This is a genomic window from Rhizobium oryzicola, from assembly GCF_030504645.1.
Classification (GTDB): Bacteria; Pseudomonadota; Alphaproteobacteria; order Rhizobiales; family Rhizobiaceae; genus Neorhizobium; species Neorhizobium oryzicola.
Window position 1 is genome coordinate 226,371 of sequence record NZ_JAUKWQ010000002.1, and the last position, 56,079, is coordinate 282,449.

Sequence of the window (56,079 nt, forward strand, 5' to 3'; positions counted from 1 at the left end):
ACCGGCCTTCGCCACGAGGTCTATCGTCTGCTTGGCAAGATCATCGTCCTGACGCGCCAGCGAGCAGCAGTGCCCGACGGTGACGGCGCCTTCAAAGCTGGTCTTCAGCTTGATTTCGGCAATGGTCTTGAGGGTGAGGACCTGTTTGTCCTCGGTCTCGTCCACATGAAGGTCCACATCGAGGCCATTGTCGCTGGCCGCCTTGAACAGGGTTTCAAGGATCAGTTCGAAATCCGGCAGGATGCGGGTGGCACCCCCAAGCAGCCCGCCATGCTGTTTGGTGACCGATACGATATCGCCGAAGACGGTTTCATCCAGCACCAGATCCAGCGGCAACAGCGAAACCGCTTGCAGCTCAATCTTGTCCTTCCAGGCCTCGCGAACTTCAGCGAAAACCTCATAGGAAATCCGGTGCTGCGGCACAGGGCTATCGAGATGCGTGCGGATCAGCTTGGTGCCGTGCGCATAGGCTGACTTCAGCGAGAATTCCATGCGGGCGCGCACGTCATCGGCAGACCAGTTGGCGGCCCGGTCGGCGCCGACATTTTCCAGCGCACCGATGAAGCTGCCATCCGGGTTGGAGCGGCGTTCCCAGATATGGCCCTTGTCCAGATGGGTGTGCATGTCCACCGTGCAGGGCCAGACCATGCCGTCGCGCAGATCGACGCGCGGAAGGGCCGCTGGTGCCGTGCCGGGTGCCAGGATGCTCTCGACCTTGCCCTCGGCGATCACCAGATCGGCGGAGAACAGACCTTCCTTGGCCGGTGCCGTAAAACCCTCCACGGTGACGGCAGACAGCGTGGCATTGGCCAGCACGAAATGAGGGGCGTTGGGCAGGTCGCAGAAGCTCATCAGTTTTCTCGTTTCAGGCTGCTCTCATGCCAGCGATGCAGGCTGAGCCAGGCGATGAAGGATGTGATGCCGAAGATGACAACCCCGAGCAGCGACAACAGGATCAGCGCTGCAAACAGGCGGGGAATGTTCAGCCGGTATTGGGCTTCCAGTAGGCGAAAGGCGAGGCCGGAACCGGCACCGGCAGAGCCCGCCGCAAATTCCGCCACCACCGCGGCAATCAGCGACAAACCGCCGCCGATGCGAAGGCCGGTCATAAAGTAAGGAAGCGAAGCGGGAAGCTTCAGGTAGATCAGCGTCTGCCAGCGGGATGCGCCATAGAGATCGAACAGGTTCAACAGGTTATGATCGACGCTCTTCAGCCCCTGCACCATGTTGGACAGAATAGGGAAGAAAGCGACGAGGAAGGCGCAGATCAACAACGCCACCTGCGTCGTCGGCGCATAGATCAGGATCAGCGGGGCGATTGCCACGATCGGCGTGACCTGCAGAATGACCGCGATGGGATAAAAGGCCGTCTCGATCCATTTCGACTGGATGAGGAAGATGGCGATGCCGACACCGCCGACCAGCGCCAAGGCCAGCGCCGCCATGGTGATCTGCGTGGTCACCCAAAGCGCAGGCGCCAGCGTGCCCCAGTCCTTCACCAGCGAGGCGCCGACGGCGGCGGGGCCGGGCAGGATATATTGCGGCACGCCGGTCGCGGTAATCAGGATCTGCCAGAGCAGGATGAGCGCTACGACAACCGCGATCGGGATCAGGATGCGCAGCATGGTGTCGCGATGGCGCTGGGTGAGGGAAGGGGATGCGGCGTTGCTCATCAATGCATCTCCATGGCGGCGGCTTCGGGACCGCCAATCGCTTCCAGAAGGGAGGCGGACACCTTTTCGCAGGCGGCGCGATACTCTTCCGATGTGCGATAAAGCGGCCCGCGCTCCAGGCTTGTCTGAAGCGGGAAATCCGCATGGACGCGGCCGGGCCGTGCTTTCATGACCACGATGCGGTTGGACAAATAGGCGCTTTCGAAGACGGAATGGGTGACGAAGATGACGGTAATGCCGGTCTCGCGCCACAGCCGCAGCACGTCGTCGTTCAGCTTCTGGCGGGTGATTTCGTCGAGTGCCGCAAAGGGCTCGTCCATCAGAAGCAGCTTCGGTTTGGTCACCAGCGCGCGGGCAATCGAGACGCGCATCTTCATGCCGCCCGAGAGCTCGCGCGGATAGGCCTTGGCGAAATCCTTCAGGCCCACCGTTTCCAGCGCGGCCGTGATCGCATCGGAAGCATCTGCCTTGGATACGCCTTTCAGGCGCAGCGGCAGGTAGACATTGCCGAACACCGTCTGCCAGGGCATCAGCGTCGGCTCCTGGAAGACGAAGGAGATATCGCCGTCGGGTAAGCCCTTGGAGTTGATACGGGAACTCGGCCAGTCGATCGAGCCTGTCGTGACGTCGCCAAGCCCCGAGATGATCCTGAGCGCTGTGGACTTGCCGCAGCCGGAGGGGCCGAGCAGGCTCACGAACTCGCCACCCTCCACGGTCAGCGACATATCCGATAGCGCCAGCGTGCCGCTGGAGAAGCTCTTGGAAACATTGCGCATCGTCACAAGCGGGCGCTTGTGCGTTGTGCTGGGTGGTGGCTCTTGCGATTGCAAATCTGTCATTCCGTCACGCGATCAAGGGGCGGGCATTCGGCACTTTCTTGGATACGAAGAGGGTATAGGTACCCCCCTCTGTCCAGCCAGACATCTCCCCCACAAGGGGGGAGATCAGTTGCGGGAACCATCCTCTTCCCGTCTCATGCTGAGTTTGAGGAAACGGTTCTCTCGATAAGTCACGTGCCCCAAGTGCCAAGGCTGCAGGACTCTGAGGCGCTTGCCTCTTGCTGATCTCCCCCCTTGTGGGGGAGATGTCCGGCAGGACAGAGGGGGGCGATGTACTACTCTCAGTTTACTTCTTCAGCGCCATGCCGACGCCCTTGCAGACGAACTTGGTGGAATAGGCCTTCTTGTAATCGAGATCCTTCGGTTCCACGCCGATCGCCACGACGGCGTCGAAGAAGGACTTGTAGCGCTCGTCCGTGATGCAGCCGATGCCCTTGGTCAGCGCATCGCCGGATTCCAGAATGCCGTACTCCTTCATCTTGGCGATGGAATAGGCGATCTGGCCATCCGTCATTTCCGGATTGTCCTTCTTGATCAGGTCGTTGGCGGCCTTGTTGTCGCCGTAGAGATACTTGTACCAGCCCTCGATGGTGGCATCGACGAAGCGCTGAACGACCTCCGGCTTGGTGTCGATCATCTTCTGCGTGGTGGTGATCATCGTGGAATAGGGGTTGTAGCCGGCATCTGCCAGCAGGAAGACTTTCGGTGTCCAGCCGGCCTGCTTGCCGATTTCATAGGGCTCGGAGGTCAGGTAGCCCTGCTGGGCAGAGGCCTTGTCGGCGATGAAGGGGGCCGGATTGAAGGTGTAGGGCTTGTACTGGTCTTCCTTGAAGCCCTTGAAGTTCTTCTTCATCCACTCGAAGTAGGTGGTGTAGCCTTCCTTACCCATGAAGATGGTCTTCAGCTTGGCGAGGTCCTCGAACTTCTCGACACCGGCATCCGGATGTGCCAGCAGGACCTGCGGGTCCTTCTGGAAGATCGAGGCAACCGAGATCAGCGGGATGCCTTCCTTGACGGCATCCATGTCACCCAGCGGGCCGCCCATGTAGAAGTCCACCTTGCCGGCGATCAGCAGCGCGCGGTTGGCGGCGTTCGGGCCGCCCTGCACGATCTTCACCTTCAGGCCGTATTTCTCATAGGTGCCGTCGGCAACGGCCTGGTAGAAACCGCCATGCTCCGCCTGGGCCAGCCAGTTCGTGCCGTAGGACACTTCATCGAGGGCGAGCGCCTGGCCGTTGGCGGCAAGGCCCGCCGCCATGGCCATCGCGGCGAGATAGGTCTTTGTTTTCCGCAGCTTGATCATCCCACTGTTCCCTTGTTTTGTTTGTCGTTCAGTCGGTTGTGCCCAACTGTATTGCTCCATTTCAGCCATCGCATTCGCGCTTTGAAAAGCATCAAAATTCGTGCGCATTGATGCCTTTATGGCAGCGCTTGATTGGTATATGCACAAATTGTGCTGCATGATCATTTTTAAGGCAATGGGTCTGCCATGCTTCATTCGAGAAAACTGCAATACATTGACGAAATTGCCCGCTGCGGTTCCATCCGCAAAGCGGCGGCAAAGCTCAATGTCGCGTCCTCCGCCATCAACCGGCAGATCCTGGCGCTGGAGGAGGAGTTGGGCGCGCCGATCTTCGAGCGCCTGCCGCGAGGCTTGAGGCTGACAGCGGCAGGCGAGCTTTGCATCGAACATATTCGCGATGTGCTGAAGGCCTATGACAAGCTTGAAACGCGGGTGCGCGGGCTGAAGATGCCGCAGGTGGGACGCGTGTCACTGGTCTCCACCGTGGGTCTTGCGGCAGGGCCCCTGCCGGAGATCGTGGCGCGCTTTTCGGAAGCGCATCCACGCATGCGCATCCAGCTTGCGATCGATGGGGCGACGACGACCATGAACCCGGTGCTCTCAGGTGAAGTGGATATCGGCATCGGCTTCAACATCCCGGCAACACCGGGCCTGCGCACGCTCGCAAGCTTCGACGTACCGATCGGCGTCGTGCTGCCGCCGGATCATCCGCTGGCACGCGAGGCGGGGCCGGTCGACCTTGCCAAGGTGGCGCAGGAGCCCCTGGTTCTGGCGCAGCCAGGCATGAGCCTGCGCACGCAGATCAATCTCATTCTTGCGCCGCTACCCGTCTCCGTCGAGCCGCTGGTGGAGACGGGCGCGCCGGAAACGCTGCGGCATCTAGTGAAGCGCGGCATGGGCCTGACTTTCCTCAACCCGCTCGACGTGATCGAGGAATGCCGGCGCGGGGAGCTGATCTTTCGGCCGCTTGCCGAGGGCCAGCGGCGGCACCAGTCGATGAAGATCTTTGCCCGCGCACGCGCCACGCTGGACACGGCCACCAGCCTGTTTGTTGAATTCCTGATGACCGAGTTTTCGGGTCTGGTGGCGGAACTGCAGCTCAAAGGGCATGCGCCGTCGCAATCGCAGGCGGCTGAGGTCAAGTCGTGAGAAGGATAGTGATCCTGTGTCTGCTGATTGAAGGTGCCGCGCCCTCGGCTTTCGGTCGCGACCTTCCGGCAGATGTTGACGCATTCGTCGCCATGCGGGAGCAATGCGATCACTTCCGCTCCGAGCCCGGTGGCGATGCCAGCCGAGATCGCGAGATCGCAAAAGCGCTACGGACCTACTGCCGTGGCACGGATGCGGAGTTGAAGTCCCTCAAGCAGAAGTATCGCAAAGGCCCATCGGCCGTGCGCGCCCTTCTCGACGGCTTCGATGATCAGATCGAATAGATCTAGCCCTGATAGAGATTGCTGAGCGGATAGCGCTTCAGATCCTGCAGAAGCTCGATGAAGCCCGCGACCTGGTGGCGGCAGATCACGGCGCCCTTTTCGGCGGTGCCCTTGGATGCATCGCCGACCACGCCGGCGGGATTCAGGTCGTGCGCAATCCAGGCAAGCGAATGGGGCGGCAGCGGCTGCAGGTATTGAGAGTTGGCCTTCATCCATTCCGCCTTGGACGTGAAGTTTTCCGCTCTGTCCATGCGCACCAGTTCGGGGCGGAAATGCAGCATCAGCGATGTCTCGACTTCGCCGCCGTGAATCCCAAACGCCTGTTCATGCGGGCTGATCAATCCATCAGGGCTGCCGAAGCGGGCCCATTGTGTCGATACGACAGCCATGTTGAAGCGGACGCGAATTTCGCGCGCGACGATGTTCATCACGTCAAGATTGCCGCCATGCGAATTGACCATAACCATCTTGCGGACACCGGCTTCCGCCACCTTGCCACCAATTGCCGTCCAGGCGGGGATGAGAATATCGGCGCCGAGCGACAGCGTGCCGGGGCCGTAGATGTGTTCGTTGGCCTTACCGATTTCCTGGGTCGGCAGAACCAGAATGTCGAGATCGGCGGGGCGCTGGCGCTTCAGCTCCGCCAGCATGCCATTGGCAATCGCCACATCGGTGGCAACGGGCAAATGCGGGCCATGCTGCTCCGTGGAGGCCAGCGGCAGGATCGCGATCGTATCATCCGGTGAAAGCGACGCGAAATCATGCGTGTTGAGTTCGTTCCAGTAAAACGGCTTCCCCATGGCAGCGCTCCTTGTTCTTCTCGCTCATGAATTAGGAGAAGAGGCGAGAACCGAAAAGCGCCAAATTCCGTGCGGCGCGCTGCCTTTTTGTGCGCAGTATTGGTTGCCGCTGCCGTCACGCGGCAGGCTTGCCCTTTTCCGCAATGGCGATGCCGCCCAGTGCCAGGGCCAGAGCTAGAATGTGAAACAGCTGCAGATCTTCGCCAATGATCGCGACCGACAGCAACGTTCCGAACACGGGCACGAGATTGATGAACAGGCCGGCACGGTTGGCACCGATGTGTTCGATCCCCTTGATATAAAGGATCTGGGCGACGAGGGAGGCAAAGATCGCGGTATAGAGCGCGGCCGCCCAGCCGGATGCGTCCGGCCACTGCGAGGCAGATCGTGCCTGTTCCCAGATGACAAGCGGCAGGGAGGCCAACAGCGCGAAGAAGGCGGGCACTGCCATCAACGTGCGCCAGTCGATGGGCGGGCGCCAGCGCAGCAGGATCGTGTAGACCGTATAGGCAACGACGGCGATCAGCATCAGGCCATCCCCGAAATTGACCGACAGCGAGAGCAGCGTCGCCAGATCGCCATGTGAGGCGGTGAGCGCCACGCCCACCAGCGTCAGCGAAAAGCCAAGGATCTGCGCCAGCGACACCTTGATGCGAAACAGAATGAAGTTCGCCAGGAAGATCAGGAAGGGAATACCTGCCTGCTCGATCACCACGTTGATGGCTGTGGTGTAATGTACGGCGGAATAAAGCAGGACGTTGAAAAGTGTATAGCCGACAATTCCAAGCAGGGCGAGCAGTGGCCAATTCTTCTTGACCAGCGGCCAGTCCCTCTTCAGGTAGGGAATGGAAATGGCCGTGATGATGATGACGGCAAAAAACCAGCGCCAGAAGGTCAGCATCATGGGACTGACATGGCCGACGGCAAGCTTTCCGACCACTGCATTGCCGCCCCAGCAAAGCGTCGCGATGATCAGGTACAGATAAGCGCGAAGATGCATGAGTGTCTCCCGGCAAGCCGCTTGCGCTGTGCGCTGACGGTCATTTTGTTGTCGCAGATAGCCAAGCTGTGTCGGGGCGTCCATCTAAAAAGTGGCTAAATAGCCACAAACGGGTCGCTTTCCGGAAAATGACACAGTATAGATGCGCGGGTTTGAGCGGGCGAAATGCCCGGACGTAGCAGGAAAGCTTCGAGATGACGAATGTCGTGGTAGTCGGTTCGCAATGGGGTGATGAGGGCAAGGGCAAGATTGTCGACTGGCTCTCCGAGCGCGCGGATATCGTTGTGCGCTATCAGGGCGGCCATAATGCCGGCCATACTCTTGTGATCGATGGCGTCAGCTACAAGCTGTCGCTTCTGCCCTCCGGCGTGGTGCGTCCCGGCAAGAAGGCCGTGATCGGCAATGGCGTCGTGGTCGACCCGCATGCGCTGATCGCCGAAATCGGCCGCCTCGAAGCACAGGGCGTCAAGGTCACGCCTGAGAATCTGAGAATCGCCGAAAATGCAACGCTGATCCTGTCGCTGCATCGCGAGTTGGACGGCATGCGTGAAGATGCTGCCTCCAACAGCGGCACCAAGATCGGCACAACGCGTCGCGGCATTGGCCCGGCCTACGAAGACAAGGTTGGCCGGCGCGCCATCCGCGTGATGGATCTTGCCGATCTCGATGCGCTGGAAGGCAAGGTCGAGCGTATCCTGACCCATCACAACGCGCTTCGCCGTGGCTTCGGCGCTGCCGAAGTCGAGCACAAGGCAATCATGGAGGAGTTGACCTCGATTGCCGACAAGGTACTGCCCTTCATGGACAGCGTCTGGCAGTTGCTCGACAAGGAGCGCCGCCAGGGTTCCCGCATCCTGTTCGAAGGCGCGCAAGGGTCGCTGCTCGATATCGACCATGGCACCTATCCCTTCGTGACCTCTTCCAACACCGTCGCCGGCCAGGCTGCGGCCGGCTCCGGCATGGGCCCGGGCTCGTTGGGTTACATCCTCGGTATCACCAAGGCCTACACCACCCGCGTGGGCGAAGGTCCTTTCCCAACGGAGCTGAAGGATGAGATCGGCCAGTTCCTGGGCGAGCGTGGCCATGAATTTGGCACAGTTACAGGGCGTAAGCGTCGTTGTGGCTGGTTCGATGCGGCGCTGGTGCGCCAATCGGTGGCCACGAACGGCATCACCGGCATTGCGCTGACCAAGCTTGATGTTCTCGATGGGCTCGATGAATTGAAGATCTGCGTCGGCTATATGCTCGATGGCGAGCAGATCGACTACCTGCCGGCATCGCAGGCGGCGCAGGCGCGCGTGGAGCCGGTTTACGTGACGCTGGAAGGCTGGAAGGAATCGACTGTGGGCGCGCGCAAATGGGCTGATCTGCCCGCGCAGGCCATCAAGTATGTCCGTCAGGTGGAGGAGCTGATCGGTGCGCCGGTAGCGCTTCTTTCCACCAGCCCCGAGCGGGATGACACCATACTTGTGACGGACCCATTTGAAGATTAATGTCCAGCACTATCTACCTTTTCACTCGGTGGTTGAGCCGGTGATCAAGAGAAAGTATCAATGGCCGATTTTGTAGCAGTCATTCGCCGGGCCGTCGACGGGCTGGCGAACAATACTCCCGAGATGCGTATCCGGGTTTATGACAAGGCTCGCAGCGCCGTTCAGCGGCAGCTGGAGAACATGAAGCCGCGTCCGACGGATGACATGCTGCGCCGGCAGATGGAAAAGCTCGAAGCGGCAATCGAGTCGGTCGAGAAGGAACACGCCGAAGCGCTGCCACCTGCGGATGAGCAGATTGCAGCCGAGCCGCACGGCGGCTATGTCGAGCCTGAGGAGCCCGCTGCGGTGGATTCCCATGTTCCGGCTTATGAAGAACCTCATCATGCCGCACACGAGGCAGAGGTTGCTCAGCCGCACCATGATGAACCCGTGCATGAGGAGCCTGCTCCTCATGAGCCGGTTGCCTATCACGCGCCGGAGCCGGAACCTGCGCCTGTCGTGCCTGTCTGGGAAGAACGGCATGCTGCGGAAACGGATGCAGGACCAACAGGCGTGCATCCGTCTGTCCTGCCCATGGCGCCCGAGCCGGTTGAAGACCCGTGGCAGCCGGAAGAGCCCGGGCATCACCCGGAAGTATTTGCCGAGCCCGAGACGCATCAGGCAAAACACGAACCTGCCGCCTCGCACGACGAGACGTGGCGCGACGAAGACCGACGCCCCCATCATCCGTTGATTGAAGATGATGGTACCTTCGACTATCCGGCATCCAGTGCCGGAACTCAGCATGCGGTCCCGGTGGCTGATGATCATCATCAAGCTCACGAGGACAGCCACGCTCGTGACGAATATGGGCAGGCTGCGGCGCATGCAACGCACTCTGCTGTCTCAGCACCCCCTGTGCTGGACTGGCCACCGCAGACCAGTGCACCTGAAGCATCTTCCGAAAGCCTCGCCAGCGATTGGGATCTGCCGGAACTGCCGCCCATCTCTTCAAAGGATGCTGCCCGCGAGCAGGCCCATCAGCATTTCGATGAAACGGCTGCGGTCGAGAGCTTTAACGCCCATTTCGAAGAACCAGCGCATGTGACCGCCTCCGCACGAATGCCAGCGGTATCCGACATGCCTGATCTGCCGACCGCTGCTGCGGTTGCTGCCGGTCCGGAAGCCGTTGATCCGCTTGCCAACCTGTTGGCCGCCACGCCGCGCAAGAGCGATCCGATCCCGGCCGCAGCGAAGCCGGAAAGCGATCCCTGGAACGATCTGGAACAACTGATCGGCTACGAGAAGGCGTCGGAAGCCGCAGGTGCCGCCAAGGCAGCGTCCAGCGATCCCGATGAATTGCCACCGCCGCCGCGCGCCTATCGCGCCACCCCGAAGCCCCGCCGTAGCTACGCAACGATCTTGTTGGCGTTGGTCGGCCTGGCCGTCGTCGCTGGCGGCGGTTACGCCGTCTGGCTTAATCGCGGTGCGATCGATAACCTGATTAGTGGCGTCATGGGGCCGCAAAAGGCTGCTGATCAGCCGAAGACGGCCAATGGCACCGCAAAGCCTGCGCCGAACAGTTCATCCTCCTCTGCAGCACCTGCATCCAATGCGCCTGCTCAGGCGCCACAGGCGCAAGCCCCTGCCTCGCCTTCGGCTGCAACTGCGGCCAATACGACGGCTCCGGTTGCCGGTCCGCAGAAGTTTACTCAGCGCCTGCTGCCTGACGGCACGGAAGTCGATCAGGGTGCCGGTAGTGCGCAAGTGGGTGCCAGCGGCCAGTCCGTCGCTCAGTCCACTCCTGCTGCTGCGGGTTCTACGTCTGCACAGGCGCAGACCCAGGCGCAGGCACAGGCACCTGCGGCAGGACAGGCACCCGGTACGCAGACACCAGCAACGCCGTCGCAGAACACGCCGCCAGCCAACCCGGCGAACACGCCTGCCGTGACAGGCGAAAAGATCTTCCTCTACGAAGAGCGGATCGGCCAATCCTCGCCGACCGCGATCGATGGCACTGTCAGCTGGTCGCTACAGCATGAACCCGGCGAGAACGGTCGTCAGGAATCGGTGGTCCAGGGCCGCATCAGTGTTCCCGGTCGGGGCATGACGGCGCTCATCACCTTCAAGCGCAATGCAGATGCCTCGCTGCCGGCCAGCCATCTGGTCGAACTCGTCTTCTCGCTGCCGCAGGATTTCGAAGGCGGCGCGATCGACAGTGTTCAGCGCATTGCCATGAAGCAGACGGAGCAGGATCGCGGCACGCCACTCGTGGCCGTGCCGGCCAAGATTACCGACGACTTCCATATGATCGCGCTGAACGATTTCCCGGATGCGCGCGCCAACAATCTTGAACTGCTGCGCTCGCGCAACTGGATGGATATTCCGCTGGTCTATCGCAACGGTCGCCGCGCGCTGCTGACCCTGCAAAAGGGCAGCCAGGGTGTAAAGGCCTTCGAGGATGCGATCCGCGACTGGAAGGCGGCAGCACCGGCCAAGTCGGGCCAGTAATCCGCCATTGCTGCTTCCACGCACAAAAAAATCCGCCCTTCAGCCAAACTGGGGCGGATTTTTGTTTTAAAATTCAGAGGAAATGATCAGGCGTCGACGACGCGCAGCGCCTTGGCCTGTGCCAAAGCTTCCTTCTGCACGGCTTCCTGAACCTTCTCGAAAGCACGCACTTCGATCTGGCGCACGCGCTCGCGACTGATGTCGAATTCGGCGGACAGCTCTTCCAGCGTCACCGGATCGTCGGTCAGGCGGCGGGCCTCGAAGATGCGGCGCTCGCGCTCATTCAGAACGCCCAGGGCCTTCTCCAGCATGCGACGGCGCGTTTCCAGCTCGTCCTGTTCGATCAGAACTTCTTCCTGGCTTTCGTGGTCGTCCACCAGCCAATCCTGCCACTGGCCGGATTCGCCTTCGGTTGCGCGGATAGGTGCGTTCAGTGATGCATCGCCCGAGAGGCGACGGTTCATCGAGACGACTTCCTCCTCGGACACGTTGAGCTTCGTGGCGATTTCCTTCACCTGGTCGGGCTTCAGATCACCTTCGTCGATCGCCTGGATGCGGCCTTTCAGGCGGCGCAGGTTGAAAAACAGGCGCTTCTGGTTGGCAGTCGTGCCCATTTTCACCAGCGACCACGAGCGCAGGATATATTCCTGGATCGAAGCCTTGATCCACCACATGGCGTAGGTTGCCAGGCGGAAGCCACGTTCAGGATCAAACTTCTTCACGGCCTGCATCAGACCGACATTGCCCTCGGATACCACTTCGCCGATCGGCAGGCCGTAGCCGCGATAACCCATAGCGATCTTCGCCACGAGACGGAGGTGGCTGGTCACAAGGCGATGGGCAGCATCCCGGTCTCCGTGCTCAGCGTAGCGTTTCGCGAGCATGTATTCCTGCTGGGGTTCCAGCATCGGGAACTTGCGGATTTCATCCAGGTAACGGTTCAGGCCGGCTTCGCCGGCGGTAATGGATGGAAGCGTATTGCGGGCCATAAAGCACCCTTTCTCTTAATCTCGTCCCCGGCTCCCGCTATGGCAGCGCGGCAAGCCGTGTGGCGCGGGTCATTTCCCTCGACCCCGCACCAAGCCATGTGACAGATAAGTACGGCGAAAGGGTGTTTCAAGCGATGACCGAGGTCAACCTCGCGTGACCGGAATGTTATGGGACGAAACGGCTGGAGACTCTTGGATGTTCCCGCGATCGTTACAGTTCTATGCGCGCAATGCCTCCACCAATTCTTCCAGGTCTTGCGGAAGAGGGGCTTCGAATTCCATGACCTCGCCTGTGCGCGGATGCTCGAACGCAAGAAGAAACGCGTGCAGCGCCTGCCGGTGGAAGCGGTTCACTACCTTGCGGGCCTCATCGGGCAGGCGGTTTGCCTTGGTCTTGAAGGCAGCGCCATAATCCGGATCGCCCAAGAGCGGATGGCCGATATGCGCCATGTGCACGCGGATCTGATGGGTGCGGCCTGTTTCCAACCGGCACTCCACCAGCGAGGCCAAGGCCGTGCCGTCCTCCTGTTCATAGAAACGCTCCACCACCTCATAATGGGTGATGGCCTCGCGCGCATCCTCGCTGTCCTCGCGCTTGACGGCCCGCTTGGTGCGGTCGCCGCCGCCACGCCCCAGTGGCGCATCAATCGTGCCGCGCAACTGCTGCGGCCGGCCCCAGATCAGCGCCACATAGGCGCGTTCCAGATCACCGGTGCGGCCATGGTCGGCAAACTGCGCCGAGAGATGGCGGTGGGCGATATCGTTCTTTGCAACCACCATCACGCCGCTGGTATCCTTGTCCAGACGATGCACGACGCCGGGGCGCTTGACCCCGCCGATGCCGGAAAGCGTATCGCCGCAGTGATAGATCAGAGCGTTGACCAGCGTACCCGTCCAGTTGCCGGCGGCCGGATGCACGACGAGGCCTGCGGGTTTCACGACCACGATGACATCCTCGTCCTCGTAGAGAACGTCGAGTGGAATGTTCTCGCCCTTGGGCTGGGGGTCTTCCGGCTCCGGCAGAACGAGTTCAACTACGTCGCCGGGCTTCACCTTCTTCTTCGGCTCGGTGCAGGGGGCACCGTTCAAATGCAGCGCACCTTGCTCGATCAGCGCCTTGATGCGGCTGCGCGAAAATTCGCCGTCGAGGAGGCTGACGATCCAGGCGTCCACACGGCCTTCGGCATCCTCTCCCGCAGTCAGGACTTTCCTTGTGCCCTCGGCTTGGCTAAAGGGATCGTTCATTTTTCTTCTTATCCGTGACGAGAGAGCGAAGGACGCCCGCCCGATGGCCAATGTCGAACCCGAGGAACAGGACGAAAAGCCGCTCGACCCTGTGATGGAACGTGTCCGCCGCAAGATGGTGCGCCTTCAGATCGTGTCCGCCGGCATCATGTTTATCAGCCTTATGGCGGTGTTGGCCGCGGTTGTCTACAAGGTGTCCGGCACTTCCGCCGCCAAGGCGCCGGCAGCCAACACCGCCTTTGCCGTACCCTCGGATCAGCCCCTGACGACGGCTGCCCGCCTGCCGGCCGGGTTCGAAGTGGAGCAGGCATCCACTTCAGGCGCGCAGATTACGCTGCTTGGTCGCATCGGTTCCGTGCGCAAGATCATCATCTATGATCTGACGGTCGGTCGCGTTGTCGCCGACGTGACGCTGACCAACCAGTGATATGTCCCTGCCGCAGCCGATCCTCATCACTGATGCGGACGATCCCCGGATCGCGGAGTTTCGCAACATCCGCGAACGGGATCTGGTCGGGCGGCAGGCAGGCTTCATCGCCGAGGGCACGGTGGTTCTGCGCCTTCTGGCGGCGGCGCATAATCGTCTGAATCCAAGCTTCGTTGCGGAAAAGATCCTGCTCCTGGAAAACCGGGTCGACGGTGTTTCGGATATCCTGAAACTGTTTCCGGAAGATGTGCCGGTGTATGTGGCTTCAGCGGCGGTACTGGATGCCATTGCCGGTTTTCATCTGCATCGGGGTGTGCTGGCGCTTGGCCGCCGCGTGACGATGCCGACTGCGCAGGACCTGCTTCGCAATGTTTCTGCGCCGGGCCTCATTGCGATTGCCTGCGGCATTTCCAACCACGACAATATCGGTTCGATGTTTCGCAATGCCGCGGCCTTCGGTGCGGCTGCCGTGCTGCTGGATGAGACCTGCTGCGATCCCCTTTACCGCAAGGCGCTTCGCGTGTCCGTCGGTTCCGTGCTGACCGTGCCCTTTGCCCGGGGCGGCACGGCAGACGATCTGTTGCGGACGGTGGCGGGAGAGGGGTTCGACATCTGGGCTTTATCGCCGCGCGGGACCGCCGATGTCCGGGACATCCCGGCCGGTGGCCGCATCGCATTGGTGACGGGGACGGAAGGAACGGGATTGCCGCAGGATATTCTCTCGCGTTTCCGCACCGCCTCCATTCCGCAGAGACCTGGCCTCGACAGCCTCAACGCCGCCACCGCTACGGGCATCGCGCTTTACGAGATCGCCCGCCGTCAGGGGCTGGTCTGACGTTTCCGCCGGTCCTTTTCCAGCGCTTCAATAGCGGTTCGTGACCGCTGCGCCAGGCTGGTGCGGGCACCTGGCTCGCGCGTCTCTTCCGTCTTCAGGTGAGCTGGGATGGGCGAGGTTTCGCCCTCCTTCAGGGCGGTCAGAGCCACCATGTCGGCGGCGATGGCGGCCAGCTCCCGGCGCAGAACCTCATCACTCGTCTTGCCCTTTGGCTTGACCAATTGCGCCCCCAGTGCGGTCGCGCGATTGCGGATGTCATCGGACACATCGGCGAAATCCAGAAGAGAGGGTGCCGGTTCCGCATCCGTCTGGTCAGTCGAGGCGATATGATCTTCGACCGCGCCCGTTTCCAGGTCTTCCGGTTCGGGAAGTGGATCGTGTGCCTTTCCGTTTGCGGGGCGCCGCCGCAGCGTCTTCAGATCGGCGGTGACAGTCTTCAGCTTGTCTCGCAGCCGCTCTATTTCCCGATCACGCCGCTCGATTGTCGCCTCACGATCGGCGCGGGCTGCAAGCTCGCGCGCCATCTTGTCTTCCAACCGGTAGACGCGGTGCTCCTCCTGGGTCAGGCGGTTTTCCGCATCTTTGGCACGGGCTGTCAGAAGCTTCACATCCGTGCGCAGCGTGTCGCGTTCCTCACGCAGTGCATTGAGACGGAATTTGACGTTCTCTATCTCCGTTTCGCGGGTTGCGAGGTCCACCTTCAGATTGTCCGCGTCAGCCGTGAGGCGCGTGATCTGCTTGCGCAGAGCTTCAATCTCGTCGTCGCGCGCGATGATCTTCGCTTCGTTTTCCTGGATCGCGTGGCGAAGCTGCTGGACCAGTGTTTCCTCTCGGCGAAGGCGAGAGCGCAACTCAGCCGATTCGAGACCGCGATCATCCATGGCGGCCACGAGATCATCATTGACGGCATGCAGTTCGCCTGCCTCGACCAGCAGCTTGTCATGCTCCAGCTGCAGCTTGATGAACTTGTCTCGCTCCTGGGTCAGCTCCTGCTTGGTGCGGGCGTTTTCGGCGGCATAGACGGCGCGCGCCATATCTCGCTGTGCCCGCACTTCCGCGGGGCTGATCGGCATCGTCGCCTTGATGCGGTTTTCGGTGTAGACCACGATGCGCCGGTGCACTGCGGGTGCCAGGATCATGACCAGCAGCAGGGCGCCAAGGAAGCCCAAGCCAAAGAGTAGCGCGAACTGGATCACCTTTAGGCTGCCCCCGAGTTTTGATGGCGCGGTCTGAACGCAGGATTACACGAAACCGCCTGTCGGTCTTGGAAAACCCGCTTGAAGAAATGATATAGGCCAGCCGGGTGAATGCGCCAGCTGGCCCGTTCGCGTTTGCGACTTTCCGTTGCGATCAGAAGGGATTCCAGGTCGCTTCCTGCGTCAGCTTCAGATAGCCTACATTGATTCCGAGACGTGCGCCGATGCCGGTGCGAATCGGTACCAGCACGACGTTGTCGTTGCGAAGCGCGGTCATGCCGACCCCTGCCACCACGAAGGCCGAACCGCTGACGCCGCCGAAGCGCGTATAGAGGCTCTGGATATCCGGCAGGTTATAGACCAGCATCATGACGCGGGCGCCCTGGCCGCCGTAATCCAGTCCGAGCGAGGGACCCTGCCAGAAGGTGGGGTGCTGGCCAGCATTCTTCGTGTAAAGCTGGCCTTCGCCATAGGTTAGGCCAGCGATGAAGGCGCCCGAGCCCTCTTGGCCCAGAATGTAGCCATTGGGTAGACCATATTGCTGGAAGGCACGTTCCACGACCTTGGCAAGTCCACCGCTGGTGGAGCTGAAAAAGCCATTGCCCGCATCGACGATTTCCTGGGCGGAGTATTGCGAACTCGATTGCTGCTGCGCAGCTGCCTGCGTTGACGGCACCGCAAGTGCCACTACAGTCAGCAGCATGGCGAGCAGCCGGGCAAAGGCGAAGTTGGTTTCTAAGCGCATTGGCCTGTCCGTTTCTCCATTTCGTTATGCCTGTCGTCTCGGCGCGATTATCTTGAGGCGTTCGCGTTAACAACCGGTTTACCAAAAATGGTGTCTTTATGGCGACCGCGGAGATAGAAAATGTTCCCGCTCCACCTTCACGCAATATTGCCGTGCTTCAGCTAGTCCATATTCGAAGCGCTGTTGCAGATCAGGAAGCCAAGATGTCGAAGAACCCGAACCTCACCTTAAGCGGTCCCGATCTGGCGGCGCTCCTCTGCAGCCGTGTCTGCCATGACGTCATTTCGCCGGTCGGTGCCATCAACAACGGTCTGGAACTCCTGGACGAGGGCGGCGGCTCGGATGCCGACGCGCTTGACCTGATCCGTACCTCCGCGATCAACGCCTCCGTTCGCCTGAAATTTGCCCGTCTTGCCTTTGGCGCGTCCGGCTCGGTCGGTGCCTCGATCGACACGGGCGAAGCGGAAAAGGCAGCCAAGGATTTCGCCATCGCCGAAAAGAAGACGGAAGTGACATGGAGCGGCCCGCGCGCCATCATTCCGAAGAACCGCGTCAAGCTGCTGCTGAACCTGTTCTCGGTCGCCTATGGCGCCATTCCGCGTGGCGGCTCGCTGGATATCGTTCTGGAAAATCCCGAAGGTGACGCCCGCTTCAGCATCACGGCCAAGGGGCGCATGCTGCGCGTGCCGCCGAAGTTCCTGGAAATCTGCAACGGCACGCTGGAAGAAGCTGTCGATGCCCATTCCATCCAGCCCTATTACACGGTTCTCCTCGCGGATGAATGCGGCATGGAACTAAAGCATGTGGTGTCTGAAGACCGCATCACCTTTATCGCGGAAACCCCAATCGTCTGAGTTGTGATCTGCCGGTAACGCTTCGTTAGGCTGCTCGCCCTATTCTTCAAGTTCGTATCCGCGCCAGTCGCGAAGGGCCACGGGAGAGATAGATGCAGCGCCTGATGATTGCCGACAGTTCCGACATTGTTCGCACAGTCGCCAAGCGCATTCTCTCCGAAATCGGCTTTCTGGTGGTGGAAGCTTCCGGCGAGCGCGAGGCGTTCATGCGTTGCCAGGCGGATATGCCCGCCATTCTGATTGTCGATGCGGCGCTTGAAGGTGCCCTCGATCTGATTGCACGGGTGCGTGAACTGCCGACCGGCAACAAGGTGCGCATCTACTACTGCGTCATCGAAGCCGATCTGAAGAAGATGATGCAGGGCAAGCGGGCAGGGGCCGATGACTTCCTGCTGAAGCCGTTCGACCGAAAGATCTTGTCGGCTGTGTTTGCCAATCTGTCGGCCGCGGCGTGAAGGCTTAGCTCCGCACGATTACCCCCTCTGTCCTGCTACTGTTGGGCGAGCCATGCGTCTCGCCCCGTCCTTCGGACCTCGCCACAAGGGGCGACTCGCGGCACCGTTCCGATCTTCGGAGAGCTTACCTTACCCGTTTTCGCTTCACGACTTGATGGAGGAAGCGAGCGGGTACCCGTTCTGCTGATCTCCTCCTGTGTGGGAGATGGTTGCAGACTAGAGGGGCGCCATCACGAACATCCCAAATTGCGCCGTTCTCGCCAAACGCAAAAACGCCCGCGACGGGCGCGAGCGTTTTCGGAAGATTGCGGATTTCTCGAAGGCTGGGGTCAGGCCGTCTCAGCGTATTCGCCACCATCCGGCTCGCGCAGCACGTAGCCACGGCCCCAGACGGTTTCGATGTAGTTTGCGCCACCGGCAGCGTTGGCAAGCTTCTTGCGCAGCTTGCAGATGAAGACGTCGATGATCTTCAATTCCGGTTCGTCCATGCCGCCATACAGGTGGTTGAGGAACATTTCCTTCGTCAGCGTCGTGCCCTTGCGCAGCGAGAGCAGCTCCAGCATCTGGTATTCTTTGCCGGTGAGGTGAACGCGCTGGCCACCCACTTCGACAGTCTTTGCATCCAGGTTGACGATCAGTTCGCCGGTGACGATGATCGATTGGGCATGACCCTTGGAACGGCGAACGATGGCGTGGATGCGTGCCACCAGTTCGTCCTTGTGGAAGGGCTTGGTCATGTAATCGTCGGCGCCGAAGCCGAGACCGCGAACCTTGTCCTCGATGCCGGCCATGCCGGACAGGATGAGGATCGGTGTTTTCACTTTCGACAGGCGCAGCGTGCGCAGAACCTCGTAGCCGGACATGTCCGGCAGGTTCAGGTCGAGCAGAATGATGTCGTAGTCGTATAGCTTGCCGAGATCGACGCCCTCTTCACCGAGGTCCGTCGTATAAACGTTGAAGCTTTCCGACTTCAGCATCAGCTCGATGCTCTGGGCAGTCGCGCTGTCGTCTTCAATGAGTAGAACCCGCATAATTATCCCCTTTACCGCCGCGCTAGGTTGTTCGATGCCCCCGACGCGAAACGGATCCAGACGTTGCCTGATTTGGAAGCTGACACCAATTGGTTAACAAACTCTGACTCCCTTTGGCAAGGTACAGGAATTCGTTAAGCAAGACTGGTATTCGCCTGATTTATCATGAGAATTCGCCAGCGCCATACCTGAATCTATCTGTGAGGAAATCCTCGCAAGTGATTCATACGACTCATCATTGTCGTCGGCCGAAATCGGCCATGGCATTTACGGACCCTTAAAAGATCGTCCCTATCATTAACGATGCCCGTAAATGAAAGGTTACCGCGCGGGTACAATTTCTTAACGGCGCGGCAATTTTTCAGTCCCAACTGTTACAGCCAGGACACAGGGTTGATTTTGAAAATAGCCGGGGTCTCGCTATCCACGGGAGTATTGCGTATGAAGACGCGTGACAGCCTAGTGCGCCTGAAAGAATTTCAGGTGAACGAAAAGCGCCGCCAATTGCAGCAGTTGCAGCTAATGATGGCGGAATTTGATAGAATGGCGAAGGAGCTGGAGCACCAGATCACGCTGGAGGAGAAGAAGTCGGGCATCACGGACCCGAATCACTTCGCCTATCCAACCTTTGCCAAGGCCGCGCGTCAGCGGGCCGATAATTTGCAGGTTTCCATTCGGGAATTGCGGGTTCAGCAGGACGCCGCAGAACTGGCGCTTGAAGAAGCCCAGGCCGATCTTGCAAAGGCGACAGCCCTTGAGGAACGAGACGGATCTTTGCGCGCCCGCGCCTGACGTTCCGCCTTCGCATCTCCCGGTCGCGGTTCACGCGGGTCATTACCCGCGTCGAACATGCTTGCAAAAATTTTCAGTGCTGAATTACATCCGCCCAATCCGGATGCCGCTCGACCTGTGCCTTGAAGAAAGGGCAGAGCGGAATGATCTTCCATCCCCCTGAACGCGCCTGCTCGACGGCATGAACAGACAACGCCTGACCGACGCCCTTGCCGCGAAGTGCGTCATCCACACCGGTGTGATCGATGATGATCAGGTGAGGGGAGGCCCTCGAATAAGTCATCTCCCCGAAATGACCCTCCAGCTCGGCGACATAGCGCCCGCCCGAACCTGATGTTTCCTCGGTAATCTGCATAAGGCCGCTCCTGCCATTCTTCATGATGAAGCTATCATGTAGAAAACAGGTAGGTCAGATGCCAGATATACGCGAGGATATTCCGACCTTCAGGTGAGGACATGATGCGCAAGTCGCTGATCGCAATTGCTGCATTCTGTCTGATCCTGGGGCTGACGCTGCCCGTGATGCAGTTCGACCGGCTGTTCTTTTTCATTGAGACGCCATCGGTCGTGGGCTTGGTCAAGGGCCTGTGGACGGGCGGGGATCTGGCACTGGCAATCCTGATTGCGCTCTTTTCGATCGTCTTCCCGGTGGCAAAGCTTGCCGTGCTGGCCACACTGGAGGTTCGAGGGGGCGCGCTGGCCCCCTGGCTCAGGCAAACGCTGCCGCATCTGTCGAAGTGGTCTATGCTCGACGTGATGGTGGTGGCGCTTGCGATCTTCGCGGCAAAGACCAGCGGGCTGGCTACGGCGGTTTCCCAACCGGGCCTCTGGTTCTACGCCGCCTCTGCGGTCATCTCGGGAATATTGAGTGCATGGCTACCCTCGGAGAGACGAGGATGAGGGCAGCTGTCATGCGAAAAGATCCCTGGAAGTTTCCCCCAAGGACCTTGATGGGCGGGGTCAGTACACCTAGTGGCGATACTGCTGAATGCGGGTCGTTCTCAGGCCGGCAAGGCCATGATCATTGATCGACGACTGCCAGGACAGGAACTCTTCAACAGTCAGGGTATAACGCTCACAGGCTTCCTCGAGGCTCAGCAGGCCACCGCGAACCGCAGCAACCACTTCTGCCTTACGGCGGATGACCCACCGGCGCGTATTGGCCGGCGGAAGGTCCGCAATAGTCAGGGGGCTGCCATCGGGGCCGATGACATATTTCACTCGAGGGCGGATCATTTCGGTCATTGGACTCTCTACACTACGCAAGACCACAGGTCGGAACCGTACGCAGGCAGTTTTAACATTTGACTAAATCCTCACGGCATTTTGTTGTGATTTCCCATCATGTTCCCGAGTTTTTCTCGCGTGAGCCCATAATTTTTTCGTTGGCAGTTGTGCTTTGCCTATTTGAAGTTGTTGGTGTTTTGCCTCACAGCATCATCAGGTTGACTTCCGTTCGGCCTGGGCCATGATCCAACACGGCCGTCCCGAAATGGGAGAGGCTGAGGCTATCGCCGGCGGAAAGATATTGAAGGCTGGAGGATGCGAGGCTGAGCGGCACGCTGGCGGGGGCGGAGAGGCTGACCAAGGTGACCGAGCCGTTTCGCACAAGGCCGGTGGTATGGCCTGATGAGGAAACGGCGCTGACCATCAGCGTCAGGAAATAGAGCCCGCTTGCCGGCACCACTAGTGTGTTACCCCCACCGGGAAGGGCGGACCCCAACATGACGCCCCCCTGTTCGATGGAAAGTGTCGTGAAGCCGCTCTGGCTTCCATTGGCAGCACTTGCCGTGCCGCTGGCGCGATGGGCGCGAGCGAGCGGACGGTTCGGTTGGCTGACGCGGCCATTGCCGTCGATGCTGAGGCCGGTCTTCCAGGTGCCGCCATCGGGAGAGACCTTGATGGAAAAATCGTCATTCCCAGCTAGGCCCATTTCGGCCCGGCCGGACCAGTTCGTCTGGTAGAGAAGGGAGGCGGTTTCCCTGGTGGTGGCCTTGTTGAGCTTGAGTTGATGGCCATTGCCTGCGTGATTGAGCAGTGTGGCGGGCGCCGAGAGGGAAAGCCGGTTGGTGTCATCGGCGCTTGCATTGATGCCGATCCGGTCGAAGCGCCCCGTTGCAGGAAGTGTCACAGGCAGCACTGTCCAACCGGCGCTCGGATTATAATAGCGCAGCTCACCCGGCGTCTTGAACCAGGCTGTGAAGCCTTGCTTCGGTTGGAGATAGGTCCAGCCGCCGTCCAGGAAGATGGCAATGCGCCCGTCTCGCCCAGCCCAGGCGCCCGTTGCGCCCGATGCCACGGCATAGCGTGCGCCTTCGATGGGAGTGGCGGGCGGCGCAGCCTGTTCTGACTCGATGACCATCTGGACGAGAATATCGAGCGTCTGCAGGGCCTCGTTATGGGTGACATGCTTCTGCGCCTGCGAGGGCAGGATATAGGGCATTGAAAGGTTCGGCGTCATATCGGACATCGTTCGTTCTCCTTTGATGTCCTTAAGTCTAAGCCCGGCTGGAGGATGGGGGACGCGAAGACCGCCAAGCCCTTGAAAATACGGAGGGCGTGGGCTCGAACGTCCCCCTTCTTCGCCAGCGTGGTTGTGTGCATTTCATTGGCAGGCGTCGCATTGTTGCAATTGCGCTTGTTCCCAATCCCCCTTATTTCGAGAGCAGCACCCGGACCGGAGCTGTCGTGAGCCTCATGCGTTATTCCGCCCTGCAGATTGTCAAACAGGCCTTCGCCGCCAATCGCGGCTGGAAGCCCGTCTGGCGCGAACCGGAACCGAAGCCGCATTATGATGTGGTGATCGTTGGCGGCGGGGGACATGGGCTTTCCACCGCCTACTATCTCGCCAAGGAATTCGGCATCACCAATGTGGCTGTTCTGGAAAAGGGCTATTTTGGTTCCGGCAATGCCGGGCGCAACACGACCATCATCCGCTCCAACTATCTGCTTGAAGGCAACGAGCCCTTTTACGAGTTTTCCCTGAAGCTCTGGGAAGGTCTGGAGCAGGATTTCAATTATAATGCCATGGTGTCGCAGCGTGGCGTCATTGATCTCTACCATTCCGATGGTCAGCGCGATGCCTATGCGCGGCGCGGCAATGCCATGAAGATGCATGGCGTGGAAGCCGAGCTTCTGGACAGGGATGCGGTGAAGGCGCTGCTGCCTTATCTCAATTACAATCACGCGCGCTTCCCGATCCTAGGTGGCCTCTTGCAGCGCCGCGGCGGCACGGCCCGTCACGATGCTGTCGTTTGGGGTTATGCGCGCGGCGCCGATAGTCGTGGTGTCGATCTCATCCAGAATTGTGAAGTGACCGGTGTTCGCCGGGACGAAACAGGCCAGGTGACGGGCGTTGAAACCACACGCGGTTTCATTGGCTGTGACCGGCTGGCACTCGCGACGGCCGGCAATAGCAGCCATGTGGGCCGTATGGCGGGGTTGGAACTGCCGCTGGAAAGCCATGTGTTGCAGGCCTTCGTGTCGGAAGCGATCAAACCCGCCATCGATCACGTCATTACCTATGGCGCATCAGGACACTTCTATATCTCGCAATCGGACAAGGGCGGCCTTGTCTTCGGGGCAGATATCGACGGCTATTCCTCCTATGCCCAGCGGGGCAATCTGGCCATGGTCGAACACGCCATGGAGGAGGGGGTTTCGCTGATCCCCGGCCTGTCGCGGCTTCGAGTTCTTCGATCCTGGGGCGGCGTGATGGACATGTCCATGGATGGCTCCCCCATCATCGACAAGACCCATATTCCCAATCTCTATCTCAATTGCGGCTGGTGCTATGGCGGCTTCAAGGCCACGCCAGCATCCGGTCTCTGCTTTGCCCATCTGATTGCCAAGGACGAGCCGCATTATGTGGCCCGCGCCTATCGCCTGGACCGGTTCCAGCGCGGGTTGGCGATTGATGAGGGCGGCAAAGGCCCGCAGCCCAACCTCCAGTGACGAGACCCGCATCATGGCCAGCCTGATCACATGCCCCCATTGCGGTGTTCGCCCCCGAGAGGAATTTTCGGTGCGGGGGGATGCGACACCTGTCCGGCCTTTGCCGAATGCGTCGGATGAGGCCTGGCATGCTTATGTCTATCTGCGGGATAATCCGCGCGGACAAATTCGGGAGCACTGGTATCACGAGGCGGGCTGCCGCCGCTGGCTGGTGGTGGAGCGCAACAACGTGACGCATGAGGTCGTGAGCGTCACGGATGCCGCCAGTAAAACGGCGGGAGGTGCACTATGACCTCCTTCCGGCTGACATCCGGCGGCCTGCTAGACCGCAAGCGCAAGATCCGCTTCACCTTCGATGGCAAGGCCATGACCGGCCTTGAAGGGGACACGCTGGCCTCCGCACTTCTGGCTAATGGCCAGATGCTGATGGGCCGCAGCTTCAAATATCATCGCCCCCGCGGGCCGGTGACGGCGGGAAGCGCCGAGCCGAATGCGCTGGTGACGATCAACACCGGGGGCAGGGCAGAGCCGAACACGCGGGCAACCGTCGCGGAGCTTTACGAGGGGCTGTCCGCCCAGAGCCAGAACCGCTGGCCGAGCCTGTCGTTCGATATCGGCGCGATCAACGGCGCCCTGTCCCCCTTCATCGGTGCGGGCTTCTACTACAAGACCTTCATGTGGCCGAAATCCTTCTGGGAGAAGGTTTATGAGCCGCTGATCCGGCGCGCCGCAGGTCTGGGGCGCGCTGCCATGGAGGCAGACCCGGATACCTACGACAAATGCTGGGCGCATTGCGATCTTCTGGTGATCGGTGCCGGCCCCACGGGCTTGATGGCGGCCTTGACTGCGGCTCGTGCCGGTGCCCGTGTCATTCTGGCGGATGAAGGTTTTCAACTTGGCGGTTCGCTGCTCTCGGAAAGCCTTGCAGTCGGTGGCATGGCCGCAGCGGATTTTGCGAGTGCTGTGCTGGATGAACTGGCAAGCCTGCCGAATGTGACGCTGCTCTCCCGCACCACCGTGTTCGGCTGGTATGACGATATGGTGTTCGGTGCCGTCCAGAAGGTGCAAAAGCATGTGGCAAGGCCGCTGCCGGAGCTGCCCGTCGAGCGGCTCTGGCGCATAATCGCCAAGCGCGCCATTCTGGCTTCCGGTGCCGAAGAACGTCCGCTGGTGTTCGGCGGCAATGATCGCCCGGGTATCATGACGGCCAGTGCCGTGCGCACCCATCTCAACCGCTATGGCGTTTCCGCCGGTCGGCGTGTGGCCGTCTTTACCAACGGTTCTTCCGGCTACCGTACGGCGCAGGATCTGGCAGCGCGCGGCGTCGAAGTGGCTGCCATCATCGATCCGCGCGCACAGGCCAATGATGCCGCGCCTGCCGGTGTTCGGGTCGTCAGCAATGCGGTCATCACCGATACGATGGGGCGCAAGGGCCTGAAGGGTCTGCTGCTGGAGCGCAGCGGCTTTGAGGAGGTGGTGGAATGCGATGCGCTTGCCATGTCCGGCGGCTGGTCGCCTGTCATTCATCTGGCCTGCCAGCGTGGCGCGCGACCGGTCTGGTCGGATGAAGCGCAAGCCTTTCTGGTGCCGGATGTCGGATCTGCTTTCCGGGTGGCGGGAAGTGCTGCCGGGCATCCCTCGCTGTCCGCCTGCCTGCGGGATGGCGCGGCGCAAGCTGTTGCGCTGGCACGCGATCTGGGTTTTGCCGCCTATGATGCAGATATCCCCGAGGTGGAGGGGGAGCCTGATCCGTCCTTCTCGCCCGTCTGGTATGTAACGGGCGCCAAGGGCAAGGCCTTCGTCGACTTTCAGAATGATGTGCATGTGGGAGATCTGGGTCTCGCCGAGCGGGAGGGCTTCGGCTTCACCGAACATGCCAAGCGTTACACGACCGCAGGCATGGCGACCGATCAGGGCAAGCTGTCCAACACCAATACGGCGGGCATTCTGGCGGGAATGCGGGGCGTCTCGCAGGCGCAAATAGGCACGCCCACCTATCGACCCTTTTATACCCCGGTCTCATTCGGTGCGCTGGCCGGTGCTGCGATTGCGGAGGGCAATCGGCCGGTGCGACGCTCGCCGCTGCATGGCTGGGCGGCGCGTCATGGGGCGGTGTTCGTGGAGACGGGTCTGTGGAACCGGCCCGGCTGGTTTGCTCGCTCCGGCGAAAAGAGCTGGCGGGAAAGCATGGAGCGGGAAGTGCGGGCCGTGCGCGAGAATGCCGGCCTCTGTGACGTTTCCACGCTTGGCAAGATCGAGGTGTTCGGCGCGCAGGCCGCCGAATTTCTGGATCGCATCTACTGCAATTCCATCCTGCGACTGCCGGTCGGCAAGGCGCGTTACGGCCTGATGCTGCGCGAGGACGGCATCGTCTTTGATGACGGAACCATCAGCCGGTTTGGGCAGAACCATTTCTTGCTGACCACGACCACGGCCTATGCATCGCAGGTTCTGGCGCATCTGGATTACGCATCCCAGGTTCTATGGCCAAATCTCGATGTGCGGTTGCTACCGACCTCGGAGCAATGGGCTCAGTTGGCGATTGCCGGGCCGAAATCACGCATCATCCTGCAGCGCATTGTAGAGGACGATCTCTCCGATACGGCCTTCCCCATGATGGCGGCGCGGGAAGTAACACTGAAGCTGGGCGTCAAGGCGCGCCTCTTTCGGCTGTCCTTCTCCGGGGAGCTTGCCTTTGAACTGGCCGTTCCTTCAAGCTTGGGGGAGGCGGTTGCCGATGCGCTGATGGAGGCGGGGCGCGAGGACGGCATCAATCCCTATGGTCTCGAAGCCATGGATGTGCTGCGCATCGAAAAGGGTCATGTCACCCATAATGAACTGGATGGTCGCACCACCGCCGATGATGTCGGCCTCGGGCGATTGATGGCGATGCAGAAGCCGGATTTCATTGGCCGGCGTCTGTCCACCCGCTTCGGCCTGACGGCTGCCGATCGGCTGCAACTGGTGGGCCTGAAGCCCGTGGAGGCTGCCAAGGAGATGAAGGCGGGCGCCCATCTTCTGAAGCAGGGTGCCAAGCCGTCGATGATCAACGACCAGGGCTTCGTGTCTTCCGCTTGTTACTCTCCGACTCTTGGACATTTCATTGCGCTGGCGCTGCTGAAATCTGGACGCGAGCGCATGGGCGAGAAGATCGTGGTCTGGGACGCCTTGCGCGATAGCGAAGTGCTGGCGGAAGTCTGCCCGCCTGTCTTTGTCGATCCTGACAAACTGAAACAGCGTGCGTGAGATGTCGGCCATGCTTCACACGGAACTCAATCGTCACCCGCTGGAAGACGTCATCACCGAGGAGAACCCGGTGCGCGGCACCAATCATGTGTCCATCGCGCGCCGTGCAATTGTTGTGGCGGCTTTGGCAGATGGGGCAACGCTTGCACTACTTCCGGCCCTGCTCGGGGAGGGGGTGCGGTTCTATCGCTGCGGCCCCGCGATCGCGTTTGCCGTTTCGCAATCGCAGAGGGTTGAGGATATTATTGAACGCTTGAGCGCGGTTCCCGGACTGGATCTGGTGGATCAGACCGACGCTCATGTGCTGATCACGCTCTCTGGGCCGGATGTGCGCCGTCTGCTGGCCAAGGCGGTGCCGCTGGATCTTCACGGACAAGCATTTTCCATCGGCCAATCGGCCGGAACGCTCTGCGGTCAGGTGGCTGTGCAACTCAGCCGCACAGCGCTTGACGCCTTCGAGTTGCTTGTGCCAACATCATATGCAGGATTTCTTTTGGAAGAGATCCGACAGATGGGGCGCGAGTTCGCCTTCACCATTGGCTTTGATCAAGCAACCGCCTGAGTTCTCAGGAGGTATAGAACAATTGTTCAACAATCGAGCCGGCGTCAGCGCGGCTTTTTGGGTGCGTGCTATGTATTGTGCGCTGCGGGCAGAAAATATCTGCGCGCGTTTGTTGCTCCCAAAGCTTCCTTTTCAGTCAGGCATTGCCGCTTTTATGTTTGTTGTGCGGGTTTTTGCACCAAACGGTCCAACAAGCTGAGGATTTTGCCACCTTCCCGCCTTTTTGACTTCACATTTCGCGCGAAACGGTTATGGATTCCTCAAAACCTAAGAACCCGTAAGGGCCACACATACAAGAGGCGCAACCGGTATTCCGTGATTGCGTCCGGGGGAAAGTTTTATGGAGTACTTCATCCAGCAGCTCCTCAACGGGCTGACTCTTGGATCCATCTATGGCCTCGTGGCAATTGGCTACACGATGGTCTATGGCATCATTGGCATGATCAACTTCGCCCATGGCGATATTTTCATGCTCGGCGGTTTTGCCGCCCTCATCGTCTTCCTGATCCTGACATCCTTCTTCGCGGGCATTCCGGTTGCATTGGCCCTGCTGCTGATGCTGATCATCGCCATGCTGGTGACGAGCCTCTGGAACTGGACCATCGAGCGTGTGGCCTACCGGCCGCTGCGTGGCTCCTTCCGTCTGGCGCCTCTGATCACCGCGATCGGCATGTCGATTGCGCTGTCCAACTTCATCCAGGTCACGCAGGGTCCGCGCAACAAGCCGGTTCCGCCGCTGATCAATGATGTCTACCATTTCGGTGATATCACCTTCTCGCTGAAGCAGTTGGTGATCGTCATCGTAACGGCCGTGCTTCTTGCTGTCTTCTGGTACATCGTGCATCGCACGCCGCTTGGTCGTGCACAGCGCGCAACCGAGCAGGACCGCAAAATGGCCGCCCTGCTGGGTGTCGATGTCGATCGCACCATCTCGATCACCTTCGTGATGGGTGCGGCACTCGCGGCCGTCGCCGGTACCATGTACCTGATGTATTATGGCGTGGCCTCCTTCACGGACGGCTTCACGCCGGGCGTCAAGGCTTTCACGGCAGCGGTTCTCGGCGGCATCGGCTCGCTTCCGGGCGCTGTGCTCGGTGGCCTGCTGATCGGCCTCATCGAGTCGCTCTGGTCGGCCTATTTCTCCATCGCCTACAAGGATGTCGCGACCTTCGCCATCCTGGCATTTGTCCTGATCTTCAAGCCGACGGGCATCTTGGGCCGTCCGGAAGTGGAGAAGGTTTGATCCATGACTGAACAGAATTTTCCGGCTACGCCGGGACTCATGGCGAAGGCTCTCAAGGAAGGGATCTTCGCCGGAGTGCTCGCGCTTGGGATGTTCCTCCTCTATGTCGGCATCAAGACCGACCAGAACATCAACAACGAACTGATCTGGTATCCGCGGTGGGGTCTGTTGGCGATTTTCGTGCTGGTGGCTGGCATCGGTCGCTTCCTGATCGTCGGGTTCGTCGCGCCGCATATCAATCAGCGCAGACTTGCCAAGGCCAAGGCCGGCATCCCCGAGGTGTCTGAAGACAAGGGCTTTTTCCGCAAGCACTTCCTCAAGATCGCGCTCGTGGCGCTGGTGCTCTATCCGCCTGTGGTCATGAGCATCTACGGCACGCAGGGCTCGCTGAAGTTCGTCGATAACTTCGGTATCCAGATCCTGATCTACGTGATGCTGGCCTGGGGGCTTAACGTCGTCGTCGGCCTCGCCGGCCTGCTCGACCTCGGCTACGTCGCCTTTTACGCCGTGGGCGCCTATTCCTATGCGCTGCTGTCTGACCTGTTCGGCCTGTCCTTCTGGGTGCTGCTGCCGATTGCGGGCATCCTGGCGGCCTTCTGGGGTATTATTCTTGGTTTCCCGGTTCTGCGCCTGCGCGGCGACTATCTCGCCATCGTTACGCTGGCCTTCGGGGAAATCATCCGCCTCGTGCTGATCAACTGGACGGATGTGACGCATGGCACGGCCGGTATCTCGGGCGTTGCCAAGGCATCCATCTTTGGCATCTGGTCCTTCGATGTTGGCGCGAGTAACAACTTCGCCAAGTCGTTCGGCCTGCCGATGTCCTCGGCCTATTACAAGATCTTCCTTTTCTACGTTATCCTGGCGCTTTGCATGCTCACCGCCTATGTGACGCTGCGGCTTCGCCGCATGCCGATCGGTCGTGCCTGGGAAGCGCTGCGCGAAGATGAAATTGCCTGCCGTTCGCTCGGCATCAACACGGTCATGACCAAGCTCACCGCGTTCGCGATTGGCGCTATGTTCGGTGGCTTCGCCGGCTCCTTCTTTGCTGCACGCCAGGGCTTCGTCTCACCGGAAAGCTTCGTCTTCCTGGAATCGGCGGTCATTCTCGCCATCGTCGTTCTGGGCGGCATGGGCTCGTTGACAGGTATCGCGATTGCCGCGATTGCCATGGTCGGCGGTACCGAGTTGCTGCGCGAAATGGAATTCCTAAAGCTCATCTTCGGTCCGGACTTCACGCCGGAACTCTACCGCATGCTGCTCTTCGGCCTCGCCATGATTGCAGTCATGCTGTTCAAGCCGCGCGGTTTCGTCGGCTCGCGTGAACCCACGGCCTTCCTCAAGGAGCGCAAGGCCGTATCCGGAAGCTTTACCAAGGAGGGCCACGGCTGATGGCCTCCGGAACGACAACGATGAGCAACGATACCATCCTCAAGGTCGAGCATCTGTCGATGCGCTTTGGTGGCCTGATGGCCATCAACGACCTGTCGCTCGAGGCCAAGCGCGGTGAGATCACCGCATTGATCGGGCCGAACGGTGCCGGCAAGACCACCGTGTTCAACTGCATCACCGGCTTCTACAAGCCGACGATGGGCATGATCACGCTGAACCAGAAAAGCGGCAAGCAGTTCCTCCTGGAGCGCTTGGCGGATTTCGAAATCACCAAGCACGCCAAGGTGGCGCGTACCTTCCAGAACATCCGTCTGTTTTCGGGCCTGACCGTGCTGGAAAACCTGCTGGTCGCACAGCACAACAAGCTCATGAAGGCTTCGGGCTATACGATCCTTGGGCTTCTTGGCGTGGGAAGCTACAAGCGGGAAGCCGCAGCTGCGATCGAAAAGGCGCGCTATTGGCTGGAAAAGGCGGATCTCATCGATCGCGCCGATGATCCGGCGGGCGATCTCTCCTACGGCGCCCAGCGCCGCCTGGAAATCGCGCGCGCCATGTGCACCGAGCCTGAACTGCTTTGCCTGGACGAACCGGCGGCCGGTCTCAATCCAAAAGAATCTCTGGCGCTCAACACGCTGTTGCGCGGTATCCGCGATGAAGGCACGTCTCTGCTCCTGATCGAGCACGACATGTCCGTTGTCATGGAAATCTCCGATCACGTGGTGGTTCTGGAATACGGCCAGAAGATCTCGGACGGCACGCCTGACCACGTCAAGAACGACCCGAAGGTTATCGCTGCCTATCTGGGCGTTGAGGACGACGAGGTCGAGGAAGTCATTTCGGAAGAACTCGAGGGGGGCGCGCGTTAATGGCCAACCCAAATGCAGCAGCCCAGCCTCTCCTGAAGGTCAGTGGCGTCGAAACATTCTATGGCAATATCCGTGCGCTCGCGGGCGTTGATATCGAAGTCTATAATGGCGAAATCGTCAGCCTGATCGGTGCGAACGGTGCCGGCAAATCCACGCTGATGATGACGATCTGCGGCAGCCCGCAGGCCCGTAACGGCTCGGTCGTGTTCGATGGTACCGACATCACCAAGATGCCGACCCATCTGATCGCCCGTCGCCGTATCGCGCAATCGCCGGAAGGTCGCCGCATCTTCCCGCGCATGACGGTTCTGGAAAATCTCCAGATGGGTGCTGGCCTCGATAAACTCAAATATTTCAATGAGGACGTCGAGAAGATGTTTACGCTGTTCCCGCGCCTCAAGGAGCGTCAGGCGCAGCGCGGCGGCACCTTGTCGGGTGGCGAGCAGCAGATGCTGTCGATCGCGCGCGCGCTGATGGCGCGTCCCAAGCTGCTTCTGCTCGACGAACCATCGCTTGGTCTGGCTCCGCTGATCGTCAAGCAGATCTTTGAGGCCATCAAGGTGCTGAACGAGAAGGAAGGCCTGACGGTCTTCCTCGTGGAGCAAAACGCATTCGCCGCACTCAAGCTGTCCCATCGCGCCTATGTGATGGTCAACGGCAAGGTCACCATGTCGGGTTCGGGCAAGGAATTGCTGGCCAATCCGGAAGTGCGTGCGGCCTATCTGGAAGGCGGGCGCCACTAAGCGCTGGTCGAAGGAGATATTGAAATGCAGGGACTTTTTTTCGAGACCGATACCGGCGCCCGATACGTGCTTCGCTTCATTGTGATGCTCATTGGCTTCTGGACCGCCTGGCGCACCGGAAAGGCTGTCGCCGAAGGTTGGGGCGAGCTGCCGCTCGTCTTCGGCTATACGCTTCTTCTTGGCGTGGTGATGCGCTTTCTTCACTACGCCCTGTTCGAAGGGCCGTTCATCAACGGCTTCTACTACGTTGTTGACATTGTCCTGCTGCTTATTTTTGCGGTAGCTGGCTTTCGTCATCGACGCACTCGCCAGATGGTGGAAAACTACTACTGGCTCTACGACAAAAGTTCTGCTTTTTCGTGGAAGAACAAAGATTGACAGCTGGGAATTTACTTTCCAGATTGCCAGCAGAGGGAAACCGTTACCGGCGCAATTATGGTGGGTATTGCCGTCGGTTCAGCAAACCAACCCGCTGAAAAAATTGGGAGTCACAATATGAAGAGGTCTCTTCTTTCCGCAGTTGCTCTGACGGCTTTGGTTGCCTTCAGCGGAGCTGCACGGGCTGATGTGCTGCTCGGCGTCGGCGGTCCTCTGACCGGTCCGAACGCTGCCTTCGGTGCACAGCTTCAGAAGGGTGCGGAACAGGCTATCGCCGATATCAACGCCGCTGGCGGCATGAACGGCGAAAAGATCAAGATCGCCCTCGGCGATGACGTGTCCGACCCGAAGCAGGGCATTTCCGTTGCCAACAAGTTTGTTGCTGACGGTGTGAAGTTCGTTGTCGGTCACTTCAACTCCGGCGTTTCGATCCCGGCTTCGGCAGTTTACGCTGAAAACGGCATCCTGGAAATCACTCCGGCTGCGACCAACCCGAAGTTCACCGAGCAGAAGCTCTGGAACACGTTCCGCACTTGCGGCCGTGACGACCAGCAGGGCAGCGTTGCCGGCAAGTACATTGTCGACAAGTTCAAGGACAAGAAGGTCGCGATCATCCATGACAAGACCCCTTACGGTCAGGGTCTGGCTGATGAAACCAAGAAGGCGATGAACGCCGGCGGCGTTAAGGAAGTCATCTACGAAGGCGTCAACGTCGGCGACAAGGACTTCTCCGCACTCATCTCCAAGATGAAGCAGGCTGGCGTTACCCTGATCTATTGGGGCGGTCTGCACACCGAAGCGGGTCTGATCATCCGCCAGTCGGCTGACCAGGGCCTCAAGGCTCCGCTGATGTCGGGCGACGGTATCGTTTCGAACGAACTCGCCTCCATCGCTGGTGACGCCGTTGCCGGTACGCTCAACACCTTCGGCCCCGATCCGACCCTGAATCCGGCCAACAAGGACCTCGTTGCCAAGTTCAAGGCTGCCGGCTTCAACCCGGAAGCTTACACGCTGTATTCCTATGCTGCGGTGCAGGTGATTGCTGCCGCTGCCAAGGTTGCTGGCACGAACGACCCGCAGAAGGTTGCCGAAGCCATGAAGTCCAAGGGTCCGTTCAAGACGGTTCTCGGCGACATGTCCTTCGACTCCAAGGGCGACCCGAAGCTTCCCGGCTACGTCATGTACGAGTGGAAGAAGGGCCCGGACGGCAAGTACAGCTACTTCCCGCAGATGTAATCTTGGATATCCCTGGCCCCAGCGTAGGTCAGGTTTCCAATGCATTGAGGCCCGGATCATGTCCGGGCCTTTTTGTTTTCATAATGTTGTGAAGGGGTTAAGAGGCCAGGCGATAGGAGCTCATGCTCAATCGGTTCAGGGGAGCCATGAGACCAGTGGTCACCGTCGGATCGACTGCTTCACGCAGTTTTACCAAACCCGTCGCAGGTTGAAATGTTACCCAGCGCGCGAGATCGTCTCCCAACCTGGCGTCTGCGATCTTGATACCGGCGTCGTGTAGGAATTGGCGCGCGAAGGCGGCATTCATTGTGCCGGGATCCATTTTCGCATCACGCCGCACGCGCCCGCCATAGAGTTTCGCCACCAGGCGTTCTGGCTCCGCTCCAAAGCGGATCAGGCTGTGCACCAAATTTGTCATGGCAGCATCGCCATAGCGATTGCGGTTTTCAGGGGAGGCCCGGTGTCCGCCGGTTGGAAGAAGGAAGTGGTTCATGCCACCGATGCCTGCAACCGGGTCATATATGCAGGCTGAGACACACGAACCGAGAACCGTAAACAGGATCGTATCGGGACTGGTCGAGACGACGCATTGACCGCCAATGACATGGATGTGGTGCGGGTCGTGCTCAATCATGGTTCTCATCCCTGTCTTATGTTGTTGCTGCGAGTGTGTGCGGCAATCATGAACGCGAAGCCCCCAACCAGGTTGTGAGATATGAGGGATGAGAAGTGCGATTTTACGCCAACATCGTCCCGAAGTTGTATTTTATTGCGACCGGGTGAAGCTGCATGCGCAGATTGTCTTTAATCGGGTAAGTCTTCTGCAACCTGTTCAATTTCATTGAGCAGGAAACGCACGCGATGACTTACGGCCAGCTTAGGCAGCTGGATTACCTCGTAATCCAAAGCGGAATAGTCTCTCTGAAGGCGATCATATTCGGCAATGGCTTCACTGATGCCGTGTCGACGCTCCGGATCGGTGACGTAGATCTCGGGCCAGGGTGGTGCCATGAAGACGCGGCGGTGATAGCGGTGTTGATCTTTCATGGCCTGCAGGAAGCGCTTGTCGCCCGTGATCGCCGTCAAGGCTGAGGCTGCGTCAATCGCGCTGCGATCAAAGAAGACGGGATCCGGCAGATGCTGGGCGGCTGCCATGTCTTTCAATGCCATGTCGATGGCGCGTCGTGCAAAGGCTTCGAGATCGACCCATGGCAGCGCGGTGCCGCCGCTCGCCAACTCCTCGGCAACAATGCGGCGTCCAGGTTCCTCGATCGTGGAGAAACCTCGGCTTTTTAGTTCTGCCAGAATGGTCGATTTGCCGCCGCCGGAGCAGCCGGATATGATGATCATGCGTGGCATGATACTCCTTTCGAATGGGAATTTGTCGGGGGTGCAGCACCACGCCAACATTTGTGGTGCTTGATGCGGCCTATACCCCGTGCAGCACCTGTGCGGCCTTCACGGCGGCGGAGGCGCGGTTCTCGACGCCGAGCTTCACATAGATCTGTTCGAGATGCTTGTTTACGGTGCGGGCCGAGAGGCCAAGGATATCGCCGATATCCTTGTTCGACTTTCCCTTGGCGATCCAGAGCAGCACTTCGGATTCGCGGATGGTGAGCGGAAAGTGCTGCCGCAGAATCTCGTCGTCACTGCGATTGTTGCTGGCGGAAACCCTGAACAGATGCTCATCCGGTCCAACGGCGCCCAGAAAGGCAAATTGCAGCTGGGCGGGGGAATCCGGCGTCACAGAAAAGGCCGTCTCGCGCGAAAAGCCTGGCTTGTCGCGGCCGGCAATCCAGCCCGACAGATAACGGGTGGCGATATCGAGACCGTCATCGGAACCGGTTGCCGCATTGATCAGGCGCGTCGCCTGCGGGGTGGACCAGTGGAGCGTGCCATTGCTGCGGATGGCGAGCAGGTGGCGTCCTGCGGCGTCAAGCGCCACCCGCGCGCTCTGGGCAGAGCGGGCATTGGAGAGGTGAACGCGGATGCGCGCGCGCAGCTCACCGATGTTGATCGGCTTGGTAAGGTAATCGACGCCACCGGCTTCCAGCGCCGTCACCACATGCTCCGTTTCGGTTAGCCCCGTCATGAAGATCACGGGCACCTGCGAGATGGCTGGATTGGCCTTCAGCCTGCGGCAGGTCTCGAAGCCGTCCATGGCCGGCATCACGGCATCCAGCAGGATCATGTCCGGCGTAATGCGCTCCACAATGGTGAGCGCCATCTGGCCGGAGGTGGCGATCAGCACCGAAAAGCCTGCCTCTTCCAGTGCATCCGTCAGGAAGCCGAGCGTTTCCGGACTGTCATCCACCAGCAGCACAATGTCGCGTGGCAGTGCTGTGTCAGACATGGGAGGCGCTCTCCTCGCTGAGGCGATTGAGGTAGGTCATATAGCCGGCAAAATCAAAAGCCTGGACATAGGCGCCCAGCGTTTCGGCAAAGGGTCGGAATTCAGGCTTGGCGGAAAGCTCCGCAAGCTTGGATTCGATGCCCCGCACATAGCCGATTTCTCCAAGTCGCAGAAGATCCTGAATGTGCATGGGGTCGGGAATGATCAAAGGCAGCGGGTTCTGCGCCTTTGCCTCTGGCGTTGCATCCTCCTGATAAAGCCAGGTGAGGCCAAGATGCATGGCGAGCTTGTCACTGAGACGCCGCAAATCGACAGGCTTGGAGATGGTGTCATTGTGGCCGTCGCCCTGGCGCGGCGCTGTGGTGCCGTCGCCAATATTGGCAGACAGCATCAGGATTGGTGCCGTCTGCCCGCCCTCGCGCAGGCGCTCCACCAGCTGCCAGCCGTTCATGCCCGGCATGGAGATGTCCACGAGGAAGAGATCGGGCCGCACGCCCTCGATGAGGGTCAGGCATTCCGTGCCGCCGCTCGCCGTGAGCACGATGAAGTCGAGCGGTGCCAGCACTTCGCGCATCATGTCGCGGTGGTCTTCGTTGTCATCGACAACGACAATCGTGCGGCGCGGACCGGTATAGGAGGCGATCTTCTTTTCCAGGGCGGGCGTGGTACTCGGCCGGTTGACGGCCGATAGCATCAGACGCACGCGGAAGCTCGAACCCTCGTCCTTGCGGCTGGTGACGGAGATTTCACCGCCCAGCGTGTTCGTCAGCAACTGCGTGATGGTCAAGCCCAGCCCAAGGCCCGGCATGGGGCGCACATTGTCCGCTTCGCCGCGCTGGAAAGGTTCGTAGATACGGGCGAGATCCTTCTCCGCGATACCGCGACCGGTATCGGCGATGGTAAAGGTCGCCACCTGGCTGCGATAGGCGACGTCGAAACGCACCGAGCCGCGATCGGTGAACTTGATCGCGTTGGAGAGCAGGTTCACCAGTATCTGGCGGACACGCTTCTCATCGGTGCGTACATATTGCGGCAGCGACGCTGCGCGCTCATGCAGGAACTCCAGCCCCTTGGCCTGTGCCTGCGGGCGGAACATTTCGACGATCTGATCCAAAAAATCCTGGATGTTGATCTCGTTGGAATAGACCTGCAGCTTGCCGGCCTCGATCTTGGAGATATCCAAAAGGCCGTCGATGAGACCGGAGAGGTGGTCGGCGGATCGCTTGATGACCCGGATCGCCGATTGGCGGGGCGTGGGAATGGTGTCATCCCGCTCCAGCAATTGGGCATAGCCCAGCACGGCATTCAGCGGCGTGCGCAGCTCATGGCTGAGGCCCACCACATAACGGCTCTTGGCGCGGTTGGCGGCTTCCGCCGTTTCCTTGGCCTGTTGCAGGGCGGCGTCGGTCTTCTTGTGGGCGGCGATTTCCTTCAAGAGAAGCGTGTTCTGGCGCGAGGATTCTTCTTCTGCCACCACCCGGCTGTCATGCGCCAGCACGTAGAACCAGGAAACGATGCCGGCAATCAGGGCAAAGACGAAGAAGACGATGAGGATGGTTCCATAGATCACATCCGCATTGGCGGGCGCTGCCAGACCTACCTGATAGGCGATCATGCCAAGGATCGCGCCGATCAGCGACACGGAAATGAGCGCGGTGAGGGCATAGCGCCCGAGGCGCGTGGTCAGCTTCTCCACCATGGTGTCGGAGAGGATGGAGCGGGCAACGGTGCCGATCTGCGCCTTCATCTGCGCGTTTGGCTTGCACATGTCATGGCAGCGGCTGTCCAGTGAGCAGCAGAGCGAACAGATCGGTGCGGCATAGGCGGGGCACCACGCCATGTCTTCAGGCTCGAACGGGTGTTCGCAGATCGAGCAGGTGATGGAGGTGACGTTCTTCCAGGCGTAACGGGGCTTACGGGCGAGATAATACCGACCCTTTGTACCCCAGGCGATCAGCGGCGAAATCAGGAAGGCAGACAGCGTCAGATAGGTGGATAGGGAAGCGGCAAGGGGCCCGAACAGCCCAAAATGCGCCATCAAGGCAATCAGCGCCGAGCCGGCCATTGCGCCAAGCCCGACCGGATTGAGATCATATAGATGCGCGCGCTTGAATTCGATGCCGGGCGGTGACAGGCCCAGCGGCTTGTTGATGAAGAGATCCGCCGAGATGGTGCAGAGCCAGGACATGGCAATGATCGAGAAGATGCCGAGCGTTGCTTCCAGCAGCCGGTAGATGCCGAGTTCCATCAGGAGAAGAGCAATCGCCACGTTGAAGATCAGCCAGACGACGCGGCCAGGATGGCTATGGGTGAGGCGCGAGAAGAAGTTCGACCACGCAAGCGACCCTGCATAGGCGTTCATCACGTTGATCTTCAGCTGCGAGATCACCACGAAGGCTGCCATCAGCAGGATGGCCGCCGTCTGGTTGGGGATCATGTAGCCGAAGGCGGCAAGATACATGTGGGCAGGGTCACCCGCCTCGCGCGGGGAAACACCCGTCGTTAGCGTCAGGACCGCCAGGAAGGAACCGGCCAGGAGTTTGGGCACGCCGACCACCACCCAGCCTGGACCGGCCAGAAACACCGCCAGCCGGTGCCGCCAGCGCCTCTGGCCCTCCGGTGGCAGGAAGCGCAAAAAGTCCACCTGTTCGCCGATCTGCGGCATCAACGCCAGGATCACCGCAGAAGCGGCTCCGAATTCCACCAGGGAAAAGGGCGAATTGGTGCCCGGTGGCGAAGCCGGATGAAAGGCCCCTGCGAAGGCGCGCCATACATCGAACTGCTGCCAGTCCGTCATCGCGATGAAGATGAAGGGTAGGATGTTGAGAATGATCCAGAAGGGTTGCGTGACCAGCTGGAAGCGCGAGATCAGCTGCACACCATAGATCACAAGCGGAATGACGACGGCGGCGCTGATGATATAGCCGATCCAGGGCGGTATGCCGAAGGCGAGATCGAGCGCGCCCGTCATGATGGATGCCTCGATCGCAAACAGCATGAAGGTGAAGCTGGCATAGACCAGCGAGGTAATGGTCGAGCCGATATAGCCGAAGCTTGCACCGCGGGTCAGGAGGTCGATATCCACGCCGTGGCGGATGGCATAGCGGCTGATCGGCAGGCCGACGATCAGCATGGCGATGGCGGCCGTCAGGATGGCGAAGAAGGCATTTGTAGTGCCATAGGAAAGGGTGATTGCGCCGCCGATCGCTTCCAGTGCCAGAAAGGAAATGGCGCCGATGGCGGTATTGGAGATGCGCGAGGAGGAAAAGCGGCGGGCGCTTTTGGCCGTGAAGCGAAGGGCATAATCTTCAAGGGTCTGGTTAGCGACCCAACGGTTATACTCTCGGCGGACGGGGATGATGCGTTGCCGCGCGGCCATGCTGAGGTGGCGTCCTTTTGTGCATGATTATGTTCTGGGCAATTTCCCCGCATATTGCCGCATTTGCAAGGGGCAAACATATTTCGCCACATCTCTGTCACAAATGCTTGTAAGTCGAGTAACACTTACCATTTCAGGCGATGCCGATATTTCCGTACAAGAGATGTCCGTCTCCTCCTCATATTGTTTCAACCTATCTTCAGCGTGGCCTGCCGTGAAACCCTCTCCCTCCAGCATTACGAACCCTGAGCAAACTTTCGGTACAGATGGTATTGCGCCGATGGATCGCCCCAGCCGCATTACCCGGTTCTTCATGGGTATTGTCGCCTGGGCCGAGAGCCTTAACTTGAAATATGCGAAACTCGGCAATCCGCCTGTTTATGATAACGCGACCTTTCCCTGGGCCGCGGAAATCGAAAAGGCCTATCCGGCCATCCGCGCGGAGCTGGACCAGATCTTGAAGCGCAAGGATGAATTGCCGAGCTTCCAGGATATCGCCACCGATGTGAAGACCATTTCGACGGACAACAATTGGAAGACCTTCTTCATGCTCGGCTTCGGCGTGAAGTCCGAGCAGAACATCAAGGCATGCCCGGAAACCTGGAAGGCGCTGCAGAACATTCCGGGGCTGACGACCGCCATGTTCTCGATCTTCGAGCCGGGCAAGCATCTTCCGGCGCATCGTGGCCCCTATAACGGCGTGCTGCGCCTGCATCTCGGCATGATCGTGCCGCCGCAGCGCGACAAGATCGCGATCCGCGTCAAGGACCAGATCTGCCACTGGGATGAGGGCAAGGTGCTGATCTTCGACGATGCCTATGAGCACGAGGCCTGGAACCACTCCGACCAGACACGCGTGGTGCTGTTCGTCGATTTCGTGAAGCCGTTGAAATTCCCGGCGCGCCTCGTCAACTGGTGCCTGATGAACCTGGCCATTTTCACGCCCTTCATCCGGGAGGGGCTGGATAACCACAATGAGTGGGAAAAGAAGTTCTACGCGGAAGCGGAAAAGCTCCGCAATCAGCCGAAGTGAAACAGACAGAGTGTCTTTTTCTGCCTTGTTTTGCAAAACCAGGAGGCCTTTCCTGAGGAGAGGCCTCTCTTTTATCTATGAAGCCTAATTTTATTAGTCTCTTTTTATGCAATTATTGTCATCCTCCCTCAAAATAGGGGGAGGCGGCGCGGCCGACATGTCCTTCCCGTCACGTTCACGCATGGGGAAGACAATGGTCAAAAACCTCAGAAGATCTCTCGCATTGAAGCTTCTTGCTGTGAGTTTGGCGGTGATCTCCGTTATTCTGGTCGCCAGCTTCACCTTTATTGTGCTTCAGGTTCGCGAACGTGTTGTGAGTTCAACACTGGAGCAGGCACAACTGGATGCAAAAAGTTCTGCCCAGAGCTTTAATGCCAAGATGAGCAATCTTGTAGGCGCAACGCGCTCCATGGCTGGTGAAGTGGAATCCGGGCTGGCCAAAGGATACCTGACGCGGGAAATGGTGACGTCTTCGCTTCCCTCGCTGATCGATCGCTTTGATCTGGTTTTTGGCTCGTGGATGACCGAGGTCAACAAGGGTTTCGACGGAAAGCTTGCGCCCGGCCAGAGCGAGGCGCAAGGCACCAATGCCGCCGGCATTTTCACGCCCTATTGGACGCGCGATAATAACGGGCACACACTTGTTCTGCCCGAAGCAATTGATGACACGGCGCCATACATGGCGCTTCCACTCAAGTCGAAGAAGACCTCGGCTACCGAACCCTACAAGGAAGAAAATGCTAACGGCGTGTTGATGATGAGCATCGCCGAACCGGTCATGGTCAATGGTACCGTGCGGGGCATCTTTGGCGTCGATATCGCGCTTGGCGGGCTTGCCAATTCGCTGAAGGACGAGCGTCCCTTCGGCACCGGTCGCGTTTACCTGCTTTCCGGAACGGGAAAATGGCTGACCGCGCCGGAAGAAAACCTTGTCATGAAGGATTATGGGCAGGAAGGCGCCAATCAGGTTAAGCAGGCGATCATGGATGGGAAGGTCACCACCATCGACGGCGTGAAGGGCGTCGATGGTGCAGAGGTCTACCGCGTGATCTACCCGTTTGCCCTGTCCGGGCTGAACACCCGCTGGTACATTGTCGAGGACGTGCCGGTCTCCGTGGTGTCATCGGTCGTCAACCAGCAGACCATGATTCTGGTTCTGAGCGGACTTGCGATTCTCGCAGCCGTTGTCGTTGCGCTGCTTCTGGCGGCACGCATCTTCATCCAGAGGCCGCTGGGCGTATTGTTGAGCGAGGTGGGTCGGCTCTCCGGCGGACATTATGATAAGCCGGTATTCGGCCAGAACCGAAGCGATGAAGTGGGTGCGTTGGCAACAGCACTTGAAAGCTTCCGCCATAAGCTGAGCGAAGGACGCCAATTGGAGGCAACCAATGAGCGCCAACGTCTGGCTGCCGAAGAAGAGCGCGGCTTGACGGAACAGGAACGTGCGGCCGCGGCAGAAACGCAGCGTCGTATCGTAGAGGCTCTTGGCCATGGCCTTTCGCGCCTCTCGGATGGTGATTTGAGCTATCGGATTCAGCAGAGCTTCCCGGGTACCTACGAAGTTCTGCGCGAGGACTTCAACTCCGCGCTGAACAGCCTCGAGCAGACGATCGCACGTCTGAACCAGTCGGCTCACACCATCAGCGACGGCAGCGGTGAAATCAGCCGAAGCGCTGACCAACTCGCCAAACGCACGGAGCAGCAGGCGGCAAGTCTGGAAGAAAGTGCTGCCGCCTTGGGCGAAATCGGGGAGAAGCTGAACGAGACCGCGCGAAATGCCGGCGAGGCGGCAAAGAAGGTCGATAGCGCCTGTGCCGATGCGCAGCGTTCCAGCCAGGTGGTACAGCGTGCGGTCGCCGCTATGGAGGGGATCGAGGATTCCTCCAACAAGGTATCGCAGATTATCGGGGTGATCGACGAGATCGCCTTCCAGACCAATCTGCTTGCACTGAACGCAGGTGTCGAGGCTGCACGTGCGGGCGAAGCGGGCAAGGGATTTGCCGTGGTGGCCCAGGAAGTCCGTGAGTTGGCCCAGCGTTCTGCAAGCGCCGCGAAGGAGATCAAGACCTTGATCTCGGCTTCGGGTGACCAGGTGCAGCACGGCGTGGCATTGGTTGGTGAAACTGGACAGGCGCTGAACCGTATTGCCGACCAGGTGCAGAGCGTGAACGGGCTCATTCAGCATATTTCTCAATCGTCGCAGGAACAGGCATCCGGTCTTCGCGAGATCAACATCGCCGTCAACCAGATGGACCAGATGACCCAGCAAAACGCGGCCATGGTGGAAGAGACATCCGCGGCATCGAGCATCCTCAATGATGAAGCCAGTGCGCTGCGGGAAATGGTCATGCATTTCAAGGTTAGCGCATCGTTCCAGTCAGGCACGCGCCGGGCCGCTTGAGGGAGGTTTGAGCATCAATGCCGCCAGGTGGTGAATGGCGGCACTCTCTACGTCAATTGACGTATGCCGTTTTGCAGCGCAGCAGCCGATAGTCATCTCGCAAGCGCAACGGGCCGTCGGCTACCAGTTGCCAAAGAACGAGAAGAGGGGTTCCACCATGACTATCAAGGCCCGGATCGGCGGCGCTATGCTCGCTGCCATCATGTCCGCAACGGCGCTTCAGGGCGCATTTGCTGCAGAAGATACCATCAAGATCGGCGTTCTCCATTCGCTCTCCGGCACCATGGCGATCTCCGAGACGACGTTGAAGGACGTCATGCTGATGCTCGTCGCCGAGCAGAACAAGAAGGGCGGCGTTCTCGGCAAGAAACTGGAAGCCGTTGTTGTCGACCCGGCATCCAACTGGCCGCTGTTTGCCGAAAAAGCGCGCGAACTGATTTCGAAGGACAAGGTCGCTGCCGTCTTCGGTTGCTGGACCTCCTCGTCGCGCAAGTCGGTTCTGCCGGTCTTCGAAGAGCTGAACTCGCTCCTGTTCTACCCAGTTCAGTATGAAGGCGAAGAATCCTCGCGCAACATCATCTACACCGGTGCCGCGCCGAACCAGCAGGCCATTCCGGCCGTCGATTACCTCATGAACTCGGAAGGCGTTCAGCGCTGGGTTCTGGAAGGCACCGACTACGTCTATCCGCAGACGACCAACAAGATCCTGAAGGCCTATCTGATGTCGAAGGGCGTCAAGGAAGCCGACATCATGATCAACTACACGCCGTTCGGCTTCTCTGACTGGCAGACGGAAGTCTCCAAGATCAAGTCATTCGGCTCGGCCGGCAAGAAGACTGCCGTCGTGTCCACCATCAACGGCGACGCGAACGTTCCGTTCTACAAGGAACTCGGCAACCAGGGCATCAAGGCGCAGGATATCCCTGTGGTCGCCTTCTCCGTGGGTGAAGAAGAACTGGCCGGTATCGACACCAAGCCGCTCGTCGGTCACCTTGCTGCCTGGAACTACTTCCAGTCCGTTGATGCGCCGGTCAATGCGGAATTCATCAAGACCTGGCATGCCTTCACCAAGAACGACAAGCGCGTCACGAACGACCCGATGGAAGCCGCCTATATCGGCTTCAATGCCTGGGTAAAGGCTGTTGAAGCTGCCGGCACCACCGACACCGACAAGGTGATCGACTCGATCGTCGGCGTCTCCGTGCCGAACCTGTCGGGCGGTTACTCCACCGTTATGCCGAACCACCACATCACCAAGCCCGTGCTGATTGGCGAAATCCAGGCCAACGGCCAGTTCGACATCGTCCAGCAGACGCCTCAGGTTGTCGGCGACGAATGGTCGGACTACCTGCCGGACTCCAAGGACCTGATCTCCGATTGGCGCAAGCCCATGTCTTGCGGCAACTTCAATGTGAAGACCGGCAAGTGCGGCGGCAAGGGCTCCTGATCCTCTGACGTTCCCTGACCTCAAACTTGCCGCGGGCAGGGGCATCCTTGCCCGCGGTCTTTCCCAATTTTCACCCCCCCTCTGTCCTGCCGGACATCTCCCCCACAAGGGGGGAGATCAGCTAGAGGCTGGCCAACCATTCCCACAATGGCTCCTGATGGTCGCTTGTTGGGAAGCCTGATTTGGAAATGGCGTGCGTGCTGCAGAGTGATCTCCCCCCTTGTGGGGGAGATGTCCGGCAGGACAGAGGGGGGCTAATGAAGATGTCTGCCATACTTCTGAAGGGGCGACGGATGTATCTGCGACCAGTGCGCATTCTGGCCATTCTGCTGGGCCTCATCTTGGGATTTGCCACCGCTGCGTCAAGCGCAGCCGATGACCCTGCCGCTTTGATCAAGGCGCTTGGCACCGCCAACTTCGAGCAGGCCGAAGCCATCATTGCCGATCTCGGCAAGACGGGCGATACGCGGATTGTGCCGGCTCTCGAAGCCTTTGCTGCGGGCGATCTCTATGTGCGCAAGTCCGACAGCCAGGTCTTCATCGCGAAGGCCGCGGGATCAGGCTTCACGCTGATCGATCCGGTTACGGGTGCTAGCGCTGGCGAAGCGCCGAAGAGTGCGATCACCAAGATCAAGATCAACAACAGTCTCCGGCGCGCGATCAGCTCTGCCCAGGGTGGCCTGACGCTGCTCAGCCCGGACAAGGTCGTCCGGCTGCAGGCAGCCGACTCCGTGCTGAAATCGCCGAGCGCCGAAAATCTCGAATTGCTGGAAGCCGCGCTGGCGAAGGAAACCGACCGCGCCGTGAAGCTCCGCATGGAGCAGGCCCGCGCGGTGTCGTTGTTGTCCTCCGACCGCCCTGTGGACCAAAAGCGCGCGGCAATTGCGACGTTGCAGAGTCTTGGCGGGCGTGACGCGATCGGCATCCTGATGACGGCAGCCCCGACACTCGATCCGGCGCTGAAGGGCGACCTGGACGCCGCGATCAAGAAGATCGAGGGTACGCTGGCCCTGTGGGATGCAGCGCAGAACATCTGGTATGGCCTGTCGCTCGGTTCGGTGCTGCTGCTTGCCGCGATCGGCCTCTCCATCACCTTCGGCGTGATGGGCATCATTAATATGGCGCATGGCGAGATGGTGATGCTGGGCGCCTATTCCACCTTCGTGGTGCAGGAGATCATCCGCACGAAATTCCCCGGTGCGTTCGATTATTCGCTGGCCATCGCATTGCCGGTCGCCTTCGTGGTGACGGGGGCTGCCGGTCTCATCATCGAACGCGGCGTCATCCGCTTCCTCTATGGCCGTCCGCTGGAAACGCTGCTGGCCACCTGGGGTGTCTCGCTGGTGCTGCAGCAGCTGGTGCGCTCCATCTTCGGGCCAACGAACCGCGAGGTTGGCAATCCCAGCTGGATGTCCGGTTCGTTCCCGCTCGGCGGAATGCAGGTCACCTGGAACCGCATGTGGATCGTGCTGTTCTCGCTGACGATCTTCCTCGGACTTCTGCTTCTGATGAAGCGGTCCTTCTTCGGGCTGATGATGCGGGCGGTGACGCAGAACCGGCGCATGGCCTCCTCCATGGGCATCAGAACGCCCTGGGTTGATGCCTTTACCTTCGCGCTCGGCTCCGGCATTGCCGGTATTGCCGGGGTGGCGCTCTCCCAGATCGACAACGTCTCCCCCAATCTCGGCCAATCCTACATCATCGACAGCTTCATGGTTGTCGTGTTCGGGGGTGTCGGCAATCTCTGGGGAACGCTGGTCGGCGCGCTGACGCTCGGTGTCCTCAACAAGTTCCTTGAGCCCTGGGTTGGCGCGGTTCTCGGCAAGATCCTGGTGCTGGTGCTGATCATTCTCTTCATCCAGAAGCGTCCGCGCGGTCTGTTCGCACTCAAGGGAAGGGCGATCGAAGCATGATTACGAGCTTTTTTCTCCGCGCACTGGAAGGGCGTATCGTCGCCATGGTGGCGGTGCTGCTGGGTTTTGCGGTGCTGGTGCCGATGAGCAATCTGCTGCTTGGGCCCGATAATCCGCTGCATGTGCCGACCTATGTGATGTCGCTGCTCGGCAAGTATCTCTGCTACGCGCTTCTGGCGCTAGCGCTGGATCTCGTCTGGGGGTATTGCGGCATTCTCTCCCTTGGTCATGGCGCCTTCTTCTCGCTCGGCGGTTATGCCATGGGCATGTATCTGATGCGCCAGATCGGTAGCCGCGGCGTCTATGGCGACCCCATCCTTCCCGACTTCATGGTCTTCCTCAACTGGAAGCAGTTGCCCTGGTTCTGGTACGGCTTCGACATGTTCTGGTTCGCGGCACTGATGGTGCTGGTCGTGCCGGGTCTGCTCGCCTTCGTGTTCGGATGGTTCGCCTTCCGCTCGCGCGTCAACGGCGTCTATCTATCGATCATCACGCAGGCGATGACCTATGCGCTCCTGCTCGCCTTCTTCCGCAACGATATGGGTTTCGGCGGCAATAACGGCCTGACGGACTACAAGGACATTCTCGGCTTCTCCGTTCAGTCGGATGGCACCCGCTCGGTTCTGTTTGCCCTGTCGGCAATCATGCTGGCGCTCTGCCTGATCCTGGCGTCTGCCATCGTTCGCTCGAAGTTCGGCAAGGTGCTGCTCGGCGTGCGCGATGCCGAAAGCCGGGTGCGCTTCCTGGGCTTTAGGGTGGAGAACATCAAGCTCTTCACCTTCGTCGTCTCGGCGATGATGGCGGGCATTGCAGGCGCGCTGTTCGTGCCGCAGGTCGGCATCATCAATCCGGGCGAATTTGCCCCGGCCAATTCCATCGAGGTCGTCATCTGGACGGCGGTCGGCGGGCGTTCCACGCTGATCGGTCCGATCATCGGTGCCGTGCTGGTCAACGGCGGCAAGACGATCTTCACCGGCGTTTTCCCAGAATTCTGGCTGTTTGCGCTGGGTGGCCTCTTCGTGCTCGTCACGCTGTTCCTGCCCAAGGGCATTGTCGGCACGGTCGCCCAAGCGCTCGCCAAGCGGCGGGCAGCACAGGCGGCGGAAACGCCGACGCATCTTAACGGCAAGCCCCAGGCGGCGGAGTGAGGTCAGATGATCGACAAGACTACCAACAGCCTTCTCTACCTCAACGGTGTTTCCGTTTCCTTCGATGGTTTCAAAGCGCTGAACTCGCTATCCTTTACCGTCGAGCCCGGTGAGCTTCGCGCCATCATCGGTCCGAACGGTGCCGGCAAGACGACGATGATGGACATCATCACCGGCAAGACGCGGCCGGACAGCGGTGATGTCTATTTCGATGGCGGCAAGATCGACCTTACCAAGAAGGACGAGGCGGAGATTGCCCAGCTCGGCATTGGCCGCAAGTTCCAGAAGCCGACCGTGTTTGAAAGCCATACTGTGTGGGACAATCTGGAACTGGCGCTGAACCGCAATCGCGGCGTCTTCGCAACCCTGTTCTATCGCCTGTCGGCGGAGGACAAGAATCGCATCGAGGAAATCCTGACCACCGTTCGCCTGACGCATCGCCGTGATGAGCTGGCCGCCAATCTCTCCCACGGCCAGAAGCAGTGGCTGGAGATCGGCATGCTGCTCGCGCAGGAGCCGAAGCTTCTGCTGGTGGATGAACCTGTGGCCGGCATGACCGATGCGGAAACCGCCGAAACCGCCATTCTGCTGCGCGAGATTGCCAAGACCCGATCGGTCGTGGTGGTCGAGCACGACATGGGCTTCATCCGCGATCTCGGGGTGAAGGTGACGTGCCTTGCGGAAGGTTCGGTTCTGGCCGAGGGGTCGATTGATTTCGTGTCGTCCGATCCGAAGGTCATCGAGAACTATTTGGGACGGTGAGGGGTATCTATGCGGATTACGTCACCCCCCTCTGTCCTGCCGGACATCTCCCCCACAAGGGGGGAGATCAGCTGGGCGCCGACCTTTTGCACCAGATCAAGCAGGCTCTCTTTATCGGAAGGTCACACCAGGCATTCGAACACCGTTGGAGGGGGAGCGAGCGACCGCCTCTTTCTGATCTCCCCCCTTGTGGGGGAGATGCCCGGCAGGGCAGAGGGGGGTTACGCTCCCTTCCAAAACAAAACAGGGGGCGCACCATGCTGACAGTCAACAACGTCAATCTTCACTACGGTGCCGCCCAGGCACTGCGCGGTGTTTCCGTGAATGCGCCGATGGGCAAGATCACCTGCGTGCTCGGCCGAAACGGCGTCGGCAAAAGTTCGCTGCTGCGCGCCATCACCGGCCAGCATCCGGTGAGTGCAGGCACGATCGCCTTCGAGGGTGAGAGCCTGAACGGTCTGGCACCCTATAATCGCGCCAAGCTCGGTATCGGCTACGTGCCGCAGGGGCGAGAAATCTTTCCGCTGCTGACAGTGCAGGAGAATTTGGAAACGGGCTATGCGCCGCTTGCGCGCAAGGATCGCTTCATTCCCGACGACATCTTCAGCCTCTTCCCAGTGCTGCAATCCATGCTCGGGCGACGCGGAGGCGACCTCTCAGGCGGCCAACAGCAGCAGCTCGCCATCGGGCGGGCGATGGTGACGCGTCCCAAGGTGTTGGTCCTCGACGAGCCCACCGAAGGCATTCAACCCTCGATCATCAAGGATATCGGCCGGGCCATCCGCTACTTGCGAGACAGCACAGGCATGGCCATCCTGCTTGTGGAACAGTATCTGGATTTCTGCCGGGAGCTTGCAGATCACGTCTATATCATGGATCGTGGCGAAATCGTGCACGAAGGGGGTGCCGAAACCCTGGATACGGCAGAAGCAAGGCGACACCTGACCGTTTAACCTTTATTAATGCATGGCTCACGCGAATTTCAAAGGTTTCAAAGCATCATCTAATATGGTAGGAACGGCGCGCTTTCTGACACAGTATCGAAATGCCCTTCCCCTCCTATCGATGAGGCGCTTGATGCCATTTGGTTTCGTGACTGCATTCCCCTTTGCGCGCGCTTTTGCCCGCCCTCTTGCTAACATAGCTGCGGCGGGGGCGATTTTTCTGGGCGCGACTGCCATGGCGCAGGCAGCGGGATGCGGAACGCCGGTCCAATCAGGCTATCAAACACTGACCGTGCCGGTTGGTTCCATCGAGCGCCATGCAGTTATCTATATTCCTCCCGCTTACACGGGCAGTGAAAAACTTTCCGTTGTATTCGACTTCCATGGCAGCAACAGCAATCCGCGCGGGCAGATGGAGCGCAGCTCCTTCGACAAGGTGGCGGCCAAGGAAGGTTTCATCGTCGTGGCGCCGCAAGGCAGCCTCAGCGGCAAGATGCCGGATACCTATGCCTGGAACGTGCCCTTCGTGACGACGCAAGAGGGCGGGCTGGACGAGATCCCGTTTATCAAGGCAACCGTGGAAGCCGTGAAGCAGGACTTTTGCGTCGATCCCACGAAGATCTTCGCGTCCGGTTATTCCGGCGGTGGGCGGATGCTGTCCGCCTATGTCTGCTCCGGTGCCAGTGATTTCGCTTCGGTTGGTTTCGTCAATTCCATGCGGGCGGGCCTGCCCGTCGAGCGGGATGGCAAATGGGGTCCGGACCCTGCGAGCTGCAATCCCGCGCGTCCGCTTTCCGTGATTGCCTTTGCTGGACAGAAGGATGTGACCAATCCTTACGTGGGCGGCGGCAAACCCTACTGGCAGTACAGTTTCAAGGTCGCGCTGCAGCGCTGGACCGAACTGGACAATTGCAAGGGGAATGGCGTTTCCGAAAGCGCCGATGGCGTGACCTACAGCCTGTATGGCACCTGCGGCAATGGTGCGCGCATTGCGACCTATGAGTTCGCCGATGCCGATCACGAATGGCCGACGCCGAGCTCCAAGCAGCGCGTCATGGCCGCTGCCGCTGAATCGCAGGCAGGGGTCGTGAAGGTTTCGGCGGCGAAGAAGCCATCTTTCGATCCGAATGTTGATCCGGCGCAGCGGATGTGGGACTTCTTCCGCAAGGCCGATAGTACCGATCTCGTCGCCAAGGCCACGCCTGCAGCTGCCAAGGCAAAGGCTGTGGTGGTGGTGTGCGGTGCGGATGCTGCGGCGGATCAGAATGCCGAGGGGATGACGTGCAGCAACAGCCAGCCGGTCGACCAGCGCCGCAGCGCGCTCGGGGCAAAGGGCGCCTTGTAACCAAATCGCTGGGCGGGCGCACAAGGCTCGCCGAGCTTTTCCAGGAGGGCTGTGCGAAGATCCGCCTGCCCGAAACCTTTTCCGATGAACTGGAAGCCATTCTCATCAACAGCTCGGGCGGGCTGACCGGTGGCGACCGGCTGGAATGGGGGCTGCGCGCCGGTCCCGGCACGCATGTGACCGTTACCACGCAGGCGAATGAAAAGGTCTACAAGGCCGCCGCCGACACCGCTCATCTCATCACCCGTATCGAGGCCGCTGAAGATACACGCGTTTTCTGGCTGCCGCAGGAAACCATCCTGTTCGACCGCGCTTCGCTGACCCGTGAGCTGGAGGTCGATCTTGCCGCCAATGCGGAGTTTCTCGCCGTCGAAGCCATGATCCTCGGGCGCACCGCCATGGGCGAGCGGGCGGACCACGGGCTGTTTCGCGACCGCTGGCGCATTCGCCGCAACGGGCGGCTGATCCACGCGGAAGAGGTGCGATTCGAGGATGAGATCACCCGGATCGGCTCACATGCGGCGACGCTTGGGACCAAGGTGGCCTTTGCCACCGTCTTGTATTCCGGCCCATCCTGCGAAATATTTCTGCCACGCCTGAAGCCGCTTCTTGAGCATGGTTATGCTGGCGCAAGCCATTGGCAGGACAAGCTTGTGGTGCGCATCGCTGCATCTGATGGCTTTGCCTTGAGAAAAATTCTGAGCCCTGTCATTTCGCTCTTGCGAAACGGCGCGCCAGTGCCGAAAGTCTGGAACATCTGAGAAAAAGATTTGGGGAACCCATGAACCTCAGCCCGAGAGAAAAAGACAAGCTTCTGATTTCCATGGCCGCGATGGTTGCTCGTCGTCGCCTGGAACGCGGCGTGAAACTGAACCATCCGGAAGCCATTGCGCTGATCACCGATTTCGTCGTGGAAGGCGCGCGTGACGGCCGTGCCGTTGCCGAACTGATGGAAGCCGGTGCCCATGTCATCACCCGTGCGCAGGTGATGGAAGGCGTGGCCGAGATGATCCACGACGTGCAGGTGGAAGCAACCTTCCCCGATGGCACCAAGTTGGTGACCGTGCACGAACCGATTCGCTGACGAGGGTGTCATGGCGCTGGAACTAAGGCCGAACTGCGAATGCTGCGACAAGGACCTGCCTCCCGAAAGCCTTGAGGCGGTGATCTGCAGTTTCGAATGCACCTATTGCGTGGACTGCGCTTCGAATACGCTGTCTGGCATCTGCCCAAATTGTGGTGGTGAGTTGGTGAGGCGTCCGGTCCGGCCAGCTGGCAAGCTTGCGAACAACCCGGCCTCCACTAAACGCATCCTCAAGGCTGAGGGCTGCGCGCCTCTGCGTGTCGCCTGAGAAAGGGAAAGAGAATGATCCCCGGTGAAATCATTGCCGCAGATGGCGAGATCGAATTGAACAGCGGCGCGCCGACCGTGACGATCGACGTGTCCAATACGGGCGACCGCCCGGTGCAGGTTGGCAGCCACTACCATTTCTTTGAAACGAATGGCGGACTGTCGTTTGAGCGGGACAAGGCGCGCGGCATGCGCCTCGATATTCCGGCAGGGACTGCCGTACGTTTCGAGCCCGGCCAGACCCGTACGGTGACGCTCATTCCGCTTTCCGGCAAGCGTGAGGTCTATGGTTTCCGCCAGAAGGTCATGGGCAAACTGTGATCGACGGACAGATGGGGCGGAGCCTGCGATGAAAATGGTGCTGATGTCGATCCTCTGCGGTTGCGTGCTGTTGATGGATGCTCCGGCGGATGCCGAGGAGCCGAAGGTCAACTGCGAAAAAGCCGATACGCAGATGGAGATGAATTACTGCGCTGAGCAGGATTTCAACGCAGCCGATGCCGATCTCAACGCCCAGTGGAAGGTGACCCGCAAAGCCTTGGCCGATTGGGACAAGAAGCTGGATGTCGATCAGCGCGGAGCGGAAAATGCGCTGCTGAAATCGCAGCGCGCCTGGATCGATTACCGGGATGGCGAATGCGAGGCGGAAGGCTATTCCGCCCATGGCGGCACCATGGAGCCAATGCTTGTCATGTCCTGCAAGGCGGAACTCAGCAAGGTCCGCACCGAAGAACTCAAACAACTCGCCGACACGATCGGCCAACAATAATTTTCAGGCTTGCCCGGCGCGAGGGGCGCCGGCTGCCTGCTTGTGATACCGGAGCCAGAGAAGCCCATGCCTTACAAGATGTCCCGCGCGGCCTATGCCAGCATGTTCGGCCCCACCGTTGGTGACAAGGTGCGCCTTGCCGATACGGAACTCTTCATCGAAGTGGAGAAGGATTTCACCACCTATGGCGAGGAAGTGAAATTCGGCGGCGGCAAGGTTATCCGCGACGGCATGGGCCAGAGCCAGGTGACCCGCGCCAATGGCGCCGTGGACACCGTCATCACCAATGCCGTCATCGTTGATCATAGCGGTATCGTGAAGGCCGATATCGGCCTGAAGGATGGCCGCATCGTCGCGATCGGCAAGGCGGGCAACCCGGATACGCAGCCGGGCGTGAACATCATCGTCGGACCCGGCACGGAAGCCATTGCCGGCGAGGGCAAGATCGTGACCGCCGGCGGCATGGATGCGCATATCCACTTCATCTGCCCCCAGCAGATCGAAGAGGCGCTGATGAGTGGCCTCACCTGCATGCTGGGCGGCGGCACCGGCCCCGCGCATGGCACGCTTGCCACGACCTGTACGCCCGGCCCCTGGCACATTGCCCGCATGATCGAGGCGGCCGATGCCTTCCCGATGAACCTCGCTTTCGCAGGCAAGGGCAATGCCTCGCTGCCTGGCGCGCTGGAAGAAATGGTTCTGGGCGGCGCGACCTCGCTGAAACTCCACGAAGACTGGGGAACGACGCCGGGTGCGATCGACTGCTGCCTGGCGGTTGCCGACGAATACGACGTGCAGGTGATGATCCATACGGATACGCTGAACGAGAGCGGCTTCGTGGAAGATACTGTGGGTGCCATCAAGGGCCGCACCATCCACGCCTTCCACACGGAAGGGGCGGGCGGTGGCCATGCACCCGACATCATCAAGATCTGCGGCCAGCCGAACGTGCTGCCGTCTTCCACCAACCCGACGCGACCCTACACGGTCAATACGCTGGCTGAGCATCTGGACATGCTGATGGTCTGCCATCACCTGTCGCCGTCCATCCCGGAAGACATCGCCTTTGCCGAGAGCCGCATCCGCAAGGAAACCATTGCGGCGGAAGACATCCTGCACGATATCGGTGCCTTCTCGATCATCTCGTCTGACAGTCAGGCCATGGGCCGCGTCGGCGAAGTGGCAATCCGCACCTGGCAGACGGCCGACAAGATGAAGCGCCAGCGCGGGCGTCTGGCTCAGGAAACCGGCGATAACGACAATTTCCGTGTGCGCCGCTATATCGCGAAATACACGATCAACCCGGCGATCGCCCATGGTCTCAGCCACGAGATCGGCTCCGTGGAAGTCGGCAAGCGCGCCGATCTGGTGATCTGGAACCCGGCCTTCTTCGGTGTAAAGCCGGACATGGTGCTGCTCGGCGGTGTGATCGCGGCAGCCCCCATGGGGGACCCGAACGCCTCGATCCCGACACCGCAGCCTGTGCATTACCGTCCGATGTTCGGCGCCTATGGCAAGGCCCGCACCAATTCCTCCGTCACCTTCGTCTCCCAGGCTTCGCTGGATGCCGGCCTTGCCCACAAGCTCGGCGTTGCCAAGCAGCTGGTGGCGGTCAAGAATACCCGCGGAGGCATTTCCAAGAAATCGATGATCCTCAACGACCTGACCCCGCATATCGAGGTGGACCCGGAAACCTATGAAGTGCGCGCCGATGGCGAACTTCTGACCTGCGAACCGGCAACCGTGCTGCCGATGGCCCAGCGGTATTTCCTGTTTTGAGGGTGTTGCATGACCTCCACAGTCCGAAGGATGAATGCGGAGGATGTGGAAGAATGGTGCCGGATGCGCAATGGCCTATGGGGTCGATTGGACATTGGAGCCCACAAGGCAGAAATCGTTGCCATGCTTTGCAACCCGCGCCATCGCGCATACCTTGCAACCGGAGGAGACCGCCAGTCTCAGGGTTTCGCCGAGGTTTCCATTCGCGATTATGCAAACGGCTGTACGCGCACCCCAGTGCCGTTTCTGGAAGGAATATGGGTAGAGCCGAAAGAGCGTCGCTCCGGTGTGGGTGCTGCCCTTTTGGCGCAAATAATGGCCGAGCTCCGAAGCGAAGGCTATGATGAACTTTGTTCTGATGCGGAGATTGACAATTTGATCTCCCATCAGGCGCACGCTGCATGGGGTTTTCAGGAGACGAAGCGGGTGGTCTTCTTCCGTCGCGCCTTGTCGAATTGAACGGTCCACCCCGAAGGCTTTTATCCAAGATCGGAAAGGGTGATTGGTGGGATTGTTGCCTATCTGATCAATAAGGATAGGCTGATGTTTCCCTCCCGCACTTACATCGCATCGGCGGGCTGCCGTCGCGCGATACGGCTGCTTCTGGCGCTGAGCTTCATCGTAGCGTTCATGCTGCCGCAGTTCGCCGAAGCGGCGGCTCCCAAGGTGGGCACCCAGGCACCGGGCTTCTACCGAATGGTGCTTGGTGATTTCGAAGTGACCGTCCTTTCTGATGGAACGCATCCCTTCCCGGTCCATCAGGTGATGACGAAGGCTGAGGCGCAGCCGGGCGGCAAGGTGCTGCCGCTCGATCAAGTCTCGCCGGGTGAGGCAGATGCACTGCTGGCGGAAAATGGACTCGCGGTTCCCGTCCAGGGCTCGATCAACGCCTTTCTGATCAATACCGGACCAAAGCTGATCCTGATCGATTCCGGTGCCGGCTCACTCTATGGACCCTGCTGCGGCAAGCTGATCGATAACATGCGTGCCGCCGGCTATCAGCCGGAACAGGTGGACGAGATCTACATCACCCATCTGCATGCCGACCACGTGGGCGGGATTGCACCCGGCGGCAAGATGGCCTTTCCGAAGGCTATCGTGAGGGTCAGTGAAGAGGATGCGAGCTACTGGCTTTCCGATGCGCAACAGGCCAAGGCGCCGTCGCTCTTGAAGACGATGTTCGAAGGCGACCGTGCCTCTCTGAAGCCATACATCGATGCGGGCAAGTTCAAGCCATTCCGCTATGGCGAGACGTTGTCGGAAGGCATCTTGCCCGTTGCTGCGGCAGGGCATACGCCGGGCCACAGCTTCTACCGCGTTGAAAGCAAGGGCGAGACGCTGCTTGTCTGGGGTGATGTGGTGCATGTTGCGCCACTGCAGTTTGCCGATCCGAGCGTGACACTCGCCTATGACAGCGAACCCGTCATGGCGGCTGCCACGCGGCTTGCGGTATTCTCAGATGCCGCCCGTAAAGGTTACTGGGTCGGCGCTGCACATATCGCCTTTCCGGGTCTCGGCCATGTCGGCCAGCGTGACGGCCGCTTCATCTGGCTGCCTGCCAATTATGATGCGGCACCCGGAACGGTGAATTGATGCCGAATGTGCCATCACTGGCGAACAGCCTTGCGTCCAACGAATAGCAGGTTTGCAATGCAGCAAACAGTCCATTTGTTTGCTGCATTGCGGCGTTGTTTCTCTTAAGAGACGGAACAGAGGTCTCCTCGCCCAGTTTCGTGTCATTCCAGGGAGAAAAAGATGATCGGACGCAAAGTTCCAGACGTTACATTCCGCACGCGCGTTCGCGATGAAGCCGTTGGCGGCCCGAACCCATTCCGCTGGCAGGATGTGACGTCTGACGATTACTTCGCCGGCAAGCGCGTCGTGTTGTTCTCGCTGCCGGGCGCCTTCACGCCCACCTGCTCCACCTACCAGCTGCCGGACTTCGAAAAGCTGTACAGCGAGTTTCAGGCGGAAGGTATCAACGAGATCTATTGCATCTCCGTCAATGACGCCTTCGTCATGAATGCCTGGGGCAAGCAGCAGGGCCTGGAAAACGTGAAGTTGATCCCGGATGGCTCGGGCGAATTCACGCGCAAGATGGGCATGCTGGTGCGCAAGGACAATCTCGGTTTCGGCCTGCGCTCCTGGCGCTACGCCGCTGTCATCAACAATGGCATTGTGGAGCAGTGGTTCGAGGAAGAAGGTTTTTCCGACAACTGCGACAGCGACCCCTAC

55 protein-coding genes (2 of these 55 running past the window's edge) are annotated in these 56,079 nt (G+C 60.0%); 37 read left to right on the top strand and 18 right to left on the bottom strand.

Annotation, left to right across the window (positions count from 1 at the left end; genetic code table 11):
• The 4 genes from Q2T52_RS08415 to Q2T52_RS08430 all read right to left on the bottom strand — a co-directional run.
• A protein-coding gene (locus tag Q2T52_RS08415) for a cytosine deaminase (protein WP_302076262.1) crosses the window boundary here: on the bottom strand, nt 1–852 show its 5' portion. Its footprint begins 456 nt before the window's first position; the window shows 852 of its 1,308 coding nt (coding positions 1–852); the start codon lies at nt 850–852; its stop codon lies beyond the left edge, outside the window.
• On the bottom strand, nt 852–1,673 hold the full coding sequence (locus Q2T52_RS08420) for an ABC transporter permease (RefSeq protein WP_302076263.1): 822 nt from the start codon (nt 1,671–1,673) through the stop codon (nt 852–854). The genes Q2T52_RS08415 and Q2T52_RS08420 overlap by 1 nt, the downstream gene beginning before the upstream one ends.
• Nucleotides 1,673–2,512 carry an ABC transporter ATP-binding protein gene (locus Q2T52_RS08425; protein ID WP_302076264.1) on the bottom strand — a complete coding sequence of 280 codons (840 nt, stop codon included), beginning with the start codon at nt 2,510–2,512 and terminating at the stop codon, nt 1,673–1,675. Before Q2T52_RS08425 ends, Q2T52_RS08420 begins: the two co-directional genes overlap by 1 nt.
• 286 nt (nt 2,513–2,798) lie before the next feature.
• Complete coding sequence (locus tag Q2T52_RS08430; protein ID WP_302076265.1) at nt 2,799–3,815, bottom strand: ABC transporter substrate-binding protein; 1,017 nt, start codon at nt 3,813–3,815, stop codon at nt 2,799–2,801.
• 186 nt (nt 3,816–4,001) lie between these two features.
• On the opposite strand from Q2T52_RS08430, the gene Q2T52_RS08435 reads away from it, so the two are divergent.
• Both Q2T52_RS08435 and Q2T52_RS08440 read left to right on the top strand, forming a co-directional pair.
• Entirely contained in the window at nt 4,002–4,964 is a 963-nt protein-coding gene (locus Q2T52_RS08435) for a LysR family transcriptional regulator (RefSeq protein ID WP_302076266.1), read from the top strand.
• An 8-nt stretch (nt 4,965–4,972) separates the two neighbouring features.
• On the top strand, nt 4,973–5,248 hold the full coding sequence (locus Q2T52_RS08440) for a hypothetical protein (protein WP_302076267.1): 276 nt from the start codon (nt 4,973–4,975) through the stop codon (nt 5,246–5,248).
• 2 nt (nt 5,249–5,250) lie between these two features.
• Here the strand turns inward: Q2T52_RS08440 and Q2T52_RS08445 are convergent, their stop codons facing one another.
• Together Q2T52_RS08445 and Q2T52_RS08450 are read right to left on the bottom strand one after the other, a co-directional pair.
• Complete coding sequence (locus Q2T52_RS08445) at nt 5,251–6,048, bottom strand: creatininase family protein (RefSeq protein WP_302076268.1); 798 nt, start codon at nt 6,046–6,048, stop codon at nt 5,251–5,253.
• A gap of 115 nt (nt 6,049–6,163) precedes the next feature.
• Entirely contained in the window at nt 6,164–7,048 is an 885-nt protein-coding gene (locus tag Q2T52_RS08450; protein ID WP_302076269.1) for a DMT family transporter, read from the bottom strand.
• Nucleotides 7,049–7,242: 194 nt separating this feature from the next.
• On the opposite strand from Q2T52_RS08450, the gene Q2T52_RS08455 reads away from it, so the two are divergent.
• A complete protein-coding gene (locus tag Q2T52_RS08455; protein WP_302076270.1) occupies nt 7,243–8,541 on the top strand; it encodes an adenylosuccinate synthase in 1,299 nt (432 codons plus the stop codon).
• A 60-nt stretch (nt 8,542–8,601) separates the two neighbouring features.
• Nucleotides 8,602–11,031, top strand: coding sequence for a hypothetical protein (locus tag Q2T52_RS08460; protein ID WP_302076271.1), 2,430 nt, complete (start codon nt 8,602–8,604; stop codon nt 11,029–11,031).
• Nucleotides 11,032–11,117: 86 nt separating this feature from the next.
• Here the strand turns inward: Q2T52_RS08460 and rpoH are convergent, their stop codons facing one another.
• Both rpoH and Q2T52_RS08470 read right to left on the bottom strand, forming a co-directional pair.
• A complete protein-coding gene (gene rpoH, locus Q2T52_RS08465; protein WP_302076272.1) occupies nt 11,118–12,020 on the bottom strand; it encodes an RNA polymerase sigma factor RpoH in 903 nt (300 codons plus the stop codon).
• 219 nt (nt 12,021–12,239) lie between these two features.
• Entirely contained in the window at nt 12,240–13,265 is a 1,026-nt protein-coding gene (locus tag Q2T52_RS08470; RefSeq protein WP_302076273.1) for an RluA family pseudouridine synthase, read from the bottom strand.
• A 43-nt stretch (nt 13,266–13,308) separates the two neighbouring features.
• On the opposite strand from Q2T52_RS08470, the gene Q2T52_RS08475 reads away from it, so the two are divergent.
• Nucleotides 13,309–13,692, top strand: a complete 384-nt coding sequence (locus Q2T52_RS08475) for a hypothetical protein (RefSeq protein ID WP_302076274.1) — start codon at nt 13,309–13,311, stop codon at nt 13,690–13,692.
• Between the two features lies 1 nt (nt 13,693).
• Nucleotides 13,694–14,527: a TrmH family RNA methyltransferase gene (locus Q2T52_RS08480; RefSeq protein WP_302076275.1), complete on the top strand. Its 834-nt coding sequence runs from the start codon at nt 13,694–13,696 to the stop codon at nt 14,525–14,527.
• Here Q2T52_RS08480 and Q2T52_RS08485 read toward each other — a convergent pair.
• Nucleotides 14,512–15,723, bottom strand: a complete 1,212-nt coding sequence (locus Q2T52_RS08485) for a coiled-coil domain-containing protein (protein WP_302076276.1) — start codon at nt 15,721–15,723, stop codon at nt 14,512–14,514. The genes Q2T52_RS08480 and Q2T52_RS08485 overlap by 16 nt on opposite strands.
• Nucleotides 15,724–15,877: 154 nt before the next feature.
• A complete protein-coding gene (locus tag Q2T52_RS08490; RefSeq protein ID WP_302076713.1) occupies nt 15,878–16,426 on the bottom strand; it encodes a DUF1134 domain-containing protein in 549 nt (182 codons plus the stop codon).
• Nucleotides 16,427–16,671: 245 nt separating this feature from the next.
• On the opposite strand from Q2T52_RS08490, the gene chpT reads away from it, so the two are divergent.
• Both chpT and Q2T52_RS08500 read left to right on the top strand, forming a co-directional pair.
• Entirely contained in the window at nt 16,672–17,322 is a 651-nt protein-coding gene (chpT, locus tag Q2T52_RS08495) for a histidine phosphotransferase ChpT (RefSeq protein WP_302076277.1), read from the top strand.
• Between the two features lie 92 nt (nt 17,323–17,414).
• A complete protein-coding gene (locus tag Q2T52_RS08500; RefSeq protein WP_302076278.1) occupies nt 17,415–17,777 on the top strand; it encodes a response regulator in 363 nt (120 codons plus the stop codon).
• A gap of 329 nt (nt 17,778–18,106) precedes the next feature.
• Here Q2T52_RS08500 and ctrA read toward each other — a convergent pair whose 3' ends face one another.
• Complete coding sequence (gene ctrA, locus Q2T52_RS08505) at nt 18,107–18,808, bottom strand: response regulator transcription factor CtrA (RefSeq protein WP_302076279.1); 702 nt, start codon at nt 18,806–18,808, stop codon at nt 18,107–18,109.
• Between the two features lie 441 nt (nt 18,809–19,249).
• Between ctrA and Q2T52_RS08510 the strand changes: the two genes are divergently transcribed.
• The gene (locus tag Q2T52_RS08510; protein WP_302076280.1) at nt 19,250–19,600 is read left to right on the top strand and encodes a flagellar export protein FliJ; all 351 of its coding nucleotides are present in this window, start codon (nt 19,250–19,252) and stop codon (nt 19,598–19,600) included.
• A gap of 73 nt (nt 19,601–19,673) precedes the next feature.
• Here Q2T52_RS08510 and Q2T52_RS08515 read toward each other — a convergent pair whose 3' ends face one another.
• On the bottom strand, nt 19,674–19,955 hold the full coding sequence (locus Q2T52_RS08515; protein WP_302076281.1) for a GNAT family N-acetyltransferase: 282 nt from the start codon (nt 19,953–19,955) through the stop codon (nt 19,674–19,676).
• A gap of 101 nt (nt 19,956–20,056) precedes the next feature.
• On the opposite strand from Q2T52_RS08515, the gene Q2T52_RS08520 reads away from it, so the two are divergent.
• Nucleotides 20,057–20,500, top strand: coding sequence for a paraquat-inducible protein A (locus Q2T52_RS08520; protein WP_302076282.1), 444 nt, complete (start codon nt 20,057–20,059; stop codon nt 20,498–20,500).
• Nucleotides 20,501–20,569: 69 nt separating this feature from the next.
• On the opposite strand, the gene sciP is transcribed toward Q2T52_RS08520, so the two are convergent.
• Both sciP and Q2T52_RS08530 read right to left on the bottom strand, forming a co-directional pair.
• Nucleotides 20,570–20,845, bottom strand: coding sequence for a CtrA inhibitor SciP (sciP, locus tag Q2T52_RS08525; RefSeq protein WP_018327815.1), 276 nt, complete (start codon nt 20,843–20,845; stop codon nt 20,570–20,572).
• A 184-nt stretch (nt 20,846–21,029) separates the two neighbouring features.
• Complete coding sequence (locus Q2T52_RS08530) at nt 21,030–22,070, bottom strand: DUF2793 domain-containing protein (protein WP_302076283.1); 1,041 nt, start codon at nt 22,068–22,070, stop codon at nt 21,030–21,032.
• A gap of 227 nt (nt 22,071–22,297) precedes the next feature.
• Here Q2T52_RS08530 and Q2T52_RS08535 point away from each other — a divergent pair, with 227 nt between their 5' ends.
• The 10 genes from Q2T52_RS08535 (at nt 22,298) to Q2T52_RS08580 (ending at nt 33,220) form a co-directional block, all read left to right on the top strand.
• The gene (locus tag Q2T52_RS08535; protein WP_302076714.1) at nt 22,298–23,554 is read left to right on the top strand and encodes a sarcosine oxidase subunit beta family protein; all 1,257 of its coding nucleotides are present in this window, start codon (nt 22,298–22,300) and stop codon (nt 23,552–23,554) included.
• Nucleotides 23,555–23,567: 13 nt separating this feature from the next.
• Entirely contained in the window at nt 23,568–23,846 is a 279-nt protein-coding gene (locus tag Q2T52_RS08540) for a sarcosine oxidase subunit delta (RefSeq protein ID WP_302076284.1), read from the top strand.
• Nucleotides 23,843–26,800: a sarcosine oxidase subunit alpha family protein gene (locus Q2T52_RS08545; RefSeq protein ID WP_302076285.1), complete on the top strand. Its 2,958-nt coding sequence runs from the start codon at nt 23,843–23,845 to the stop codon at nt 26,798–26,800. The genes Q2T52_RS08540 and Q2T52_RS08545 overlap by 4 nt, the downstream gene beginning before the upstream one ends.
• Nucleotides 26,801–26,810: 10 nt before the next feature.
• Nucleotides 26,811–27,362 carry a sarcosine oxidase subunit gamma gene (locus tag Q2T52_RS08550; RefSeq protein WP_302076286.1) on the top strand — a complete coding sequence of 184 codons (552 nt, stop codon included), beginning with the start codon at nt 26,811–26,813 and terminating at the stop codon, nt 27,360–27,362.
• 340 nt (nt 27,363–27,702) lie between these two features.
• Nucleotides 27,703–28,605: a branched-chain amino acid ABC transporter permease gene (locus Q2T52_RS08555; RefSeq protein WP_302076287.1), complete on the top strand. Its 903-nt coding sequence runs from the start codon at nt 27,703–27,705 to the stop codon at nt 28,603–28,605.
• A 3-nt stretch (nt 28,606–28,608) separates the two neighbouring features.
• Nucleotides 28,609–29,997: a high-affinity branched-chain amino acid ABC transporter permease LivM gene (livM, locus tag Q2T52_RS08560; RefSeq protein WP_302076288.1), complete on the top strand. Its 1,389-nt coding sequence runs from the start codon at nt 28,609–28,611 to the stop codon at nt 29,995–29,997.
• Nucleotides 29,997–30,863: an ABC transporter ATP-binding protein gene (locus Q2T52_RS08565; protein ID WP_302076289.1), complete on the top strand. Its 867-nt coding sequence runs from the start codon at nt 29,997–29,999 to the stop codon at nt 30,861–30,863. Before livM ends, Q2T52_RS08565 begins: the two co-directional genes overlap by 1 nt.
• On the top strand, nt 30,863–31,606 hold the full coding sequence (locus tag Q2T52_RS08570) for an ABC transporter ATP-binding protein (protein ID WP_302076290.1): 744 nt from the start codon (nt 30,863–30,865) through the stop codon (nt 31,604–31,606). Before Q2T52_RS08565 ends, Q2T52_RS08570 begins: the two co-directional genes overlap by 1 nt.
• Before the next feature lie 24 nt (nt 31,607–31,630).
• Entirely contained in the window at nt 31,631–31,984 is a 354-nt protein-coding gene (locus Q2T52_RS08575) for a DUF6867 family protein (protein ID WP_302076291.1), read from the top strand.
• Nucleotides 31,985–32,101: 117 nt separating this feature from the next.
• Nucleotides 32,102–33,220, top strand: a complete 1,119-nt coding sequence (locus Q2T52_RS08580; RefSeq protein ID WP_302076292.1) for a branched-chain amino acid ABC transporter substrate-binding protein — start codon at nt 32,102–32,104, stop codon at nt 33,218–33,220.
• 97 nt (nt 33,221–33,317) lie between these two features.
• Here the strand turns inward: Q2T52_RS08580 and Q2T52_RS08585 are convergent, their stop codons facing one another.
• From Q2T52_RS08585 to Q2T52_RS08600, 4 genes are all read right to left on the bottom strand, one after another.
• On the bottom strand, nt 33,318–33,854 hold the full coding sequence (locus tag Q2T52_RS08585) for a chemotaxis protein CheD (protein WP_302076293.1): 537 nt from the start codon (nt 33,852–33,854) through the stop codon (nt 33,318–33,320).
• 170 nt (nt 33,855–34,024) lie between these two features.
• Entirely contained in the window at nt 34,025–34,579 is a 555-nt protein-coding gene (locus Q2T52_RS08590) for an AAA family ATPase (RefSeq protein ID WP_302076294.1), read from the bottom strand.
• A gap of 70 nt (nt 34,580–34,649) precedes the next feature.
• A complete protein-coding gene (locus tag Q2T52_RS08595) occupies nt 34,650–35,573 on the bottom strand; it encodes a response regulator transcription factor (protein WP_302076295.1) in 924 nt (307 codons plus the stop codon).
• Nucleotides 35,566–38,952: a hybrid sensor histidine kinase/response regulator gene (locus tag Q2T52_RS08600; protein WP_302076296.1), complete on the bottom strand. Its 3,387-nt coding sequence runs from the start codon at nt 38,950–38,952 to the stop codon at nt 35,566–35,568. The genes Q2T52_RS08595 and Q2T52_RS08600 overlap by 8 nt, the downstream gene beginning before the upstream one ends.
• Nucleotides 38,953–39,166: 214 nt before the next feature.
• Between Q2T52_RS08600 and olsC the strand changes: the two genes are divergently transcribed.
• From olsC to Q2T52_RS08685, 17 genes are all read left to right on the top strand, one after another.
• A complete protein-coding gene (olsC, locus tag Q2T52_RS08605; RefSeq protein ID WP_436799511.1) occupies nt 39,167–39,985 on the top strand; it encodes an ornithine lipid ester-linked acyl 2-hydroxylase OlsC in 819 nt (272 codons plus the stop codon).
• A 223-nt stretch (nt 39,986–40,208) separates the two neighbouring features.
• Complete coding sequence (locus tag Q2T52_RS08610; RefSeq protein WP_302076298.1) at nt 40,209–42,386, top strand: methyl-accepting chemotaxis protein; 2,178 nt, start codon at nt 40,209–40,211, stop codon at nt 42,384–42,386.
• A 157-nt stretch (nt 42,387–42,543) separates the two neighbouring features.
• The gene (gene urtA / locus Q2T52_RS08615) at nt 42,544–43,833 is read left to right on the top strand and encodes an urea ABC transporter substrate-binding protein (protein ID WP_302076299.1); all 1,290 of its coding nucleotides are present in this window, start codon (nt 42,544–42,546) and stop codon (nt 43,831–43,833) included.
• 293 nt (nt 43,834–44,126) lie between these two features.
• A complete protein-coding gene (urtB, locus tag Q2T52_RS08620) occupies nt 44,127–45,746 on the top strand; it encodes an urea ABC transporter permease subunit UrtB (RefSeq protein ID WP_302076715.1) in 1,620 nt (539 codons plus the stop codon).
• Entirely contained in the window at nt 45,743–46,894 is a 1,152-nt protein-coding gene (gene urtC, locus Q2T52_RS08625; protein WP_302076300.1) for an urea ABC transporter permease subunit UrtC, read from the top strand. Before urtB ends, urtC begins: the two co-directional genes overlap by 4 nt.
• 6 nt (nt 46,895–46,900) lie before the next feature.
• Entirely contained in the window at nt 46,901–47,656 is a 756-nt protein-coding gene (urtD, locus tag Q2T52_RS08630; RefSeq protein ID WP_302076301.1) for an urea ABC transporter ATP-binding protein UrtD, read from the top strand.
• 257 nt (nt 47,657–47,913) lie between these two features.
• A complete protein-coding gene (urtE, locus tag Q2T52_RS08635; RefSeq protein WP_302076302.1) occupies nt 47,914–48,609 on the top strand; it encodes an urea ABC transporter ATP-binding subunit UrtE in 696 nt (231 codons plus the stop codon).
• Between the two features lie 124 nt (nt 48,610–48,733).
• Complete coding sequence (locus tag Q2T52_RS08640) at nt 48,734–49,945, top strand: CE1 family esterase (protein WP_302076303.1); 1,212 nt, start codon at nt 48,734–48,736, stop codon at nt 49,943–49,945.
• Entirely contained in the window at nt 49,882–50,706 is an 825-nt protein-coding gene (locus Q2T52_RS08645; protein ID WP_302076304.1) for an urease accessory protein UreD, read from the top strand. The genes Q2T52_RS08640 and Q2T52_RS08645 overlap by 64 nt, the downstream gene beginning before the upstream one ends.
• A 20-nt stretch (nt 50,707–50,726) precedes the next feature.
• Nucleotides 50,727–51,029 (top strand): urease subunit gamma, encoded by a 303-nt coding sequence (locus tag Q2T52_RS08650; RefSeq protein ID WP_302076305.1) that lies wholly within the window; start codon nt 50,727–50,729, stop codon nt 51,027–51,029.
• Nucleotides 51,030–51,039: 10 nt separating this feature from the next.
• The gene (locus Q2T52_RS08655; RefSeq protein ID WP_302076306.1) at nt 51,040–51,297 is read left to right on the top strand and encodes a DUF1272 domain-containing protein; all 258 of its coding nucleotides are present in this window, start codon (nt 51,040–51,042) and stop codon (nt 51,295–51,297) included.
• A gap of 14 nt (nt 51,298–51,311) precedes the next feature.
• Nucleotides 51,312–51,617 carry an urease subunit beta gene (locus tag Q2T52_RS08660; protein WP_302076307.1) on the top strand — a complete coding sequence of 102 codons (306 nt, stop codon included), beginning with the start codon at nt 51,312–51,314 and terminating at the stop codon, nt 51,615–51,617.
• A gap of 28 nt (nt 51,618–51,645) precedes the next feature.
• A complete protein-coding gene (locus tag Q2T52_RS08665) occupies nt 51,646–52,065 on the top strand; it encodes a lysozyme inhibitor LprI family protein (RefSeq protein ID WP_302076308.1) in 420 nt (139 codons plus the stop codon).
• A 66-nt stretch (nt 52,066–52,131) separates the two neighbouring features.
• Nucleotides 52,132–53,844 carry an urease subunit alpha gene (ureC, locus tag Q2T52_RS08670; protein ID WP_302076309.1) on the top strand — a complete coding sequence of 571 codons (1,713 nt, stop codon included), beginning with the start codon at nt 52,132–52,134 and terminating at the stop codon, nt 53,842–53,844.
• Nucleotides 53,845–53,874: 30 nt separating this feature from the next.
• Nucleotides 53,875–54,303 (top strand): GNAT family N-acetyltransferase, encoded by a 429-nt coding sequence (locus tag Q2T52_RS08675; protein WP_302076310.1) that lies wholly within the window; start codon nt 53,875–53,877, stop codon nt 54,301–54,303.
• Between the two features lie 84 nt (nt 54,304–54,387).
• Nucleotides 54,388–55,437 (top strand): MBL fold metallo-hydrolase, encoded by a 1,050-nt coding sequence (locus tag Q2T52_RS08680; protein WP_302076311.1) that lies wholly within the window; start codon nt 54,388–54,390, stop codon nt 55,435–55,437.
• Between the two features lie 162 nt (nt 55,438–55,599).
• Nucleotides 55,600–56,079: the 5' portion of a peroxiredoxin gene (locus Q2T52_RS08685; RefSeq protein ID WP_302076312.1), read on the top strand. The gene runs 57 nt beyond the window's last position; the window shows 480 of its 537 coding nt (coding positions 1–480); its start codon is at nt 55,600–55,602; the stop codon falls past the right edge of the window.

What these genes read in the sequence shown, in the direction of transcription:
- Q2T52_RS08420 (WP_302076263.1), bottom strand. Translation starts at nt 1,673, where the DNA reads ATGAGCAACGCCGCATCCCCTTCCCTCACCCAGCGCCATCGCGACACC.
- Q2T52_RS08425 (WP_302076264.1), bottom strand. Translation starts at nt 2,512, where the DNA reads ATGACAGATTTGCAATCGCAAGAGCCACCACCCAGCACAACGCACAAG.
- Q2T52_RS08430 (WP_302076265.1), bottom strand. Translation starts at nt 3,815, where the DNA reads ATGATCAAGCTGCGGAAAACAAAGACCTATCTCGCCGCGATGGCCATG.
- Q2T52_RS08435 (WP_302076266.1), top strand. Translation starts at nt 4,002, where the DNA reads ATGCTTCATTCGAGAAAACTGCAATACATTGACGAAATTGCCCGCTGC.
- Q2T52_RS08445 (WP_302076268.1), bottom strand. Translation starts at nt 6,048, where the DNA reads ATGGGGAAGCCGTTTTACTGGAACGAACTCAACACGCATGATTTCGCG.
- Q2T52_RS08450 (WP_302076269.1), bottom strand. Translation starts at nt 7,048, where the DNA reads ATGCATCTTCGCGCTTATCTGTACCTGATCATCGCGACGCTTTGCTGG.
- Q2T52_RS08455 (WP_302076270.1), top strand. Translation starts at nt 7,243, where the DNA reads ATGACGAATGTCGTGGTAGTCGGTTCGCAATGGGGTGATGAGGGCAAG.
- Q2T52_RS08460 (WP_302076271.1), top strand. Translation starts at nt 8,602, where the DNA reads ATGGCCGATTTTGTAGCAGTCATTCGCCGGGCCGTCGACGGGCTGGCG.
- rpoH (WP_302076272.1), bottom strand. Translation starts at nt 12,020, where the DNA reads ATGGCCCGCAATACGCTTCCATCCATTACCGCCGGCGAAGCCGGCCTG.
- Q2T52_RS08470 (WP_302076273.1), bottom strand. Translation starts at nt 13,265, where the DNA reads ATGAACGATCCCTTTAGCCAAGCCGAGGGCACAAGGAAAGTCCTGACT.
- Q2T52_RS08475 (WP_302076274.1), top strand. Translation starts at nt 13,309, where the DNA reads ATGGCCAATGTCGAACCCGAGGAACAGGACGAAAAGCCGCTCGACCCT.
- Q2T52_RS08480 (WP_302076275.1), top strand. Translation starts at nt 13,694, where the DNA reads ATGTCCCTGCCGCAGCCGATCCTCATCACTGATGCGGACGATCCCCGG.
- Q2T52_RS08490 (WP_302076713.1), bottom strand. Translation starts at nt 16,426, where the DNA reads ATGCTGCTGACTGTAGTGGCACTTGCGGTGCCGTCAACGCAGGCAGCT.
- chpT (WP_302076277.1), top strand. Translation starts at nt 16,672, where the DNA reads ATGTCGAAGAACCCGAACCTCACCTTAAGCGGTCCCGATCTGGCGGCG.
- Q2T52_RS08500 (WP_302076278.1), top strand. Translation starts at nt 17,415, where the DNA reads ATGCAGCGCCTGATGATTGCCGACAGTTCCGACATTGTTCGCACAGTC.
- ctrA (WP_302076279.1), bottom strand. Translation starts at nt 18,808, where the DNA reads ATGCGGGTTCTACTCATTGAAGACGACAGCGCGACTGCCCAGAGCATC.
- Q2T52_RS08510 (WP_302076280.1), top strand. Translation starts at nt 19,250, where the DNA reads ATGAAGACGCGTGACAGCCTAGTGCGCCTGAAAGAATTTCAGGTGAAC.
- Q2T52_RS08515 (WP_302076281.1), bottom strand. Translation starts at nt 19,955, where the DNA reads ATGCAGATTACCGAGGAAACATCAGGTTCGGGCGGGCGCTATGTCGCC.
- Q2T52_RS08520 (WP_302076282.1), top strand. Translation starts at nt 20,057, where the DNA reads ATGATGCGCAAGTCGCTGATCGCAATTGCTGCATTCTGTCTGATCCTG.
- sciP (WP_018327815.1), bottom strand. Translation starts at nt 20,845, where the DNA reads ATGACCGAAATGATCCGCCCTCGAGTGAAATATGTCATCGGCCCCGAT.
- Q2T52_RS08530 (WP_302076283.1), bottom strand. Translation starts at nt 22,070, where the DNA reads ATGTCCGATATGACGCCGAACCTTTCAATGCCCTATATCCTGCCCTCG.
- Q2T52_RS08535 (WP_302076714.1), top strand. Translation starts at nt 22,298, where the DNA reads ATGCGTTATTCCGCCCTGCAGATTGTCAAACAGGCCTTCGCCGCCAAT.
- Q2T52_RS08540 (WP_302076284.1), top strand. Translation starts at nt 23,568, where the DNA reads ATGGCCAGCCTGATCACATGCCCCCATTGCGGTGTTCGCCCCCGAGAG.
- Q2T52_RS08545 (WP_302076285.1), top strand. Translation starts at nt 23,843, where the DNA reads ATGACCTCCTTCCGGCTGACATCCGGCGGCCTGCTAGACCGCAAGCGC.
- Q2T52_RS08550 (WP_302076286.1), top strand. Translation starts at nt 26,811, where the DNA reads ATGCTTCACACGGAACTCAATCGTCACCCGCTGGAAGACGTCATCACC.
- Q2T52_RS08555 (WP_302076287.1), top strand. Translation starts at nt 27,703, where the DNA reads ATGGAGTACTTCATCCAGCAGCTCCTCAACGGGCTGACTCTTGGATCC.
- livM (WP_302076288.1), top strand. Translation starts at nt 28,609, where the DNA reads ATGACTGAACAGAATTTTCCGGCTACGCCGGGACTCATGGCGAAGGCT.
- Q2T52_RS08565 (WP_302076289.1), top strand. Translation starts at nt 29,997, where the DNA reads ATGGCCTCCGGAACGACAACGATGAGCAACGATACCATCCTCAAGGTC.
- Q2T52_RS08570 (WP_302076290.1), top strand. Translation starts at nt 30,863, where the DNA reads ATGGCCAACCCAAATGCAGCAGCCCAGCCTCTCCTGAAGGTCAGTGGC.
- Q2T52_RS08575 (WP_302076291.1), top strand. Translation starts at nt 31,631, where the DNA reads ATGCAGGGACTTTTTTTCGAGACCGATACCGGCGCCCGATACGTGCTT.
- Q2T52_RS08580 (WP_302076292.1), top strand. Translation starts at nt 32,102, where the DNA reads ATGAAGAGGTCTCTTCTTTCCGCAGTTGCTCTGACGGCTTTGGTTGCC.
- Q2T52_RS08585 (WP_302076293.1), bottom strand. Translation starts at nt 33,854, where the DNA reads ATGATTGAGCACGACCCGCACCACATCCATGTCATTGGCGGTCAATGC.
- Q2T52_RS08590 (WP_302076294.1), bottom strand. Translation starts at nt 34,579, where the DNA reads ATGCCACGCATGATCATCATATCCGGCTGCTCCGGCGGCGGCAAATCG.
- Q2T52_RS08595 (WP_302076295.1), bottom strand. Translation starts at nt 35,573, where the DNA reads ATGTCTGACACAGCACTGCCACGCGACATTGTGCTGCTGGTGGATGAC.
- Q2T52_RS08600 (WP_302076296.1), bottom strand. Translation starts at nt 38,952, where the DNA reads ATGGCCGCGCGGCAACGCATCATCCCCGTCCGCCGAGAGTATAACCGT.
- urtA (WP_302076299.1), top strand. Translation starts at nt 42,544, where the DNA reads ATGACTATCAAGGCCCGGATCGGCGGCGCTATGCTCGCTGCCATCATG.
- urtB (WP_302076715.1), top strand. Translation starts at nt 44,127, where the DNA reads ATGTATCTGCGACCAGTGCGCATTCTGGCCATTCTGCTGGGCCTCATC.
- urtC (WP_302076300.1), top strand. Translation starts at nt 45,743, where the DNA reads ATGATTACGAGCTTTTTTCTCCGCGCACTGGAAGGGCGTATCGTCGCC.
- urtD (WP_302076301.1), top strand. Translation starts at nt 46,901, where the DNA reads ATGATCGACAAGACTACCAACAGCCTTCTCTACCTCAACGGTGTTTCC.
- urtE (WP_302076302.1), top strand. Translation starts at nt 47,914, where the DNA reads ATGCTGACAGTCAACAACGTCAATCTTCACTACGGTGCCGCCCAGGCA.
- Q2T52_RS08640 (WP_302076303.1), top strand. Translation starts at nt 48,734, where the DNA reads ATGCCATTTGGTTTCGTGACTGCATTCCCCTTTGCGCGCGCTTTTGCC.
- Q2T52_RS08650 (WP_302076305.1), top strand. Translation starts at nt 50,727, where the DNA reads ATGAACCTCAGCCCGAGAGAAAAAGACAAGCTTCTGATTTCCATGGCC.
- Q2T52_RS08655 (WP_302076306.1), top strand. Translation starts at nt 51,040, where the DNA reads ATGGCGCTGGAACTAAGGCCGAACTGCGAATGCTGCGACAAGGACCTG.
- Q2T52_RS08660 (WP_302076307.1), top strand. Translation starts at nt 51,312, where the DNA reads ATGATCCCCGGTGAAATCATTGCCGCAGATGGCGAGATCGAATTGAAC.
- Q2T52_RS08665 (WP_302076308.1), top strand. Translation starts at nt 51,646, where the DNA reads ATGAAAATGGTGCTGATGTCGATCCTCTGCGGTTGCGTGCTGTTGATG.
- ureC (WP_302076309.1), top strand. Translation starts at nt 52,132, where the DNA reads ATGCCTTACAAGATGTCCCGCGCGGCCTATGCCAGCATGTTCGGCCCC.
- Q2T52_RS08675 (WP_302076310.1), top strand. Translation starts at nt 53,875, where the DNA reads ATGAATGCGGAGGATGTGGAAGAATGGTGCCGGATGCGCAATGGCCTA.
- Q2T52_RS08680 (WP_302076311.1), top strand. Translation starts at nt 54,388, where the DNA reads ATGTTTCCCTCCCGCACTTACATCGCATCGGCGGGCTGCCGTCGCGCG.